General features: G+C 61.7%; 41 protein-coding genes and 1 pseudogene. 19 read left to right on the top strand and 23 right to left on the bottom strand.

Going from position 1 to position 48,559, the window contains the following annotated elements:
* Together OB03_RS09595 and OB03_RS09590 are read left to right on the top strand one after the other, a co-directional pair.
* Nucleotides 1–685 (top strand): acyl-CoA dehydrogenase C-terminal domain-containing protein (locus tag OB03_RS09595; RefSeq protein ID WP_461343995.1); only part of this gene is annotated, 685 nt, incomplete at its 5' end.
* Between the two features lie 48 nt (nucleotides 686–733).
* Nucleotides 734–2,302: a class I adenylate-forming enzyme family protein gene (locus OB03_RS09590; RefSeq protein WP_461343994.1), complete on the top strand. Its 1,569-nt coding sequence runs from the start codon at nucleotides 734–736 to the stop codon at nucleotides 2,300–2,302.
* Nucleotides 2,303–2,341: 39 nt separating this feature from the next.
* On the opposite strand, the gene OB03_RS09585 is transcribed toward OB03_RS09590, so the two are convergent.
* A complete protein-coding gene (locus OB03_RS09585) occupies nucleotides 2,342–3,808 on the bottom strand; it encodes an aldehyde dehydrogenase (protein ID WP_461343993.1) in 1,467 nt (488 codons plus the stop codon).
* A 182-nt stretch (nucleotides 3,809–3,990) separates the two neighbouring features.
* On the opposite strand from OB03_RS09585, the gene OB03_RS09580 reads away from it, so the two are divergent.
* The 3 genes and pseudogenes from OB03_RS09580 (at nucleotide 3,991) to OB03_RS09570 (ending at nucleotide 5,648) form a co-directional block, all read left to right on the top strand.
* Nucleotides 3,991–4,434 (top strand): MarR family winged helix-turn-helix transcriptional regulator, encoded by a 444-nt coding sequence (locus OB03_RS09580; RefSeq protein ID WP_461343992.1) that lies wholly within the window; start codon nucleotides 3,991–3,993, stop codon nucleotides 4,432–4,434.
* A pseudogene (locus OB03_RS09575) lies at nucleotides 4,431–5,174 on the top strand (thiolase family protein); the annotation flags it as partial. The gene OB03_RS09580 and the pseudogene OB03_RS09575, both read left to right, overlap by 4 nt.
* 42 nt (nucleotides 5,175–5,216) lie before the next feature.
* Complete coding sequence (locus OB03_RS09570; protein WP_461343997.1) at nucleotides 5,217–5,648, top strand: hypothetical protein; 432 nt, start codon at nucleotides 5,217–5,219, stop codon at nucleotides 5,646–5,648.
* A gap of 17 nt (nucleotides 5,649–5,665) precedes the next feature.
* Here the strand turns inward: OB03_RS09570 and OB03_RS09565 are convergent, their stop codons facing one another.
* The 5 genes from OB03_RS09565 to OB03_RS09545 form a co-directional block, all read right to left on the bottom strand.
* Complete coding sequence (locus tag OB03_RS09565; RefSeq protein ID WP_461343991.1) at nucleotides 5,666–7,471, bottom strand: feruloyl-CoA synthase; 1,806 nt, start codon at nucleotides 7,469–7,471, stop codon at nucleotides 5,666–5,668.
* A 59-nt stretch (nucleotides 7,472–7,530) separates the two neighbouring features.
* Nucleotides 7,531–8,763: a 3-(3-hydroxy-phenyl)propionate transporter MhpT gene (gene mhpT / locus OB03_RS09560; protein ID WP_461343990.1), complete on the bottom strand. Its 1,233-nt coding sequence runs from the start codon at nucleotides 8,761–8,763 to the stop codon at nucleotides 7,531–7,533.
* 120 nt (nucleotides 8,764–8,883) lie between these two features.
* Complete coding sequence (locus tag OB03_RS09555) at nucleotides 8,884–9,702, bottom strand: p-hydroxycinnamoyl CoA hydratase/lyase (RefSeq protein ID WP_461343989.1); 819 nt, start codon at nucleotides 9,700–9,702, stop codon at nucleotides 8,884–8,886.
* 112 nt (nucleotides 9,703–9,814) lie between these two features.
* The gene (locus OB03_RS09550; RefSeq protein WP_461343988.1) at nucleotides 9,815–12,460 is read right to left on the bottom strand and encodes a TonB-dependent receptor; all 2,646 of its coding nucleotides are present in this window, start codon (nucleotides 12,458–12,460) and stop codon (nucleotides 9,815–9,817) included.
* A gap of 196 nt (nucleotides 12,461–12,656) precedes the next feature.
* Nucleotides 12,657–13,037, bottom strand: a complete 381-nt coding sequence (locus OB03_RS09545) for a DUF6152 family protein (protein WP_461343996.1) — start codon at nucleotides 13,035–13,037, stop codon at nucleotides 12,657–12,659.
* A 299-nt stretch (nucleotides 13,038–13,336) separates the two neighbouring features.
* Here OB03_RS09545 and OB03_RS09540 point away from each other — a divergent pair, with 299 nt between their 5' ends.
* Together OB03_RS09540 and OB03_RS09535 are read left to right on the top strand one after the other, a co-directional pair.
* The gene (locus tag OB03_RS09540) at nucleotides 13,337–14,140 is read left to right on the top strand and encodes a hypothetical protein (protein ID WP_461343987.1); all 804 of its coding nucleotides are present in this window, start codon (nucleotides 13,337–13,339) and stop codon (nucleotides 14,138–14,140) included.
* A 12-nt stretch (nucleotides 14,141–14,152) separates the two neighbouring features.
* Nucleotides 14,153–14,869, top strand: coding sequence for a hypothetical protein (locus OB03_RS09535; protein ID WP_461343986.1), 717 nt, complete (start codon nucleotides 14,153–14,155; stop codon nucleotides 14,867–14,869).
* Nucleotides 14,870–14,942: 73 nt separating this feature from the next.
* Here OB03_RS09535 and OB03_RS09530 read toward each other — a convergent pair whose 3' ends face one another.
* From OB03_RS09530 to OB03_RS09505, 6 genes are all read right to left on the bottom strand, one after another.
* Complete coding sequence (locus OB03_RS09530) at nucleotides 14,943–15,887, bottom strand: Gfo/Idh/MocA family oxidoreductase (protein ID WP_461343985.1); 945 nt, start codon at nucleotides 15,885–15,887, stop codon at nucleotides 14,943–14,945.
* A gap of 17 nt (nucleotides 15,888–15,904) precedes the next feature.
* Nucleotides 15,905–16,747: a class III extradiol dioxygenase subunit beta gene (locus OB03_RS09525; RefSeq protein ID WP_461343984.1), complete on the bottom strand. Its 843-nt coding sequence runs from the start codon at nucleotides 16,745–16,747 to the stop codon at nucleotides 15,905–15,907.
* A complete protein-coding gene (gene ligA / locus OB03_RS09520; RefSeq protein WP_461343983.1) occupies nucleotides 16,747–17,160 on the bottom strand; it encodes a protocatechuate 4,5-dioxygenase subunit alpha in 414 nt (137 codons plus the stop codon). Before ligA ends, OB03_RS09525 begins: the two co-directional genes overlap by 1 nt.
* The gene (locus tag OB03_RS09515; RefSeq protein ID WP_461343982.1) at nucleotides 17,157–18,182 is read right to left on the bottom strand and encodes an amidohydrolase family protein; all 1,026 of its coding nucleotides are present in this window, start codon (nucleotides 18,180–18,182) and stop codon (nucleotides 17,157–17,159) included. The genes ligA and OB03_RS09515 overlap by 4 nt, the downstream gene beginning before the upstream one ends.
* Nucleotides 18,179–19,063: an NAD(P)-dependent oxidoreductase gene (locus tag OB03_RS09510; RefSeq protein ID WP_461343981.1), complete on the bottom strand. Its 885-nt coding sequence runs from the start codon at nucleotides 19,061–19,063 to the stop codon at nucleotides 18,179–18,181. Before OB03_RS09510 ends, OB03_RS09515 begins: the two co-directional genes overlap by 4 nt.
* A 71-nt stretch (nucleotides 19,064–19,134) precedes the next feature.
* Complete coding sequence (locus tag OB03_RS09505; RefSeq protein ID WP_461343980.1) at nucleotides 19,135–20,295, bottom strand: LysR family transcriptional regulator; 1,161 nt, start codon at nucleotides 20,293–20,295, stop codon at nucleotides 19,135–19,137.
* 102 nt (nucleotides 20,296–20,397) lie between these two features.
* Between OB03_RS09505 and ligK the strand changes: the two genes are divergently transcribed.
* The 5 genes from ligK to OB03_RS09480 all read left to right on the top strand — a co-directional run bounded on the left by ligK (nucleotide 20,398) and on the right by OB03_RS09480 (nucleotide 28,480).
* The gene (gene ligK, locus OB03_RS09500) at nucleotides 20,398–21,072 is read left to right on the top strand and encodes a 4-carboxy-4-hydroxy-2-oxoadipate aldolase/oxaloacetate decarboxylase (protein WP_461343979.1); all 675 of its coding nucleotides are present in this window, start codon (nucleotides 20,398–20,400) and stop codon (nucleotides 21,070–21,072) included.
* Nucleotides 21,065–22,117, top strand: a complete 1,053-nt coding sequence (locus OB03_RS09495) for a 4-oxalomesaconate tautomerase (RefSeq protein WP_461343978.1) — start codon at nucleotides 21,065–21,067, stop codon at nucleotides 22,115–22,117. The genes ligK and OB03_RS09495 overlap by 8 nt, the downstream gene beginning before the upstream one ends.
* Nucleotides 22,114–23,007: an amidohydrolase family protein gene (locus OB03_RS09490; protein WP_242915319.1), complete on the top strand. Its 894-nt coding sequence runs from the start codon at nucleotides 22,114–22,116 to the stop codon at nucleotides 23,005–23,007. The genes OB03_RS09495 and OB03_RS09490 overlap by 4 nt, the downstream gene beginning before the upstream one ends.
* A gap of 196 nt (nucleotides 23,008–23,203) precedes the next feature.
* Complete coding sequence (locus OB03_RS09485; protein WP_461343977.1) at nucleotides 23,204–25,855, top strand: TonB-dependent receptor; 2,652 nt, start codon at nucleotides 23,204–23,206, stop codon at nucleotides 25,853–25,855.
* Nucleotides 25,856–25,888: 33 nt separating this feature from the next.
* Nucleotides 25,889–28,480 carry a M14 family zinc carboxypeptidase gene (locus OB03_RS09480; RefSeq protein WP_461343976.1) on the top strand — a complete coding sequence of 864 codons (2,592 nt, stop codon included), beginning with the start codon at nucleotides 25,889–25,891 and terminating at the stop codon, nucleotides 28,478–28,480.
* A 38-nt stretch (nucleotides 28,481–28,518) separates the two neighbouring features.
* Here the strand turns inward: OB03_RS09480 and OB03_RS09475 are convergent, their stop codons facing one another.
* Genes OB03_RS09475 through OB03_RS09465 form a run of 3 tightly spaced genes read right to left on the bottom strand, consistent with a single transcriptional unit; the run spans nucleotide 28,519 to nucleotide 34,290 of the window.
* Nucleotides 28,519–29,835: an alpha/beta hydrolase gene (locus tag OB03_RS09475; protein ID WP_461343975.1), complete on the bottom strand. Its 1,317-nt coding sequence runs from the start codon at nucleotides 29,833–29,835 to the stop codon at nucleotides 28,519–28,521.
* Nucleotides 29,836–29,855: 20 nt separating this feature from the next.
* Nucleotides 29,856–32,879: a TonB-dependent receptor plug domain-containing protein gene (locus tag OB03_RS09470; protein WP_461343974.1), complete on the bottom strand. Its 3,024-nt coding sequence runs from the start codon at nucleotides 32,877–32,879 to the stop codon at nucleotides 29,856–29,858.
* A gap of 58 nt (nucleotides 32,880–32,937) precedes the next feature.
* Entirely contained in the window at nucleotides 32,938–34,290 is a 1,353-nt protein-coding gene (locus tag OB03_RS09465; RefSeq protein WP_461343973.1) for a dicarboxylate/amino acid:cation symporter, read from the bottom strand.
* Between the two features lie 230 nt (nucleotides 34,291–34,520).
* Between OB03_RS09465 and OB03_RS09460 the strand changes: the two genes are divergently transcribed.
* Both OB03_RS09460 and OB03_RS09455 read left to right on the top strand, forming a co-directional pair.
* Entirely contained in the window at nucleotides 34,521–36,356 is a 1,836-nt protein-coding gene (locus OB03_RS09460) for a sensor histidine kinase (protein WP_461343972.1), read from the top strand.
* The gene (locus tag OB03_RS09455; protein WP_461343971.1) at nucleotides 36,353–37,705 is read left to right on the top strand and encodes a sigma-54-dependent transcriptional regulator; all 1,353 of its coding nucleotides are present in this window, start codon (nucleotides 36,353–36,355) and stop codon (nucleotides 37,703–37,705) included. Before OB03_RS09460 ends, OB03_RS09455 begins: the two co-directional genes overlap by 4 nt.
* On the opposite strand, the gene OB03_RS09450 is transcribed toward OB03_RS09455, so the two are convergent.
* Genes OB03_RS09450 through OB03_RS09440 form a run of 3 tightly spaced genes read right to left on the bottom strand, consistent with a single transcriptional unit; the run spans nucleotide 37,706 to nucleotide 41,060 of the window.
* The gene (locus OB03_RS09450) at nucleotides 37,706–38,926 is read right to left on the bottom strand and encodes a class I SAM-dependent methyltransferase (protein WP_461343970.1); all 1,221 of its coding nucleotides are present in this window, start codon (nucleotides 38,924–38,926) and stop codon (nucleotides 37,706–37,708) included.
* Nucleotides 38,927–38,937: 11 nt separating this feature from the next.
* Nucleotides 38,938–39,732 (bottom strand): DUF1365 domain-containing protein, encoded by a 795-nt coding sequence (locus OB03_RS09445; protein WP_461343969.1) that lies wholly within the window; start codon nucleotides 39,730–39,732, stop codon nucleotides 38,938–38,940.
* Complete coding sequence (locus tag OB03_RS09440; protein ID WP_242915302.1) at nucleotides 39,729–41,060, bottom strand: NAD(P)/FAD-dependent oxidoreductase; 1,332 nt, start codon at nucleotides 41,058–41,060, stop codon at nucleotides 39,729–39,731. Before OB03_RS09440 ends, OB03_RS09445 begins: the two co-directional genes overlap by 4 nt.
* Nucleotides 41,061–41,219: 159 nt before the next feature.
* Here OB03_RS09440 and OB03_RS09435 point away from each other — a divergent pair, with 159 nt between their 5' ends.
* Genes OB03_RS09435 through OB03_RS09425 form a run of 3 tightly spaced genes read left to right on the top strand, consistent with a single transcriptional unit; the run spans nucleotide 41,220 to nucleotide 43,227 of the window.
* A complete protein-coding gene (locus tag OB03_RS09435) occupies nucleotides 41,220–41,792 on the top strand; it encodes a sigma-70 family RNA polymerase sigma factor (protein WP_242915300.1) in 573 nt (190 codons plus the stop codon).
* Complete coding sequence (chrR, locus tag OB03_RS09430; RefSeq protein WP_461343968.1) at nucleotides 41,789–42,427, top strand: cadmium/peroxide/UV radiation responsive anti-sigma factor ChrR; 639 nt, start codon at nucleotides 41,789–41,791, stop codon at nucleotides 42,425–42,427. The genes OB03_RS09435 and chrR overlap by 4 nt, the downstream gene beginning before the upstream one ends.
* A complete protein-coding gene (locus OB03_RS09425) occupies nucleotides 42,424–43,227 on the top strand; it encodes a DUF1295 domain-containing protein (RefSeq protein ID WP_461343967.1) in 804 nt (267 codons plus the stop codon). Before chrR ends, OB03_RS09425 begins: the two co-directional genes overlap by 4 nt.
* On the opposite strand, the gene OB03_RS09420 is transcribed toward OB03_RS09425, so the two are convergent.
* A complete protein-coding gene (locus tag OB03_RS09420) occupies nucleotides 43,224–43,631 on the bottom strand; it encodes a DUF2177 family protein (RefSeq protein WP_461343966.1) in 408 nt (135 codons plus the stop codon). The genes OB03_RS09425 and OB03_RS09420 overlap by 4 nt on opposite strands.
* A 159-nt stretch (nucleotides 43,632–43,790) precedes the next feature.
* Between OB03_RS09420 and OB03_RS09415 the strand changes: the two genes are divergently transcribed.
* Nucleotides 43,791–44,198 carry an OsmC family protein gene (locus OB03_RS09415; protein WP_242915292.1) on the top strand — a complete coding sequence of 136 codons (408 nt, stop codon included), beginning with the start codon at nucleotides 43,791–43,793 and terminating at the stop codon, nucleotides 44,196–44,198.
* Nucleotides 44,199–44,320: 122 nt separating this feature from the next.
* Nucleotides 44,321–45,352, top strand: a complete 1,032-nt coding sequence (locus OB03_RS09410; protein ID WP_461343965.1) for a helix-turn-helix transcriptional regulator — start codon at nucleotides 44,321–44,323, stop codon at nucleotides 45,350–45,352.
* A gap of 52 nt (nucleotides 45,353–45,404) precedes the next feature.
* Here the strand turns inward: OB03_RS09410 and OB03_RS09405 are convergent, their stop codons facing one another.
* The 4 genes from OB03_RS09405 to OB03_RS09390 form a co-directional block, all read right to left on the bottom strand.
* Nucleotides 45,405–46,577, bottom strand: coding sequence for an acetyl-CoA C-acyltransferase (locus OB03_RS09405; RefSeq protein WP_461343964.1), 1,173 nt, complete (start codon nucleotides 46,575–46,577; stop codon nucleotides 45,405–45,407).
* A 3-nt stretch (nucleotides 46,578–46,580) separates the two neighbouring features.
* The gene (locus tag OB03_RS09400; protein ID WP_461343963.1) at nucleotides 46,581–47,468 is read right to left on the bottom strand and encodes an SDR family NAD(P)-dependent oxidoreductase; all 888 of its coding nucleotides are present in this window, start codon (nucleotides 47,466–47,468) and stop codon (nucleotides 46,581–46,583) included.
* 79 nt (nucleotides 47,469–47,547) lie between these two features.
* Nucleotides 47,548–48,177: a TetR/AcrR family transcriptional regulator gene (locus OB03_RS09395; protein WP_242915285.1), complete on the bottom strand. Its 630-nt coding sequence runs from the start codon at nucleotides 48,175–48,177 to the stop codon at nucleotides 47,548–47,550.
* 95 nt (nucleotides 48,178–48,272) lie between these two features.
* A partial coding sequence (locus OB03_RS09390; RefSeq protein ID WP_461343962.1) for an AMP-binding enzyme occupies nucleotides 48,273–48,559 on the bottom strand: 287 nt, incomplete at its 5' end.

Raw genomic sequence — 48,559 nt, 5'->3', positions numbered from 1 at the left:
GTCTGCAGGCCGCTCACTGGGCTACGGCGCAGCCAGCGCCATCGAGACAGCAGCCAACGGTGCCACTCCCGAGGACCGTGCCGAGGCGCAAGGCCGTCAGGCGCTGCTAACCCCGTTGGTGAAGGCCTACTGTTCGGAAATCGGCGTAGAGGTCGCATCGCTGGGTATGCAGGTGCATGGCGGCATGGGTTATGTCGAAGAGACGGGCGCGGCCCAGCATTTCCGCGACGCCCGCATTACCCCCATCTATGAGGGTACCAACGGCATTCAGGCCATCGACCTGACCCTGCGCAAGGTCCGCAAGGACAGTGGCGAGGCCGCCGGTACCGAGATCGCCCGCTTCCGCACTTTCGCAGACGAAGCCTCACGCGTTCCGGGCCTGACTGCAGCCGCGACGCTCCTGACCCACAGTCTAGACGCGCTTGAACAGGCGACGGCCTTTGTGACCTCGCCCGATACGGCAGACGTGATCCTGTTGGAAAATGCGACGCCGTATCTGCGCCTGTTCGCCCAGACCGCAGCGGGGGCATTCCTGATCGAGCAAGCGCGTCTGGCCTACGAGATGCTAGCCAGCGGCGATCCCCTGCGTGATGCCCTGCTCGAAGAGGCCGACTTCTTCGCCCGCAATGTCTTGGCGCATGCAGGCGCGTTGGCATCGATCGTCACCAACACCCTGCCCCATTGAGACCAGACCTTTTCATCCACCCATGACGTGCCCGGGAGGGGGCATTCCATGACTGGACCGGCCTATACCGTTGCTCCGCGCCCGTTGGATGCGCGACTGCATACCCCGCTGAACCTTTGCCACATGTTGGCCGATGCGGTGGATCAAGCGCACGAACGAGAGGCGCTGATCTGCAATGATGTCCGCTGGAGCTATCTGGATCTGGGCACGCGTATCGCGCACCTCGCGCGGCAGCTGGCCCGCCAGATCAGCCCTGGCGATATGATCGCCGTGATCGCGCCCAACAGTGCCCACAGCGTCGTCGCTCTGATCGCTGCGATGTGCGCGGGCGGTCGGGTGGTGCCGGTAAACCCCTTCTATCCAGCGGCGGACATGGCTTCGCTGTTCGCAGAGAAACCGGCCCTGATCCTCAGCGTAGAGAGCACCCGCGACACCGCGATCAAACTGGCAGGCGATCTGGGATGCTCCGCCCCCCTGTGCGTTGACGAAAGCCTGTTCGATACGGCGTCGCAAAGCACCGCGCTGGCCACCCTGCGCGATCTGGGCGACACCATCGGATCGGACGATCCGGCTCTGCTGATCTTCACCGGCGGCACGACGGGCCGATCCAAGGCCGTCGAGCATTCGCATCGGGCGCTGATCTACTCGTTCCAGCAACATTCAACGGTCTGGGGTCTGCAGTACGACACCGAGCGCATCCTGAATGTAGCCCCCGTCTTCCACATCTGGGCCTTTGGCTTTGCAATGCTGGCCCCCATCTACCTGCGCGGTACGCTGGTGTTGATCGAGCGCTATGCCCCTGAACAAGTGCTGCAGGCGATCGGCCAGCACAAGGTCACGGTCTTTGCCGGTGGTCCGGCTCCGATCTACTACGGCCTTCTCCACTCGCCGGCTTTGAGCGACGCGGACTTCACGTCGCTGCAACTGGCACTGACGGGCGGCGCAGCCTGCCCCCAGACGCTCAAGGACGCATGGAAAGCCACCGCAAACTCCGACCTGCTCGAAGGCTGGGGCATGTCCGAATGCGCGCCCATCTGCCTGAACTGGCGGGGCGAAAAGACGCCGAACCTGTCTGTCGGACGCCCTGTTCCGCAGACCGAGATCGAGATTGTCGATGTCGAGGACGACCAGCGCGTCCTGCAAGTCGGTGAAGTCGGCGAGGTCAGGGTCCGCGGCCCGCAGATGATGACGGCCTACCGGCTCCAGACCGGAGAGCCTGACCTGTCGTTGCGAAACGGCTGGCTCTACACCGGCGACATCGGCCGTATCGACGAGGATGGCTTTGTCTCTCTGGTGGACCGCAAGAAAGAGATCGTCATCGTGGGGGGGTATAATGTCTATCCGCGAGAGGTCGAGGACACGTTGAGACGCCATCCGACCATTCAGGATGTGGCCGTCGTGGGTCAGAAGGACGACTATCTGGGCGAGACCCCGGTCGCCTTCATCGTCACCCGCCATGATGTCTCGGACGATGCATTGCACGACTTTTGCCGCGAACATCTGGTCAAATACAAACGCCCTGTCCGATACATTCGGATAGATGAACTGCCCCGCACGGGGCCGAGCAAGATCAACAAGATCGCGCTCAGGGAAATGATAAAGGGGCTGGGCGAATAATCGCCCAGCCCCTCTTTCTTTCGACAGTGCCTATCCCAATCAGATCGGGAAATGTCCCGGCAGGGTCTCGATCGTGATCCAGCGCAGATCGGTAAACTCTTCGATCACCGCATTGCCGCCAAAGCGGCCGTAACCGCTGGCACCGACGCCACCGAACGGCATCTGGGCCTCATCGTGAACGGTGGCACCGTTGATGTGGCAGATGCCCGACTTCACCTTGCGCGACAGACGCAGGGCCTTGGCGATATCGCGGCTGAAGATCGCCGCCGACAGACCGTATTCGGAGTCATTGGCCAGACGCAGTGCATCGTCATCGTCCTTGGCATGGATGACGCTGACGACTGGACCGAACGACTCTTCGGAATAGATGCGCATGTCCGAGGTCACACCATCCAGAACCACCGCATCCATCAGCAGTTGATCGGTCACAGCGCCCGAGACCAGCTTGGCCCCCTTGGACACAGCGTCCCCGATCAGCTCTGCAACGTGGCTCACGCCCTCTCGGCTGACAACTGCGCCCAGCGGGGTCTTGCCGACGACCGGATCACCGGCGACGAGGGTCTTGGCCTTCTCGGCAAATTTCCGCACGAACTCGTCGGCGACTGATTCATCGACGATGATCCGTTCGGTCGACATGCAGATCTGGCCCTGGTTCATGAAAGCGCCAAAGGCAGCAGCCTTCACCGCCTCGTCCAGATCGGCGTCCTTGAGCACGATGAACGGTGCCTTGCCGCCCAGTTCCAGCAGCACCGGCTTCAGTTGGCTCGCGGCGCGCTGGGCGATGATCTTGCCCACGCGGGTCGAGCCGGTGAAGTTGATGCGCTTTACAGCGCGATGGTCGATCAGTGCGCCGACGATGTCACCCGCATCTTCCGGGCTGTTGGTGACGATGCCCACCACGCCGTCCGGGAAACCGGCATCCACCAACGCTTCGCCGATCAGGGCGTGGGTGCGCGGGCAGGCTTCGGACGCCTTGAGGATCACGGTATTGCCGCAGGCCAGAGCCGCCGCGACCGCGCGAACGCCGAGGATAATCGGCGCATTCCACGGCGCGATGCCCAGAACCACACCGGCGGGTTGACGCACCGAATAGGCCATGCAGCCGGGCTTGTCCGACGGGATTACCTCGCCGCCGACACGGGTGGTCAGGGCCGCGGCCTCGCGAAAGATGTTGCTGGCCAGATTGACGTTAAAGCGCGCCCAACCCTCGGTGGCACCGATCTCGACCTTCATGGCCGTGACCAGATCGTCGCCCCGTGCGAGCAGCGCCTCGGCGGCTTTCATCAGATAGGTGCGGCGGGCGTTGGGGCCGGTCTCGGCCCAGGCTTCAAAAGCGGCCTCGGCTGCGTCGGCGGCCGCGATAGCATCTACTACCGACGCCGCAGCAGCACGCGTTGCGACTTCGCCGGTCAACGGGTTCAGACGGTCGAACGTCCGGCCCGAAGCGGCCTTACGCGGTTTTCCCCCGATCAGTAGATCAAGCTCGGCAGGGGTATGGGTGGACATGGACTCTCATTCCTCAAAATGGGCCTCAAATTGGGCTCGACGCTGGCCCCACAAAAGATATACATCATAATAATCATGATGTGTCACCATGATGATCGGATACTTTTTCCAACCCTACCTATTCAGCCGGGAGCGCAGCTTTGACGCCCACCCCAATCGCCGACAGTTGCCTGAGTGATCATGTGGGATTTCAGCTTCGGTTGGCCCAGATGGTGTCATTCAAGGATCTCACAAACGCCCTCGCCCCGCTGGGCCTGAAGCCGACGGACTTCTCGGTTCTGGCCTTGGTCGGTAGCCAGCCGGGCCTTCGCCAACAGGCCGTTGGCGAGCAACTGCGGATACAGCGCCCCAATATGGTGTCCTTGCTGGACAGTCTGGAACAGCGGGGCCTGATCATTCGCGGCGCAGTCGCGAACGACCGCCGCTCTCACGCCCTCAGCCTGACCCCTGAAGGCGAAGCGCTGCTGAAGCGCGCCCATGAAATCCATGATGCCCATGATGCGCGGCTATCCGCAGCCATGGGCAACATCGAAAAGTCGACACTGATCACCGCTCTGGCACGCATCGCCGCCATGCAGCCCTACATGCCGTCGGACGGCACCCATTCGAAAGAAAAAGCCAAATGACGTCCCTCGCCGATATCGAAATCCCGTATGGCCGATATTGGTCGACGCCATTCGTCAAATGGCAGGGGAGCCTGCAGCATCTGCACGCCATGAAGCTGGCCGCCCATGTCGCCAAGGAACGCTTTGGCGCATGGTCCGTCGACCCGAAATCACTCGACAGTGCCGTGCTGGGCATGACGAACGCCCAGTACCAATCCTTCTATGGCGCGCCGTGGCCGCTGCACGAGATGGGTGCCACCCACACGCCGGGTCACATGCTTACGCAGGTGTGCGCCAGCGGGGTCCGCACCGTATTCGCCGCCGTCTCTGACATCTTGCTGGGACAAGGCCAAACCGTATTGGCGCTGACCGCTGATCGATGCTCCAACGGTGCCCACATCTACTATCCTGCCCCGCGCGGGGGTGGCGGCTATGGCCAGTCCGAGGATCAAGTCCTGTACAACATGCTGCATGACGCCATCGGCGGGCACTCCATGTTGACGACCGCCGAGAACGCCGCGCGCAAATACGAGATATCCACGCAGGAACAGCACGAGATCGCCCTGCTGAGGCTGGAACAATATCAAGCGGCGCTGGCCGATGACCAAGCGTTCCAGAAGCGCTTCATGACCCTGCCGTTCGAAGTTCCGAAGCCGAATTTCAAGGCCATCGATACCGTGATCACCGGTGACGAGGGCGTATTCCCAAGCACAGTCGAAGGGCTGTCCAAACTGCGACCTACCCTTCCCGACGGCACTGTCACCGTGGGTGGCCAGACCCATCCTGCGGATGGCAATGCCGGTATGATCGTTGCCAGCAGCGAGGTCGCCAAAACCTTGAGTGCGCGTCCCGAAATCCGCATACGCATCCGCGGGTTCGGGCAGTACCGGACCGATCTGGCGATGATGCCCGAGGCTCCCGTCGGGGCCACCCGCGTTGCATTGAACAATGCTGGCATATCGATCGGGGACCTGACCGCGATCAAGTCCCACAACCCGTTCGTGGTGAACGACATCGTCTTCGCCAAGGCGACAGGTGCCAATCTGGAGACCATGAACAACTATGGCAGTTCGCTGATCTGGGGACACCCGCAAGGCCCGACCGGCATGCGCGCCATGATCGAGCTGATCGAAGAGCTGGTGATCACCGGCGGTGGGCTCGGCCTGTTTCAGGGATGCGCGGCTGGCGATTCCGCCATGGCCGCCGTCATTCAGGTAGACGAAAGGCCCGCCTGATCGGCGGGCCTTCCCTATTAGTTCAAACCGATTGTGATCGGAGCGTTTGAATAGAGCGCTTCGACCACTTCAGCCCGCCGCGACAGGATCAGGCGGCTGTTAAGGCTGCCCTTATCGGTCACCTCCCCCGCATCCAGCGACAGCTCGCCTTCCAGCACGGCTACAGCGGCCAGACACGTCGAGCTGCCCGTGGCCTGCATGGCCATGGCATGCAGCCGGTCCGCCAGCGCCGCGCGCAGGTCGGCGTGGGCCGGATACGCACTACCGGCCAGCCGTTCGCATTCTGCAGCGTCAAGCAGCAACAGCGCCCGAATATCCTGCCTGTCGGCACCCGCGATAACGACATCGCGGACCAGCGGCGCAAAATATTTAAGCGTATTCAGACGAATGGCCGCGACATTGACCCAGACACCACTCGACAGCTTGAAGTCCTCGGCTACGCGGCCATCAAAGAACATGCCGCGGTCGGGATTGTCACGGTCGATAAACCGCACCGCATCCCCGATCTTGTAATAGCCCTCTGCGTCAAAGGCTTCGGCGGTACGCTGGGGGTCGCGCCAGTAGCCGGGCATGACGTTGGGACCACGTAGTCGCAGTTCGAGCTTGTCAGCGACCGGTACCAGCTTTGCGGACACCCCCGGATTGGGGACACCGATTTCGCCAGGAACCAACGCGCCTACGCGAGCCGCCAACGAGCACGGAGCTGTCTCGGTGGCCCCCAGACTAGTCATCAATGGCGGGGCCTTGCCCACAGTGGCCACAGCCAGTTCGGGATAGCCCTTCCATACGGCTTCGGGCAGCGAAGCTCCCGCATAGAAGATGACCTTGGTCGCGAAGAAGTTTCGCGCGATGGCTGGATCCGCCTTCAGGTAAGGCAGCAGGGCATCGTAGCCCTTGGGCACGTTGAAATAGATCGTCGGTGACAGTTCGCGCAGGGCGTTGGCTGTACGGACGATGTCCTTCTCGGTCGGGCGACCGTCGTCGATATAAAGGGTGCCACCGTTATAGACGGAAATCCCGAGGTTCTGGTTTCCACCGAACGTGTGGTTCCACGGCAGCCAGTCCACCAGAACCGGCGGTTGCTCGCCAAGGAACGGGAAGGCTTGCAGCAGCATCTGCTGGTTCGAGCACAGCATGCGGTGGGTGTTCGGAACCGCCTTGGGCATGCCGGTCGAGCCCGAGGTGAACAGGAATTTGGCCACATCATCGGGGTGCAGCGCGCTATGCACGTTTGCGACCTCGGCTGTGACGGCAGTCCGCTTCAAATCTTCAAAAGCGACGGTCTCGCGACCCTCCAGCGTTGTCCCGTCACCGACAACGACGGGCACATCCAGAGGCACAACCTCGCGAATAGCGCGGGCATAGGCCGCCGCGGTGTCTACGAACACCAGCCCCGGCGTCAGCAGGTCAAACACATGCCGCAGCTTAGAAAAATCCGTCGAAACCAACGAATACGCGGGCGAAATCGGCGCAGCCGGAACCCCCACATGCATCCCTGCAAAGGCCAACAGGGCATGGGCCACGCTGTTGCCGGACAGGATGACAACCGGCCTTTCAGCCGACAGCCCGTAGTCCAGAAGGGCCTGCCCAATGGCCTTCATGTCATTGACGGCTTCACGATAGGTTGGGCCTTGCCAACCTCCGTCAGGAGCACGCTCGGCGATGAAAAGCCGCTCGGGCGCATCGGCGGCCCATTGTGCAATCCGGTCGGTCAGGTTGTCCGGATAGTCACCCAGAGTTTCCGGCGTCGACAGGATGAGACACCCGTCAGCCCTTTGCTCGACCCGCATCTGCTGGCGGGCCAACTCGGCGCAATCGCTCATTACATCCTCCCCGAAAAATAAAGGCTGCCCCGCTTCTGCGTCGGGGCAGCCTCACTGGTTCAATCTCTGCTGGTGACGCGGCGGGCGAGAAGGGCGGTCAACCCACCGGCGATCAGCATGATCGGCACCAGAACCAACATGATCTGTCCGGCTCCCAATCCGACGGCGACCAATGCGCCTGCCAGAAGCGGCCCTGCGGCAGATCCCAACCGGCCGAATGCCACGGCCGATCCGATACCCGTCCCCCGCACATGGAGGGGATATGCACTGGGGGCGAGGCCATACAGGACGGCCTGTGCACCGTTCATCGTCGCGCCGAGGCCAAGCCCGATCATGATCGAGATGACCAGCGAGGCAGGCGCGCCTGCCAGGAGAGCCAGCGACAATGCACCGAAGGAGAAGATGCCCAGCGCCGACAGAGCGCGGCGCTTGCCGTCCATCAGACCGCCGGAAACCACACACCCGATCACACCCGCAATGTTGAAGGCCAACTGGACTTGAGAGGCCTCGGAGCGTTCCAGCCCACGGCCCACCAGCAGCGTCGGCAGCCAGTTCAGCAGCAGGTAAAGGACCAGCAAGCCGAGGAAGAAGGCACCCCAAAGCATGAGGGTATTGGTCGCCCTGCCCTCGCCGAACAATACGGCCGGAACCGAAGGACGCCTGGCCGAAGCCTCTACGCCCGAGGTCGGGTTTTTCACCGGAGCAGTGTCTTTTAGCGCGAAGAACAGTAGCGGCGCGATGACCAGAGGTGCGATCCCCCCCAGATAAAAGATGGTGCGCCAGCTATCGGCACCCGATCCGATCACCATGCTGATGAGAGCCGCCACAGCGCCCCCCAATGGCATCGAGGCGTACAAGCTGCCCACTGCAATGCTGCGACGCGAGTTCGGTACGGACTCTGCGACCAGCGCCACAAGGTTCGGCATCGCCCCCCCCAGACCGACACCGGTCAGGAAACGCGCGATTACCAGAGTTTCGTAGTTGGGGGCCAACCCGGTGGCGATCGACATGACGCCAAAGATGATGACCGACCAGATCAGTGCAGGCTTGCGACCAATGCGGTCCGATACCCGTCCGCCGACGAGAGCGCCGAACATCAGGCCAAAGGTCGCGGAACTGAAGAACAGGCCCAGGGCGCTTGGCTCGATGCCAAAGGCCGGTGCCAGGCGGGGCGCGGCGACGCCCGCCGCTTGAAGGTCAACGCCCTCACATATGCCAACCAGAATGCACAGGGTCAGTATGATCCAGGCAGCCTTCGAGATTGACGGCTTTTCGCCGACATAGTCAGTCATGGCGGACCTCCCCGTCCTCCGGGCACTTGTCGTGCCACTGTATTTTTAACGACCGCGGCTCCCCGGCCGCTTATTGGTGATCGCTGATCACATAACTATGATCAGCGATCAGTGGTCTTGTTAACGCTTATAGCTGCTGAGGCCCGGGCGATATGATTTTTCGTCAATAAACTGACGAATACCCTCTTTGCGGCCATCGGTTTTATCGAGGAAGTTGAGCGACTCCTGGCGTACAACCAGATAGTTCTCGGCTTCGTCGAAAGTCATCGGGATGACGCGACGAACAGCATCCTTCGCAGCCTTGAGCGTCTGCGGATTCTTTTCGAGCAGAACACGGGCCAGGGCTTCGGTGCGGGCACGCAGTTGGTCCGCCGGAACGCTCTCGTTGACCAGACGGATTTCTGCGGCGCGCTTGCCGTCGATACGTTCGCCGGTCAGCGTCAGATACATGGCATCGCGCATGCTCAGCAGGTCGGTCGCGATCTTGGTCGCGCCACCACCCGGCAGGATGCCCCAGTTGATTTCCGACAGGCCAAACTGGGCGTCATCCGAGGTAATCGCCAGATCGCAGGCGTAGAGCGGGCCGAAGGCACCCCCGAAGCACCAGCCGTTGACCATGGCAATGGTCGCCTTCTCACACCAGCGAAGGCGACGCCACCAACCATAGGCCGCACGCTGGGCGCGACGAACAGCGACGGGGCCCTTTTCCTCGGTTTCGCGGAAGTATTCCTTCAGGTCCATACCGGCCGAGAAGGCTTCGCCCTCACCCGTCAGTACGATCACACCGCAGCGATCATCAGCTTCCAGATCGTCGATGACCTGATGCATGGCGTCATTCAGAGTCGGGTTCATACAGTTCCGCTTCTCCGGGCGGTTCAGTGAGACCCATGCAATGCCGTTATCGAATTCGACTTTTACGACGCCGCTGTATTCGCTCATTTCGTACTTCCTGTATCCCGCGGCCGCCCCAACGACCGACGAAGTTGAAAATCCAATTGTTGTTTTTGTGGTGTGATCGCTGGCCACCGGCTGATGACCAGCGATCCTTGACTTAGAAGCGGTAGCCGACCTGCACGCCGACCGAGCGCGGGCGCTGGTAGGACTGGCTGACGAAGGGGTTGAACTGGGCATAGACCGAGCAGTCGGCCGGACCGGTGGTCGAGCAGGCGGTACGACCGCTGCCGGCGTTTCCAACCGGATCGCGGCTGTTGAGCGCGTTGTTCGCGAAGACCGACACTTCGACGTCCTTGACCCGCATACCGAAGCGCAGGTTCAGCAGATCGGTCGCTTCCACGACCTTGTTGTGCGGGTTGTAGTTGCCGGTGCCATAGCCCGAGCCTTGCTCGTACTCGCCCTGATACTGGTAGTCAGCACGCAGATAGGCGTCCTGACCGAACAGGAAGAAGTCGTAGCGGGCACCGATGTTGGCCTGCCACTTCGGCACGCTCAGGGGATCGTCTTCGTTGAAGATGACTGCGGCGTTGCCCACCAGCGGCTGCGGGCCAAGTACAGCTTCGGTATATTTCGCATCCGTGTAGGCCAGCGAGGCACTGAGGCGGATGTCGCGGGTCGGACGGAACTCGGTCTGGATGTCAAAGCCCTGGCTGCGGGCCGTACCACCATTCTGGTTCCAGTTCTGGCCACAGCCCTGAGCCGAGGTCGTGACCTGAATATCGGTCCAGTCGATCTGGAATGCGGCGACGTTGACCTGCATGCGGCCGTCCAGCAGACGGAACTTGCCACCCGCTTCATAGCTCCACACTTCGTCGGCACCGAACTGACGCGGAATGTCGTCCACGGTCAGGCCGAACTGCGCTAGGCCGGTGTTACAGACTTGCGGGTTCAGCGGCACGTTCACACCACCGGCACGGAAGCCCTTGGCAGCGTTGAAGTACATCATGTTGGTCGGGGTCAGTTGGTACTGTACGCCGTATTTGGGCGTGAATGGCGTATCCGTGGCCGAACCCGAGACCGAGGCGTACGGCGCGTCAGGACCTGGACGGGCGCTGAGCTGGCCATAGTTGACCTGAGTGAAGTCCAGCGTCACGCGCGACTGGCGACCACCGACGGTCAGTTTGACCTTTTCGGTCAGCTGGAAGTTGGCTTCACCGAAGGCTGCCAATTCGGTGTCCTTCAGCTTCGCATCCAGCAGAGATACCGCAAGCGGGTCCGAGGGGATTGCCGGCGGAATGCCGTAACGCGAGGTCGTATCGATGCCGTAGAAGGCCCCGAAGGCGCCATCGTAATCACCCGGGATCGTGTAGAAGATGTGCGTTTCCATGTCCGAGTAGAACAGGCCGGTAACCCAGCTGAAACGCTGCTCCGGATTGGACGAGAAACGCAGTTCCTGCTGGATACCTTCGCGATCGTTGATGCTGGTGAAGCTGCCGGCATAGCTCGGGAACGGAGCGAACAGCGGGAATGCGGTCCGGCCCGGATTTTCGATCGTGCTCTGGACGCGACCGATGTCGTGGGATTCGCCGAGCAGGCCTGCCGTCGAGTCCTTCACGAACGAGGTGATCGACTTCACCGACATGTTGTCGAAGTCGTAGTCGTAAGTCAGCGTGACCAGATCGGTCGTGGTCTTGGACGAATTCAGGCGACCATCGGCGACGGAAATCGAGTCGTCATCCCCGAGGTAGTTGAACGGACCATAAGTCTGGGCTTCGCGGCGGAACCAGCCGTTCGGCAGCGCGCCGGTCGGGCAAGACACAGCCACAGGTGCGGTGGTCGTACCCGGGCGACGGTTGGAGTTGTTGTAGCATACAGCCGGGGTCGTATAGGTCAGGTTGTTCGACGGCTTGCCATCCACACCGAAGACGGTGGTCGCGGCGCCCGGCCCACCTTCGGTTTCAACGGTCGAGTGATAGTACGACAGGTTGAGGCGAGCGCGGTCGTTCAACTGCCACAGCAGCGCAGCGCGAAACGCTTCTTCGCTGCGGCCGTTGGCGTCTTCGCGATACAGCGAACCGGCATCATACGGGTTCAACATATCGATCCAGCCGCCGGTCTCGCGGATCAGGCCGCTGACGCGGAAGCCCAGCTTGTCCTCGATGATCGGACCACCGAAGGCTAGACCCAGCTCGTACGACTCTTCGCCGTCTTCGACGATCGAGGTCTCGGCCTGAACGCGGCCGCTATAGCCGACAAGGCTCGGGGTCGGAGTGATGAAGCGGATGGTACCGCCTTGGGACGAGCCGCCGTACAGGGTGCCCTGCGGGCCCTTCAGGACTTCGACGCGCTCCAGGTCGAACAGGGTCGGCAGCGGAGCGCCGTTGTTCTGTGCCACACCGGCGTTGTTGCGCTTGGTGAGCGCGGTGTCGTCCAGATAGACGCCTGTCGTGGCCGCACCGGTGGTGGCCACAATACCGCGGATTGCGAAGGTGCCTACGCCAGCTTGCGACCCGACCAGCGTCAGGGCCGGTACCGCTTTCTGGAGGTCGGTGGCGTCCTTGATACCTTGTTGATCAAGGTTTTCCGACGTCACAGCAGCCACCGTCAGGGCGACGCGGTTGATGTTGCTGGACTGGCGGGTAGCGGTAACGACGATCTCTTCAAGAGTGGTCGACTCTTGAGGGGCCGCCTGTTCGGACGACTGATACTCGGTCGCGAAAGACGCGCCAGCGACCGCAAGGGTCGTTAGCGACACACAAGCGTACAAAGCCGCTTTGCTGAAAGAACCACGCACCTTCGACATTTTCTCTCCCCTTGCCGCAAGTTCGCTTGCGTCGGCCATTTATTGGCACTGCAGAGAAAGTAGTAATGGAGCATAACTTTCATGGCAAATAATTTATTCTGCCGATATGCGAATTGCACAAAGGGTTGATCGGCCGACAAAAAAGGCCCTCGGGACGGAAAATCCCGAGGGCCTTTGCAGATCATTTAATTGTGAATCAGCGGGCGTTTGCGATCTGCGGACGACCGAAATTCGAGCCGTCCGGCATGACGGCACGGACGAACGAGCCGCCCGGATCACCGTTTTTGAGCGGGTTCATCGTGATGGTCACACGGTCGCCCGGCTTGAAGGTACTGCTGGACCAGCCCTGACGGCGCAGCGAGTTCGGGCTGCTGCCTTCGATGGACCAAACGACTTCGCGCCCATTGGCTCCCGGGACGGAAACCTGGATCCAGACGTGTGGATTGGTCCACTGGAATTCTTTGATGGTGCCGCGGATCGTGGATTCGCGGGAGCTGTCAAACATAGCGAAAGAGTGGTGCGCGGACGCTGGCGCGGATGTGGCGAGAGCCACAGACACGGCCAGAACTGACAACATCCTCTTCATAAACCTTACCTCCCTTATCCGGCGCCAGAGACCCGTGCGAGCGTGGCCTTCAGGCTGCCTTCAGTTCGTTTTTTGTTATGTCCGCAATCAATGATTGCATATACCGGTTTACTCAATCTCACTATGCAATCGACGATATCGAACGCCCCGCGAGCCTTGACATAGTGCTGTTTTATGTTCGCATTGACAAGCCACACCAGAAAGTATTTTGTCAATAACTGTTCTGATGGGTAATCATTTTGGAGAGACGCTAAACGAGCTCTCCGGCGGTCGGGAGGAAATCAACCACAATGACAAGAAACAAGACTCGCAGGCGTCTGCCGTACTGGGCGTGCTTCGGCATGGCCGCTTCGGTGGCCCTCATGGCCTCGACCGATGCAATGGCACAACGCCGCATCGATCCGGGAATGGCATACGACGATCCGTCGACAGTACGTGATCCGCGTGTAGAGGCCAGTGTGCCCAATATTTCGGGCGTCTGGTCGCCCCAGGGCTATGGTCGCCGCATCCAGCCGATGGATGGCAGCGAGACCCCTTGGCAGGACTGGAGCAAGCGCATCTTCGACGAGCGCGCTGCTGCTGAAGAAGCCGGCACCCCGCTTTTCGATCCGACCGCAGCCTGCCTGCCCAGCGGCAACCCGCGCCTGATCGCCAGCCCCTACCCGATCGAGATCATCCAGACGCCGGACGTGCTGTATCTGCTGCACGAGACGCACCACATGATCCGCATCGTTCACATGAACAAGCCGATGCCGCCGGTCGAATCGCTGCCCCCGACCTATATGGGCTATTCGGTAGCCCACTGGGAGGGTGACACGCTGGTCGTGGAGACCGCAGGTCTGATCCGTCACACCCAGGTCGACGAAGCCGGTACGCCCAAGAGCGGCCAGATGCGCATCACCGAGCGCTATCGCAAGACCAGCCCGACCGAACTCGAAGCCATCTTTACACTGGACGATCCGGGTGCCTTCACCGCGCCGTGGACCGCTGTGCGTCGCTGGAACCAGCGTCCGGACATCCGGCTGGCCGAATACACGTGCGAAGAAAACAACCGTAATGCGCCCGACGATTCCGGCGTTCTGCGTAACTACTGAGGATAGTGGCCAATGAACGTACAACTCCGAACGATGGTCACTGTGGCTGCAATCGCGGCAGTCACCTCTCTTAGTCCGGCCGCCGCGCAAGACCTGCGCATGAGCGGCAGTTGGGTCCTGTCCGCGCCGGTCCAAGGTTCGCTCAAGACCGCAGCAGGTACCGATGCCCCTTATACCGCTGCTGCACGCGCTGTTCTGGCAGAGCGTATGGCTGCCGGTATCTCCGGCGATCCGGTGGACAGCGCCTGCCTGCCGCCGGGCATTCCGCGCCTGATGACCACGCAGCCGCCCTTCAGCGTGCTGATCACGCCGGTCAAGGTCACCATGCTGCACGAGTTCCAGCATACCATCCGTCATATCCACCTGAACGAAGACATGCCGGCTGAAGAGGACATTGACCCGTTCTTCGGCGGGACGTCGGTCGGTCGCTGGGACGGAAATACGCTGGTGGTGACCACCGCTCGCTTCAATGACCAGATCTGGCTGGACCAAGCCGGTTCGCCCCAATCCGAAAACGCGGTCATCACCGAACGCTTCACTGTTTCCGAAGACGGCGGCAAGCTGGTGAACCAGATCACCATCGAGGACGCGGCGAACTATACCCAGCCATGGACTGCTACCCTGTCCTACTACCGCTCGGACGTGGTTCAACTCAAGGAAGATGTCTGCGCCTACAAGCTGCTGGCCCCTTCCCTGCGCGCCCAGATCGACTCCGGACGCACCCAATAAAGCCTGCCCCCTCCTCCTCAAACGAAAAGCCCAGCCGAAAGGCTGGGCTTTTTTAATGCGCTGTCGGGGAGCGTTAGCTGCTTTGCAGCTGGGCCTCCAACTGGCCCAGAATGCGGTAGCAGGGAATAACCTGCGCTACCGAACCGTTCGGCTCGCGGCCTTCGCGGATGGCGGCGACGAACTCGCGATCCTGCAATTCGATGCCGTTCATGGACACATCGACCTTGCTGACATCGACCGGCTCTTCCTTGCCGTTCACCAGATCGTCGTAGCGGGCAATCCACGTGCCGTTATCGCCGATGTAGCGGAAGAAGGTGCCAAGCGGACCATCGTTGTTGAACGACAGCGACAGGGTGCAGATCGCACCGCTTTCGGCCTTCAGCTGAATCGACATGTCCATCGCAATACCCAGCTCGGGATGGATCGGGCCTTGCATTGCATGGGCCTGTACGATGGGGCCCGCCTGATAGGCGAACAGATCGACAGTGTGCGCGGCGTGGTGCCACAGCAGGTGGTCGGTCCAGCTGCGCGGCTCGCCCTTGGCGTTGATGTTTTTGCGGCGGAAGAAATAGGTCTGCACATCCATCTGCTGGATGTTCAGTTCGCCAGCCTTGATCTTGTTGTGGACGTACTGGTGGCTGGGATTGAAGCGGCGGGTGTGGCCGACCATGCAAACCAGACCGGTTTCCTGCTGCTTCGCCAGAACGGCCTCGGCGTCAGCAAGGCTGTCTGCGACGGGGATTTCCACCATCACATGCTTGCCTGCATCCATACACGCGATGGCCTGCTGGGCGTGGATCGGCGTTGGCGTACACAGGATGACAGCGTCGACCGATGGGTCCGCCAGCGCATCGCCAAGCTCTGTGGTGGCATTGGCAATGCCATAGCGGTCTGCAATGGCGCGGGTAACATCCAGATCGTGGCTTATCAGGGTCACCACCTCGACACCGTCAATCTGCTTGAGGGCGTCCAAGTGCTTTTCACCAAAAGCACCTGCACCGGCGAGGGCAATCTTCATATCGATACTCCGGAAAATCAGCTGAGCGGTTCGAGCACGATGTGCCCCACCGCGGTATTGGAGGCAGGCACGTGATAGTGCCGGTGCAGTTCGCGAACGTTCTGGCCCAGCGCACCGCGCATGATGAGCCACATCACCATCTCGATCCCCTCGGAACCGGTTTCGCGCAGGTATTCGATGTGGGGAATGTGACGCAGGCGCTGCGGGTCTGCGGTCAGGTCATCAAGGAATTTCTGGTCCCATTCCTTGTTGATCAGGCCCGCACGCGGTCCCTGAAGCTGATGGCTCATGCCACCGGTGCCCCAGATCTGTACGTTCAGGTCTTCGGGGAAGGACTCCACCGCCCGCGCAATGGCTTCGCCCAAAGCATAGCACCGGTTCCCGGTAGGCGGCGGATAGGTCACCACATTGACCGCCAGCGGCACCACCTTGCAGGGCCACGCCTCGGGCTGTCCGAACATCAGGCTGAGCGGCACCGTCAGGCCGTGATCGACATCCATCTTGTTGACGATGGTCATGTCGAACTCTTCGAGGATGCAGCTTTGCGCAATGTGCCAGGCCAGATCCGGATGCCCGATTACGTCAGGCACCTTACGCGGTCCCCAGCCTTCGTCGGCGGACGCATATCGCTCGCCGCAGCCGATGGCGAAGGTCGGGATGAAGTTCATATCGAACGCCGAGGCATGGTCGTTGTAGACCAGAATGACCACGTCGGGCTTCTGGGCCTCTTCCCACGCACGCGTCCAGTCAAAGCCCGCAAAGCACGGGGCCCAATAGGGCTCGGCCGTCTTGCCCAGATCGATCGATGCGCCCAGCGCCGGAATATGGCTGCTGGCCACGCCTGCCGTAATACGCGCCATCAGTACGGCTCCTTCTTGGAACGCACGCCCACGGGTGAACGCCCACCCGCGATCATCATGCTCTGGTAGTCTTCGGCGCTCATGCCGGTCATCGTGCCGACGGCTTGCAGGAAGCTGATCTCGTCGGTGAAGAAGACCTTGGCGAGGAAGTAGATGTTACCGCCCTCGTCCAGCGCCGCGTTGTAGTCGCGGTTGAGGACCGCCTGCTTCTGGGCCTCGGTCATCGGCCATTCGTCCAGATAGGCCCGCTCGTCGGCTTTAAAGCGCTCGCGGTTCTCGGCCTTCATCAGGGTCATGCAGAACTGGTTCAGCCAGTAGCCTTTTCGCGCTCTGGCCGCGGTGAAGATGCGGGTACCGGGAATGTCTTCCAGCTGTTCCAGATACTCGTGGATGTCGTGGGTGGCGTCGGTCATCTGCCCTGCCCTTTCAGGATGGCATCCAGACGCGGGAATACACGGCGGGCATTGGCCTCGAAGATGGCGTGGCGCTGCTCGTCCGAGACCTCCAGCGCGTCAACATAGCGCTTCGTGTCATCGAAATAGTGGCCCGTCTCGGGGTCGATACCGCGTACAGCGCCGACCATCTCAGAGCCAAACAGGATGTTCTTGTGGTCGATGACCTTGGCCAGCAGGTCTACGCCCGGCTGATGATAGACGCAGGTGTCAAAGAACACGTTGTTCATCAGGTGACCGGCCAGATCGGGCTTCTTCAGCATGTCGGCCAGACCGCGATAGCGGCCCCAGTGATAGGGCACCGCGCCGCCACCGTGCGGAATGATAAAGCGCAGCGTAGGAAAGTCCTTGAACAGGTCGCCCTGGATCAGCTGCATGAAGGCGATGGTATCGGCGGCGATATAATAGGCCCCCGTCGCGTGCATGGCATGGTTACAGCTGCCCGAGACGTGGATCATGGCCGGCACGTCCAGCTCGACCATCTTTTCGTACAGCGGGTACCAATAGGGATCGGTCAGCGGCGGGTGTTTGAAGTGACCACCACCGGGATCCGGATTGAGGTTGCAACCCACAAAGCCCAGCTCGGTCACGCAACGCTCCAGCTCGGCAATCGAACCCGCCAGATCAGCCATCGGCGACTGGGGCAGCATGCAGACACCGACAAAGGTTTCCGGATACAGGCCGACAACCCGTGCGATCAGGTCGTTGCAACGACGCGACCACTCCATGCTGACCGCCTCGTCGCCGACATGGTGCGCCATGGTCGAAGCCCGCGGCGAGAAGATCGTCAGATCGGCACCGCGCTCGCGCAGCAGTCGAAGCTGGTTCTTCTCGATTGTCTCGCGGATATCGTCATCCGAGATATCGGGATATTCAGGCGCAGGCTCCCCCGCCTTGAACGCCGCAATCTGTGCCTCACGCCAAGCCGTGTGGGCCTCGGGCGCGGTCGTATAGTGACCGTGGCAGTCGATAATCAAACTCACTTGTTTCGCTCCCCTCTGAGCAACACCGAGGCGATTTTCTCTTCGAGGCTCTCAGGGGGCTGTTTCAGCCCCAGCGCCCCGACCTCGGCCTGTCGTTTGACGGTGCCGGAGCTCATCGCCGCTCCGGTTCCCAAATCCTCAAGTGTCCGGACGACCTCCGCCATCTCGGCGGCTCGTCGGCTGCCGTGGATCATCATCCGGTCAAGGTTGTAGTGGGCGCGCTCTGCCCAGCTGGCTTCGCTCCAGCTGGCGTCCAGCGAGCTAAGAACTTCATCGAGGACACCGGCCTTGGATGCCGCCAGCACGCACTCTGCCGTCAGGGCCTCGAGACCCTTCACCATGACAGAGCGGATCATCTTGATCGACGAGGCGCGGCCGATTGGCCCCTCGACAATCCGCACATTGGAAAAGCCAAGATCCGACAGACGCTCTGCCGCCTGCGCAGCCTTTGTCCCGCTCAGCAGAAGTGGGACACGCAGGGCGGCGGGCTGGACCGGCGACATCACCGCCACGTCCACATAGTGTCCACCCGCCGCGTTGATTGCGGCGGCCCCCGTCTGCTTGGTCGAGGGGGCGACACTGTTGAAATCGAGATAGAGGCTACCCCGCGCGATCACGTCTGCCGTCGCCTGCGCGACGCCGAGCGCCTGATCGGCCGTGACCAGCGAGATAACGGTTACAGCGCCCTCGACGGCTTGTGACAGAGCGGCGCAGCCGGACACATGGCAAGCCACATATTCGGCCTGTTTCGCAGCAGCCGTTTCGGGCATGTCGGTCAGGCGGTCATAGACAGCGGCGCGCTGTTCCCAGCCACCGGCAGAGGCAAAAGTGCGCCCCGCTTCGCCAAATCCGATAACCGCTATGCCCGATAACTTTGCCATACAACATAGTTATGGCAAATCATCGTTTTTGGACCAATCGGAATGTCCAAGGCACCATTAGATATTGCTAATTATACTCCAGAAGCAATTTCCAAAGCCTGCGCTTGCAGCACGTCTAGAAACTGTTTCTGCAAAGGCGTCGGACGCCAGTCCGCTCGGGTGGTGAACCCTATTGTCCGCGCCACATCCCCCGGCGCATCGGCTATCTTGGCCAGCCATTCAGCCTCCAGTTCCACTGCCACCTGATCCGGCGACAACAGAGTCAGAAAATCGCTCTCGCGCAAGATTTGCCGGATCATGATCACAGCACCGCATTCGATCGGCACGTCCGGCGCAGGAACTCCGACGGCCTCGAACATTGCCTCCCACTGCGCACGTAAGGGCGTCCCCCTCCCCGCAGTGATCCACGGATAAGCCGCCATGGCCTGCGGCGTTAGTACCGCCCTTGCGAGAGGATGACCCGCCCGACCGATAACCACCGGACGATCCTCGAACAGCGGATAACTGATCAGTCCATCATCACCGCGCGCCGTTCGCAGAGCGCCCACGATCACATCGATTTCGCCGTCCCTGAGCGGACCAACCAGCTCAGTGTGCGAGCCTTCGACAACTGCAATCGCCGTCCCCGGATAGCGCCGGTGAAACTCCGCAACCGCCGATGGCAAAAGGCGTGCGCGCGAAAGTGGCATCGCTCCAACCACGATTTTCCCGACCTCGCGCCCCTGCAGCATGGCCAGTTCCGCAAGGGCCGATCTCAGCTCCGCTTCAGCCAGTCGAAATCCCCGCGCGACCTGAATGCCGCGCGAGGTCAACACAATGCCCTTGCCCCTGCGCTCGACAAGGCTCTGCCCGATCACCACCGACAAGTCCCCGACGGCCCGATGCAATGACGGCTCCGACAATCCCGTTGCCACAGCGGCGGCAGCATATCCGCCGCTCCGCGCAACCGCGAGGAAGGCGCTGATCTGCGCCGCTGTCGCATGCGGGGCATCCATCAACCGCAGAGCGGCCTCGATACGGGGCACCAGCATCAGTGCCGCCTCGGTCGGCTCCATTCCTGCGGGCCTGCGCTCGAACAACGGAACACCCAGTTGGCGCTCGATCTTGGCAATCCCCTGTGTGATGGCCGGCTGGGTCAGATTCACCACGCGACTGGCCGAGGTGATGCTGCCCGAGCGGGCAATGGCCGCCACTGCGCGAAGATGACGAATATTCAGATCAAGCGGATTCATCGGCATGACTTAGTAGAAATGAATACCCATCCCACCATTTCCATTGGCGTTCGTCGAACGAAAAAATCCATCATATGAAAAACCGCTACGCTTGAGGGAACCATGGCCGGTATCGTCGTCCAGAATATTCAACGCCCCGCACTCGAGGTGATCGATGGCCTTGCCCAATGCGGCGTCGCGACGGTTCACGAAGCGCAGGGCCGCACCGGCCTGTTGGCACCGCATATGCGGCCGATCTATCCCGGTGCCCGTATCGCAGGCTCGGCTGTGACCATTTCGGCTCCTCCGGGTGACAACTGGATGATCCACGTCGCCATCGAGCAACTTCGTGAGGGCGATGTCTTGGTGCTGGCTCCGACCAGCCAGTGCTCGGACGGTTATTTCGGAGACCTGCTGGCCACCTCGGCGCAGGCTCGCGGTTGCCGTGGCCTCATCATTGATGCCGGCGTGCGGGACCTGCGCGATCTGAAGCAGATGGACTTTCCGGTGTGGTCCAAGGCCGTCCACGCCCAAGGCACCATCAAGGCGACCCTGGGCTCCGTGAATGTCCCGATCGTGTGCGCCGGTGCCCACATCAACCCCGGCGATGTGGTCATCGCCGATGACGACGGCGTCTGCGTCGTCCCCTGCGCCTCCGCTGCTGACGTTCTCGAAAAAGCTCGCGCACGCGAAGCTCTTGAAGAGAGCAAGCGCCAGCGGCTGGCCGCTGGCGAACTGGGCCTAGACATCTATTCCATGCGTGAAAAGCTCGCCGAGATGGGCCTGAAGTATGTCTGAAGCCCGTGTGATGTGGATGCGCGGTGGCACATCCAAGGGGGCCTATTTCCTGCGCGAGGACCTGCCCTCCAACGCCGAGGAACGCGATGCCTTTCTTTTGCGGATCATGGGCTCGCCCGACAAGCGCCAGATTGACGGCATGGGCGGCGCTGATCCTCTGACGTCCAAGGTGGCGGTGATTTCACCCTCCACCAAGGAAGGCGTCGATGTCGACTACCTCTTCCTGCAGGTCTTCGTGGATCAACCGATCATCTCGGATCAGCAAAACTGCGGCAACATCCTTGCCGGCGTCGGGCCCTTTGCCATCGAGCGGGGACTGAAGGCGGCGGACGGCGACCAGACGCGTGTCAGCATTCACATGGTCAACACCGGCCAGATTGCGGTGGCGACGGTCCAGACGCCGGACGGTCAGGTCCGCTATGATGGCGACGCCCGTATCGACGGCGTTCCGGGATCGGCAGCGCCTGTCCCGCTCCAATTTCTGGACACTGCCGGATCGACGTGTGGAGCGCTTTTGCCCTCGGGCCGAGCCGTGGACGAGATCGAGGGCGTGCGCGTCACCCTGATCGACAACGGCATGCCGTGCATCGTGTTCAAGGCGGCGGATGTCGGTGCCTCGGGATACGAGACCCGCGAGGAACTGGATGCCAACGAGGCCCTAAAGGCCCGCATCGAGGCCATCCGCTTGAAAGCGGGACCTATGATGAACCTCGACGACGTCACGGATAAATCCGTGCCCAAGATGATGTTGGTCGCCCCCCCGCGAGACGGCGGCGCAGTCACCGTCCGCAGCTTTATTCCCAATCGCGCGCACGCCTCTATCGGCGTGCTTGGCGCTGTCAGCGTAGCGACCGCCTGCCTGATCAAGGGGACGCCCGCATCGGAGGTGGCAGACATCCCCGACGGCCTGCGAAAGACCTTGTCGATCGAACACCCGACGGGCGAGACCACCTGCGTCATGGAACTGGACGATAGCGGTGCCGTGCTAAGTGCCGCCATGCTGCGCACAGCGCGCAAACTGATGGATGGAGTGATTTACTCGTGAGCGATACCACCGCAGCCCGCATTGTCAGCTGGCATCAATCGCCGTCCAAGCCGCGCTACCAACCACCGGCCGGCGCAGTGGACGCGCACTGCCACGTCTTTGGCCCGATGGACCGCTTCCCCTTCAGCGCCAAGGCGAAATACATGCCGGAAGATGCTGGCCCCGAAGACCTGTTCGCTCTTCGCGACCTTCTCGGCTTCTCGCGTAATGTGATCGTGCAGGCCAGCTGCCATGGCACCGACAATGCCGCGACCTTGAACGCCATCACTGCTTCTGACGGAAAGGCGCGGGGCGTCGCCGTGGTTGATCCGGACATCAGCTTCGCCGAATTGGAAGCCCTGCATGAGGCCGGTATTCGCGGTGTGCGCTTCAACTTCCTGAAGCGGCTGGTCGATGACGCGCCGAAAGACAAATTCCTCCAACTGGCGGAGCGTATCGTGCCGCTGGGCTGGCATGTCGTGGTCTATTTCGAGGCCGACATTCTGGACGAGATGCTGCCTTTTCTGGCTGCAATCCCGACCCCCATCGTTATCGACCACATGGGCCGCCCTTCGATGAGCCAGGGTCCCGATGGGGCTGAAATCACCGCCTTCAAACATCTGATGGATAGCCGCGCAGATATCTGGACCAAGGTCACCTGCCCCGACCGGCTGTCGTCTCAAGCCGCGCCGTGGGACGATTTCGTCGAGGTCGTGCGCCCCTTGGTCGAACAATATCCTGACAGGGTGCTGTGGGGCACAGACTGGCCGCATCCGAACATGCAGGACAATATCCCCGATGACGGGCATCTGGTGGATGTGATCCCGCGCATTGCCGTCACGCCCGAGCTGCAGCGCAAGTTACTGGTCGACAACCCGATGCGGCTGTACTGGCCCGAGGAAATGGGCTGAGTACGCGGCGATCTCACCACCTTCCCTACACAGGGATGCTCACGATCAGAGGCGCACATAGAACGGTGCGCCTCTTTTCAATTCGGGCGAACTTCGCTCATCAAAACTGCCCTTATTTTTAGAAAATCTAACTTAGATAACTTCGCAATACGTGCCTTAAACGCGCCTCATTATCTTTTATTGCGGTGCATCAAAAATGACGCGTGCGACCCATGCAGCCTTGGCAGCCCTTATCATGGCCAGCACGCCATGCCTTGCCTTTGCGGCTTCAGACACCCCGGCCTCGCCCTCTCCCGAGGACATCCAGCAACAGCCGACCAGCGTCTCAGACGTGGTTGTGACGGGCTCAAATATCCGCAGTGCGAACACTGAGGGATTTAATCCGGTTCAGGTCCTGGGCCGCGAAGAAATCCAATCCTCTGGCAAGTCGACGACCTCGGATCTCCTGCGCTCGATCTCGGCCAACACGGGCAACGGCTCGAACGAAACCCAGAACAGCGGCTGGTCATCGGGAGCGGCGGGCATCGGCCTGCGCGGCCTGTCTCAGAAGAACACGCTGGTCCTCCTCAACGGCCGCCGCGTTGCAAACTATGGCTTCCCCGGCGGCGGACTGTCGGACACCTTCGTCAACCTGAACGCACTGCCGATGGTGGCCGTACAACGTTTAGAAGTCCTCAAGGACGGTGCCTCGGCAGTCTATGGCTCTGATGCCGTCGCTGGCGTGACCAACATCATCACCCGTCAGAATTTCGAGGGTCTGGAGTTCGGGGCCAGCTATGGCGTCGCCGACCAAGGCGGGCTGGAAACCAGCACCGCAAAACTGGTCGCCGGTTACGGCAATCTGGAGGACGACGGCTTCAACATGCTCGTCTCGCTGGAAGGCTATACCCGCGAGCGTCTGGACCAAAACGAACGCGATCTGACGGCATCGGGCATCTATACCGACCTGCCCGGCGGGCGCTGGAACGGCTGGTCGGCCAAGGGCGCGCGCTTCCTCGTCGATGGCAGGTCGGTGCCCTTCCTGAACCCGAACGGCCAATGCCCGGAGGGTATGCTGCTGACGTCCAGCACCCCGATTGACGGTCTGCAAGGCGACACCTGCGCGATCAATCTTGCCGAGCACACCACCCTTATTCCGTCGACCGACCGCTATCAGGGCTATGTCTATGGCACCGCCCGCCTGACCCCGAACATCGAGGCCTTCGGCGAGGTGCTGTATTCCTATGTCGAAGGGGCGTCCCTGTTTGGCTCAAGCCCCTTCTTCACGCTGGAAGGCGGCCGATTTGCCCTGAACGCCACCACGGGTCTGGCCGAGCCGGTGTCGAACCTATTGCCCGCCACGAACCCGTACAACCCGTACGGCGTCGCCACGCCGATCGAATACACATTCTTCGATCTGGGCCGCACGCTGAAGACCAACAAGTCGACCAGCTATCGCGCTCTGGCGGGTCTGCGCGGCACGAACGAGCATTTCGACTGGGAGTTTGCCGCCTTTGCCTCGGCCAGCCGCGAGCGTGAAACTGTGTCGGGTGGCTTTGCCAACCGCTGGACACTGGCCGACGCCCTCGCGGACGGGTCGCTGAACCTGCACAATCCGTCGGCCACGTCGCAGGCGGTTCTGGACAGCATCCGGTTGGCCACGCTTCGCCCTGCCGACTCCAAGCTCTACGGTGCCGACTTCAAGATTACGGGCGAGTTGTTCAACCTCCCCGCTGGTCCGGTCGGCTATGCCGCGGGCGTCGAGTTCCGCCACGAAAGCCTCGTTTCGCGCAATCCAAAGGAGATCGATGCGGGGCTTCAGGTCCGTCCCGCGATTGCAGCCGTCGATGGTGAACGCGACGTCCTCGCGGCCTATGCCGAGTTCAACATTCCGGTGACCTCGACCTTCGACGTCCAGATCGCAGGCCGCGCCGACGAATACAGCGATTTCGGCTCTGCCTTCTCGCCCAAGGTCGGCCTGCGCTGGAAGCCGTTCGAGAAGTTCCTGTTCCGCGCCTCGGCCTCGAAGGGCTTCCGCGCGCCTTCGCTGTCCGAGAACTCCGCCTCGACGATGATCTCCTACGGCACGGTGCTGGATCCCTATGATCCAGACCTGCCGAACTCGCGCCAAAGCCCGACCTTCTTCACGGTCGGCAATACCGATCTGGAGCCGGAAGAAACCAAGTCCATCAATCTGGGCCTCGTCTTCACCCCGGCGCGCAACACCGCGCTCAGCTTTGACTGGTACAACATCAAGCTGGATAATCTGGTCGGCACCAACAACATCGCCACCGTCGTTCAAGCCAACGATCCCGCCGACGTCATCCGCGACGGCCGTGGCAAGCTACAGGCGGTCTACAACCGCTATCAGAACCTGACCTCGCTGGAGACGTCGGGCATCGATATCGACTTCAACCATCGCTGGGATGCGGGCGACGCGGGCTTCTTCGTGTTCAGCAGCGCCTACACCCATGTGCTGAAGTATGAGCGTCCGAACACGGTCGGCGGCCCGATCCTGAACTATGCAGGAACCAATCGCGGGGCCACCCTGCCCGCGCACAAGGCCACCAGCCGTGTCGCGTGGAGCCGCAAGGCCTTCGATGCCAACCTTACCTGGTACTACACCAGCGGCTATGACCAGGCGACGGTGGTGGCCGGTCAGGCCCACGTCGACAGCTATCACCAGTTCGACGCCTATCTCGGCTGGGCCGCGACGCAAAGTGTCCGCCTGTACGCCAAAGTCGAGAACCTGCTGGACGAGGCACCGCCGCATGACGCCTCCTTCCCTGGTGTTCGCGCGCCCTATGACTTTGGACAGTACGACCTGCGTGGTCGCTATTTCCGCGTCGGTTTCGACGTCGCCTTCTAATCCAGCCCTGCATCCGAGAAACGAGAAACAAGCGTGAAAAACGCCACGAAAACCGCCAGACGTGCCGCCGCTGCGGTGCTGTTCGGAGCCGCCGTGATCGCGGCTCCGGCTCCCGTCCTCGCCCAGTCGCTGGACTATTATTTCCCGCAGGCTGCGGTAGCAGATTTTGATCCGGCCATCCCGACACCCGAAGCCTTCCTCGGCTATCCGGTCGGCACTCACTTCACGCGCCACGATCAGATCATCGCCTATCTGCGCGAACTGGCTCGCCTTTCCGATCGCGTATCGTTCGAGGAAATTGGCCGCAGCTACGAGAACCGTACCCTGTCGTCGGTGGTCATCAGCTCGGCGGCCAATCAGGCTCGCATCGACCAAATCCAGCGAGCCCACGCCGAAGTCGCCAATCCCAACGGTGGTGCCCTCAGCCCTGATCAGCCCGTCGTCGTGGGCCTATTCTACAGCGTCCACGGCAACGAAACCTCCAGCGGTGAAGCGGCGCTCCTGACCGCCTATTATCTGGCCGCCAGCCGCTCGCCAGAGGTTCTGGACTGGCTGGATAAGGCGGTCATCGTCATCGACCCGTCCCAGAACCCCGATGGCCGCGACCGCGCCACCAACTGGCACAACGCATGGCACAGCAATCCGCCATCGTCTGATCCGCAGGACAAGGAACACGTGGAGGCTTGGCCCGCTGGTCGGACCAACCACTATTTCACCGACCTGAACCGCGACTGGCTGGCCGTCACCCAACGCGAGACCCGCGCCAAGCTGGAAGCCTTCCACCGCTGGAAGCCGAACTTCCAGATCGACTTTCACGAAATGGGCGCAGGCAGCACCTACTATTTCGAACCCTCGCCCAGCAGCATGGAAAGCCCCCTGCTGCCCAAGGCGGCGTATGAGTGGAATGTGACGCTGGCCAAATATCACGCACAGGCGCTGGATGGCATCGGCTCGCTCTATTACACGCGCGAGGTCTTCGATAACTTCTCGCCCGTCTATGGCTCCACCTATCCCGACTTCCACGGCGGCATTGGTGTAACGGTCGAACAGGCCTCGTCTCGCGGTCTGGTTCAGGACACAGCCAATGGTCCGCTGACCTTCCCCTTCACCGTGCGCAACCAAGCCAATGTGGGTCTTGCCACCGTGCGCGGTGCCGTGGCCGAGCGTGCGGGCCTGCTTCAGTTCCAGCGCGACTTCTTCCGCTCGGCGATCGAGCAAGGTCGCCGCAATGCGTCACAGGCCTATGTCTTCGGCGACGCGGCCAATGCGGGCCTGACAGGCCAGACGCTGGACCTGCTGCTGGCCCACCGCATTCAGGTCTACCCCCTGAACGAGCGCATCACGCAGGATGGCCGTACCTATGAGCCGGGCACGGCCTATGTCGTCCCGTCGGCCCAACCCCAGTTCCGCCTGATCCATTCGATCTTCGACAAGACCCCGCCGACTAATGGTGGCGTGTACGGCAGCACCTCCTATTCGGTGGCGCTGGCCTATAATCTGGGCTCGTCAGGCCTTCGCCGTGTGCCCGCTTATGGTGGCGCGGTTACGGCCCTGCCCGCCGCCCGTGGCGGCATCAGCGGGCCTGACAACGCCTATGCCTATGCCATCGACTGGCGCGACCTGAATGCGCCGCAGGTTCTGTCGTCACTGCTACAACAAGGCGTGCGCGTCCGCAGTGCGTTCGAGCCTTTCACCAGCCGTACCCAAGGCGGCCAGACCGAGTTCCAGCGCGGCTCTCTGGTCATCACCGCCAACGGTCAGTCCCTCGATGCCGCCGCATTGCGTCAGGCCGTCGACAAAGCTTCCCGCGATGCCGGCGTCGTCGCCCACGCTCTGTCGACCGGACAAAGCGTGTCGGGCGTCGATCTGGGCAGCGACAATGTGAAGATCGTTCGCGCACCACGCATCGCCCTGGTGGCGGGCGAAGGTGTCAATGCGACCGAGATCGGCTCGACGTGGTTTGCCCTCAGTGAGCGGCTCAAATACCCCGCAACCCGCCTTGACCCACAACAGTTGGGTCGCGTCTCGCTCGACAACTATGACAGCATCGTCCTGTCGGGGGGGCGCTACGAAAACCTCGGCCAGCCAGCCATCGATGCCTTGAAGGCATGGGTCCGCCGTGGAGGTTCGCTTGTGGCGTTTGGTACCGCCGCCCGCTGGGCGCAGGCCAATGGTCTTGCACCACAAGCCGAGCGTGAGGAACGCGAACGCTCCGCGCCCGACCGCCGTGACTATGCCGACCGCCAGTCGGTTCAGGGTGAGCAGCGCACCTCGGGCAATGCCCTGTCTGCTGATGCGGACATCAGTCACCCGCTGGCCTTCGGTCTGACGCGCCGCGACTTGTTCGTGAACAAGGAGACTGACGTCACCCTCACTCCGGTTGCCGACCCCTTCGCCAACGTCATCCATATCGACGCCAATCCGCAGGTGAACGGCTATCTGCCCGAGAGCCTGCGCAAAGCGGCATCCGGCACGGTCTGGGCTCAGGTCAATCCGGTTGGCTCCGGCAACGTCGTGCTTTTCGCGGATGACCCGGCGCACCGCAAATACTGGCTGGGGACCGAGCGACTGCTCATCAACAGCCTGTTCCTCGGCAATCACCTGTCAACGAGCGGTCGCCGCTAAATCAAAAGGCCGGACGCATTAAACGTCCGGCCTTTTTCTTAGGGGTTAGGCACTTCGGGTCGGTAATCCGTATCGAAGCGACAGGGTTTGCGATAGCGCGGAGAAGCAAGCTCACAGCTCGCTGCGATACTTTCCGGCGTGGGTTTGGCCCCACCGTCCAGCCATGCGCTCAAGGCCTGAAACACCGCCACATACTGCGGCGCGCTCAACAGGCTATGGGCGCTTTCGTCGGTGTAGGTCTGCACCAACAGATCACCACGTCCCGCAGCCTCGACGCGATCACGATAGGCCGCCTGATGCCAGACGAAGGCCGTCGGATCGTATTTGCCGTGGATGGTCACGGTCGGTGCCACGATCATCCCCGACAGGTCCGCGTCATAGGCCAGACGCGCAACCGCCGCAGGGTCTGCCGAGAACCTCTGAACACCTGCGTTCAAAGCCTGATCGTCGTCAGAGCCCGCATACACAGTCTGGCTGTTGTCAAACGGGTTCAAGCCGTCCAGACGGCGCTGCACCAGATCGCGGAACAGGAAGGTCCCCCACGCGAGGTGGCCCACCAACTGGTTCTCGCTGATACCCACCACGTTCAGGATATTGGCAAGTTTGCTCTTTTGCTCGGCCGTGCGCCGGGCCTCGGGCAAGCCAACGCCGGTGCAGGTCTTTACCCGATCTTCCAACTGGGCGCGGGTCAGTCGATTGTCCTCGCCCAGCCCCTGCCACAGCGGATATTGAGGCTCGTTCGCCGCCGGATGGTTCTGGCAATAGTACTGATACACCGCTCGCAAATCGGCGCGGAAAGTGTAGGCTTTCGTACCGCCTGCCAGCACGCCGCTGCTCAGCACGACGCCGTCCCAGACAACCTGCCCCTCGGCATCGCGAGCATACAGTTCCGCCGCCTTGGCCGCGACGTTTCCGCCCCAGCTTTGTCCATGCAGGATGGTGCGCTTGGGGCGCCCGAAGGCGTCCCAGAACACCTGACGCACGTCATTGGTGTCCTCGGCGGCCATGCGCACGCCATAGCCGCCGCGGCGATAGGTCGAGCCCGTCCATGCATAGCCTTCGCGCACCGTCATGGAGAACCGCTCAAGGTCCTCCAGCGGATCGTCGGCTTGAGGCGTGGCGGTGCGCGGCCCACCGTGGGCATGAACCACCAGCGAGCCGTTCCAGTCCGCAGGAATAGCGGTCCAGTAATAGCCGCCCTTAGGCCCCTGCCCTTTGAAGCATCGCGTTCCGCTCGGCAGATAGTCCGGGCAGGTTGCGGCGGCGGGGGTGCTGTCCCCCGCCTGCTGGGCGATAGCCGGAGCCGCCGCCAGCATCATGATGCCCGAAAGTGCAGTTGCGCAAAGGCGGTTCATACTGCTTCCTCTCTGATCGATCAGAACGACTTGGTCGCGCTGACGTACCAGTAACGACCCCACGGGCTGTGAACAGCACCGCGATAGCCACCATCGGCCAGCGGCGGGCCTTGATCGGTCAGATCACGCACGCCCAACCGGACGCGGGTCTCGGCGGGGAATTCGTAGTCGACATAGGCGTTGACGGTCTGGCGGCTGTCGACTTCCCATGGATTGGTCGAGGTGCCCAGCAGATCGGGCTGAACGAAGCCGTCGACGAACTGACTGGAGACACCCGCCCGCCACGGACCCTTGCGCCACGTCAGGCTGGCGTTCACGCGCCATTCCGGGCGGCCATTCTGGCCGATAAGTTGCGCCGAGTCCGGCAGGGTCGTTCCCGCATTGATGGTACCCGCCTCGCGCGCGGCAAACAGTGCATTGACGATTTCGCCCGGATCACGCGTGAACTCGTCCAGCTTGCTGGCATTCACGTTGACAATGAAGGTGCCGTACTTGGTCCGGCGCAGAGACCAGTTCATGCCCAGATCCAGGCCGCTGACGGTTTGCGGCTGAAGGTTGATGAAGCGGTCGTTGATCGAAACGACTTCACCCACGGGCGTCAGGCCGGTGCCTTCGAACAGCAAGATGTCTTCCGGCGTTGCGGCGCGGCGGTTCACCAGTTCGTTTGAGCCGCCGTTCACACGGTTCAAATAGTCGAGCGCCAGCGCGGTTTGTGCGCCCAGCAGTCCGACGATCTTCTCTTGCTCGATCTTCCACTTGTCGATGGTGAAGGTGAACTGGCCGAACTGTTCCGGAATGAAGCTCGGTTGCAGGACTAGACCATAGGAGCTGTTGGTGCTCTCTTCCGGCTCCAGATCGGGGTTACCAGCGACCAGCAAGGACGCCCCCGAGGTGTTCTGCGAACAGGCCGCGAAGTTGGCGATACGGCCGGCACGTAGATCGGCCTCACAGCGCACATAGTCCACGCCGCTGGCCAGACGCGCATACTGGGTGGCGTTGGTCTGTTCGAGGTTCGGCGCGCGGAAACCTTCGGAATAGGACCCGCGAACGCGCACGCCGGGGATCACATCCCAAGCCGCCGCGATCTTGGGCTTGGCGACCGAGCCGAAGTCCGAATAGTGCTCGTAACGACCCGCCAACTGCACATCCAGCTGATAGACCAGTGGGATATTCATCTCTGGCGAGACGACTGGAACGGCGAACTCCACATAGGTGGAGAAGACCTCGCGGCTGCCCTTGGTGTCTGGGTTGGGGCTGACGGCGGAAACGTTGGACAGGTTGGTTGCGCCCGTCACCATGTCGACGAAGGTGAAGGTACCGTCGAGGTTTTCATCACGGTCGTCGGCTTGCGTCTCGCGGCGGGCTTCGAGGCCAAAGGCCATACCCACCGGACCTGCAGGCAGGTTGTAAATGTCACCGCGCGATAGCTTGAAGTCGGCCATGGCCAGAGTGGTGCGCGAGACACGGCGCATGTCGAACACGATGGCGTCGATGGCGGCCTGCGAACTGGGCGTGCAATCACCGAAGCTGGTGGTTGCCACGCAACCGCCGTTGAACGGGTTGTAGGCGTCCGGCGTCGACAGGGCCAACTGGCGCTGCAAAGCCGTCATGTTGATGTTGGGCGAGATGTCCTCGGCCTCGGCCTCGGAATAGACCAGCGCCGTTTCCCAGTCGAAGCCGCGCCATTCACCGCGCAGGCCACCCAGCAGTCGGGCCTGATAGTTATCGACTTTTACCACCTGCATGCCGGTGTCGACAAAGCGGTAGTTGGTCATCAGCACCGGAAGACCTGCCGCCGGAACATTGGTCAGACCCGGCAAGCGGTTCGGGTTCAGCGTGCCATCGGCAAAGCGTGTCGGGCCGAACGGGTTGAAATAGTTGCTGGCCGGAATCCAGATCTGGTTCAGGTTGACGACCGGTGGCTGGACCGCGCGGCTGTGCGCGCCATAGAAGCCGACTTCACCGAAGGCCTCGAAGCCGTTCTCGAACTCGTAGCGGCCTGTAGCGAAGACGTTGTAACGCTCGACCGAGGGACGCACCGTCGTCTCGTGACGCGTGTCGTAGCGCATCTCCCGGTTGGTGGTGTTGAAGTTGTGGTTGCCACTGGAGATACACACGTCTCCGCCCACATTCAGACCACAGCCAAAGCTGGTCGGCTGATAGCGGAAGGCACCCGCCGAGTTGGTCAGCGCCACACCGTCCGAGCGAATAACTGCTCGGCTACCCACCGACAGACGTGCCCACGGCGTATGCGACGAGCGCCCGTCCAGCGCCTGAACGCCAGCAAAGTCCGGATAGTCTGCGAACAGGCCGCGCAGGTCGTCAGTGTTGGTGAAGTCTTGATCCGACGCCCACAGCGCCGTACGCGAGGCATAGTTGGCAAACAGCGAGATGTTGCCGCGATCATAGTTTTTGCCCGCGAAGATATTGGCTTCGAGGTCGCGCATCTGCGTGCCCTCGGCACCACCGTAACGGGCGCTGACGGTCACGCCGTCGATGTTGTTGCGCAGAACGGTATTCACCACGCCTGCGACGGCGTCGGCACCATAGATGGCCGCCGCGCCATCCAGCAGGACTTCCATCCGCTCCAGCCCCGAGACCGGAAGCGCGTTGGAGTTATAGCTGAGCACCGGAACCGTGCCTGTATCAGACGTGCCCTGACTGGTCGGGTGCTGGACCAGACGACGTCCATTCAGCAGCACGAGAGTGTTGCCAACGCCCAGCGAGCGCAGGTTCACCGAGTTCACATCGCCGCGCGCCGAGTTCGAGGTCTGCGGGTTGTTGGCGCTGTCAAACAGCACATCGCCCATCTGCGGAATGGTACGCAGCAGCTCGTCGCCCGTCGTCGCGCCCGTCGCCTCGATCTGCTCGCGGTCAGCCACCACCACTGGCAAGGCTGCTGTCGTGCGGGCACCGCGGATGTTGGTGCCCACAACAACGATGTCTTCCACCTTGGTGGGCTCGGCTTCCTGCGCGTGGCTGGCTCCGGCCATCAGAACAGCCGACGCCGTGGTCAGCAGCAGCATCTTCGATTGAATCTTCATTTTCCTCTCCCATGCCGCCCTTTTCGGGCGGTCCATTTGTTCTGTGTTGTGGGCGCGATCAGTCGTCCGTCAGCGCCAGATCATCCCCCGGGCCAGCCGCCGGATCGGGCTGGGCGGCCAAAGGTTGCGGTTGTCCGTTGAGCGCGGCGGTCAGTGCGTCCTGATCCAGGCGCTTTTCCCAGCGGGCGACGACGATGATCGCGACCGCATTGCCGATGAAGTTGGTTAGTGCGCGGCACTCGCTCATGAAGCGGTCGATGCCGAGGATCAGCGCCATGCCGGCCACCGGAACACTGGGCACCACCGACAACGTCGCAGCCAGAGTGATGAAGCCTGCACCCGTGATGCCCGCTGCCCCCTTGGACGACAGCATCGCCACCAGCAGAAGCGCGATCTGGTCACCGAGGCTGAGATCGATGTTCAGCGCCTGAGCGATGAACAGGGCCGCCATGGTCATGTAGATGTTGGTGCCGTCCAGATTGAATGAATAGCCCGTCGGGACAACCAGGCCGACCACCGACTTTTCGGCACCTGCGCGTTCCATCTTCTGCATCAGGCTGGGCAGGGCCGCTTCCGACGACGACGTGCCCAAAACCAGAAGAAGTTCTTCCTTTAGGTAGCGGATCAGCTTGAAGATGTTGAATCCATTGACCAAACCGACCAGACCTAGGATCACCACCACGAACAGGATGGATGTCAGGTAGAAGGTCCCGATCAGGGCCGCGAGATTGGCGACCGACCTGATGCCGTAGGCCCCGATGGTGAAGGCAAAGGCACCAAACGCACCGATCGGCGCGGCCTTCATGAGAATGGCAACCAGTTTGAAAACGGCGACGCTGATGTTCTCGAACAGGCTGAGGACCGGTTTGCCGTGCTCACCCGATACAGCCAGTGCAATGCCGAACAGGATCGACACGAACAACACCTGAAGGATGTCGCCCTTCACAAAGCCGCTGATCAGGGTGTCTGGGATGATGTTGATCAGGAAGCCGGTGATCGTGCTGTCGTGCGCGGCTTGCGCATATTGGGCCACCGCCCCCGCATTCAGGGTAGCCGGATCAATGTTCAGGCCGCGTCCCGGCTGGATCACATTGGCCGTAATCAGGCCAATGATGAGCGCGAGTGTCGAGAAGACGAGGAAGTAGCCAAACGCCTTGGCGGCCACGCGGCCCACACTGCCCAGATCCCGCATGCCCGCGATGCCGGTCACGATGGTCAGGAAGATCACTGGAGCGATGACCATCTTCACCAATTTGATGAAGGCATCGCCCAGTGGCTTCAGGCTCTCGCCGAAGTTCGGCCAGAAGTGACCGATCAGGGCACCGGCCGCGATGGCCAGAAGCACCTGAAAATACAGGTGGCGGTAAAACGGCCGACGAACGGCGACGTGATCTGACGCGACGGGGATCAAGCGGGTAGCCTCCTGGTGCGATGACTCGCGAACTTTCCTCGGCGCGGTCTGCGCCGCGCTCGTCCACGATTATGAGCGGCCTCTATACGGCCACAAAACGTATTAAGCAGAGACTTAAGTCTCTAATAAAAAACAATAAAAACTCAGGTCAGCACTCAAATCACCGATATTTGTGCGGATTTTCGCACATCTAAATGGCGTCGTTGTGCGAATTCTCGCATAGTTCGTCCATGACCCTTATGCGCACTGCCCTGCCCATCTTGCTGTCCCGCCACATCTGGGTAGCGATGATTCTAGCGTGGCTGCTGGTGGCTGTGGCCGCAGGCTGGCTGTGGGGGGAGCAGGCGCGGAGGGCCGCCTATTCCGAACTGGCTCGGCAAGCCGACGCATCGGCGGCTCTGCACGCCTCGGTTCTGCGCAGCGAGATGGAAAAGTACCGCGCTTTAGCACCGGCCATGGCCACCGACCCCGACGTGATCGCCATGCTCAAGACGCGATCCGGAGACCGCGCCACCGCGCTCAACCAGCGCCTTGAGGCACTCTCTAACCAAACCCGCACCTCGGCCATCTATACGGTTGCGGCAGATGGCGTGACCTTGGCCGCTAGCAATTGGAACACGCCCGTCAGCTTCGTCGGTGCGGACTACAGCTTCCGGCCGTACTTCATCCAAGCCTTGAAATCCGGCTATGCGGAGTTTTTTGCTCTAGGCACCGTCTCGCGCAAACCCGGCCTGTTTCTCGCTCATCGCGTCGTCGACACCCAAGGAGTCGTTCTGGGCGTCACAGTCGTGAAGGTCGAGTTCGACGCTCTCGAGGCCGAATGGAAAAAGGCGGGGGAACCGGCATTCGTCGTCGATCCTGGCGGCGTGGTTCTGATCACCAGCGAGCCACAGTGGCGGTTCCATACACTTCGCCCGATGGACGCCCGCATGCGGCAGCTAACTCTGGCCGACCAGACGTTGGGGAAGGACGCCCTGACGCCCCTGCCCTTCACCACACCCGACAGCCCCCGAACCCGCAAAGTCTCGGCCCAGGTTGATGGTACGGCGCAAAACTGGGTCCATGCCAGCGCTCCCACGACGTCGCCCGGTTGGACCGTCCATCTGTTGATGCCCCAGCGCGGTCAGGTCGAGGCCGGCGTAACCAATGCCCGCGTGATGGCGGCACTTCTAGCCACGCTGGTCTTCGGCATAGCGGCCGCCGCGCTTCGTCGACGTCAGCGCTTGGTGGCCCAGCAGCGCGCAGCCGAGCAAAACCGGATTGAGCTTGAACACCGGATCGAAGAGCGCACCCGCGACCTCAGCACAGCCAATCAGGCCCTGAATGCGGAAATAGAGGAGCGCATCCGCGCCGAAGCCAGCCGTGAAGCTCTGCGACACGAACTGGTTCAGGCCAGCAAACTGGCCGCCCTTGGTCAGATCGCCGCTGGCGTCGCGCACGAGATCAACCAGCCGGTCGCCGCCATTCGTACACAAGCGGAGACGGCTACCGCCTATCTGGATCAAGGGCTTCCCGCTAAGGCTGTCACGGCGCTAGACCGAATATCGGGTCTGACCTCGCGTATCGGGGCCATCACGCATGAGCTGTTAGCGTTCTCGCGCAAGTCAGAGACGCAACTGCGCGCGATTGACCTGAATGAAGCCATCGACGGGGCGCTGCTGCTGCTGGTGGGTGCGCTGAGGCAGTCCGGCGTCCATCTGAACCGAGACACGGCGGAGGCACCCATGGTTGTCGGCGACCGCTTCCGGCTGGAACAGGTCATCGTCAACCTGATCCAGAATGCGCTCGAAGCTTTGGGCCAGGCTGCCGATCCAGCCATCTCGCTTTGCGCGACTTCAACGCCCGATAAAGTAGTCCTGACGATCACCGATAATGGCACGGGCCTCGATCCCGCCGTCGCCAGCCAGTTGTTCACCCCGTTTGTCTCCAGCAAGGAAAACGGACTGGGGCTAGGGCTCGTCATCTGTCGCGACATCGTGGCGGGCTTTGGCGGAGAGTTGAACCACGTCCCGACCCCGAACGGGGCCCGCTTCTCGATCACGCTCAAACGTGCCACAAAAGCATGAACACTACGCCGACAGGTTTCACCCGATTGGAGCACGTCACCCTCATCGAGGACGACGACGATTTTCGTACCGCGCTGGCCGAGCGGATGGAGGTCGCTGGTCTGAAGGTCGCCGCCCATGCGCGCGCCGAGGCCGCACTGGCGGAGATCGGCGTCGACTATGCCGGGGTAGTGGTCAGCGATCTGCGCATGCCTGTTTTGGACGGTCGTCAGGTGCTAACGCGGCTACAAACGCTTGATCCGGCGCTGCCCGTAATCCTGATCACCGGACACGAAGATGTCGCGGACGCCGTCGCCGCCATGCGTGAAGGTGCCTATGACTTTGTCACCAAGCCCTTCGCGTTCGAGCGGCTCTTCGAGAGCCTGAACCGCGCCCTCGAAAAACGCGCGCTTGTGCTAGACAACCGCCGCCTGACGGCTCTTGCGGCCGCTGCCGACGTGGAACTCCCGCTGCTGGGCGAGAGTGCGGCGATCCGAAACTTGCGGGCCACCATCGCCCAGATCGCAGACGCCCGAATGGACGTACTGATCGAGGGCGAGACAGGCACCGGCAAGGAAGCGGTCGCGCGCGCCCTGCACAGCGGCGGTCGGCGACGCCCGCATCCCTTCGTAGCGGTAAACTGTGGCGCCTTGCCCGAAGGCCTGATCGAAAGCGAGTTGTTCGGCCACGAAATGGGAGCCTTTGCAGGGGCAACCCGCCACCGCATCGGCCATGTCGAGCGGGCGCACAACGGCTCGCTCTTCCTTGATGCGGTCGAGACCATGCCCATGCCCGCTCAGGTGAAGCTTTTGCGGGTGCTGGAAGAGCGGGAGATCCACCCCATCGGGGCCCACCAACCGCGCCATGTGGATTTGCGCGTTCTGGCGTCGGCCAGTGGCGATCTGCAACAGGCCGTCGCGGAGGGACGCGTCCGTGAGGACCTCTATTACCGCCTGAATGTCGTCCGGCTGCGGGTTCCACCGTTGCGGGAGCGGCGAGAGGATATCCCGCTGATTTTCGCCAGTCTGCTGGCCCGCGTGCCCAGCCGCCCGCAAGGAGACTTGCCCCAGATCACCGACGCCGTCCGCGCACACCTGATGGAACACGACTGGCCGGGCAACATCCGCGAACTATCACACTACGCCCAGCGTTTCGCGTTGGGACTGGAACAACAGACCTCAACTGCGCAAACGGATACAGGCGGTCTGGTCGAGCGGGTTGCGCGGTTTGAAGCCAGCATCCTCAGCGATACGCTGGACGCCACCGGCGGCAGCATCACCGAAACCATGGCCCGGCTACAGATCCCTCGCAAAACCCTCTACGACAAACTCAAGAAGTACGCGATCCAGCCCGCCCGCTATCGCACCTGATCAGGCGCGGTTCAGCGCCATCTGGATCACATCCGTCCGGCGCGACCGGAAGCCGGCTTCGCAATAGGCCAGATAGAACAGCCACAGTCGGCGGAACCGGCTGTCAAAGCCACCGTCACGACAGATTAAAGCCCACGCCGCATCAAAACGCTTGGCCCATTCGGACAGCGTGCGGGCGTAATCAAGCCCGAACCGCTCGACACCCGTAGTGTTCAGCCCTGCCGCTGTGATGACCGGAGCCAAGACCCCTTCGGACGGTAGCGATCCGCCGGGGAAGACGTACTTCTGGATAAAGTCGGTGCGCGCGTCATATTCCTCAAACAGTTCATCCTGAATGGTGATGATCTGCAGTCCGGCGCGCCCTTCAGGTTTCAGGACATCATGTACCTTGTTGAAGTACGTCGGCCAGTATTCGCGCCCGACAGCCTCGAACATCTCGATGGAGGCCACGCTATCGAACTGGCCACGGACATCGCGATAGTCGCAAAGTTGGATATCAACGCGCTCGGCAAGGCCCGCCTCGAAGATGCGCTGTCGGGCGTAGTCATACTGTTCACGCGAAATGGTAACGCCGGTGACCTTGGCCTGCACTTCGCGCGCCGCAAACTCAGCAAAGCCGCCCCAGCCACAGCCGATCTCAAGCACCGACTGGCCCTGTCGCAGGTCCATCATCCGCACCAAGGAGGCGTATTTCACCGACTGCGCCGCCTCCAGATCTTGGGAAGGACTGTCGAACCGAGCCGATGAATAGGTCATCGAACCGTCCAGCCATGCCGAATAGAAGGCGTTGCCGAGGTCATAATGGGCATGGATGTTGCGCCGCGACCCACGGCGGCTGTTGCGGTTCAGGCGGTGCCCGATCCGGTTGATGACATTCATCAGCGGATTGCCATCGAACAGGCGGCGGATGTGGTCATAGTTGTTGACCAACGTCTCGAGCAGGACCGGCAGGTCGGGGCTGTCCCACTCGCCCGCCACATAGGCCTCGGCAAAACCGATGTCCCCGCTCTTCAGCACGCGCATGGCACAGCGATAGTTGCGGATATGCAGAACCGCCGAATGCCCTGCAGTCGACCCGTTCAGCACGTGGCTCTCGCCGTCCGGACGGATCAGCGTCAATTGTCCCCACGTCCAATTTGCCGACAGCAGTCGCAGGAACAGATTGAAGACCGAAAACCCTCCGGTCGTTGGCAGCACACCGGAATCAAGTGTCGTGGTCATGGCATTGATCCTCAATGAAGGCGCGTTTCGCGAGGGGTGTTCTGGGCAGTAACAGGGTCTGCTGCCGGCGGCGGCTGTTGGGTGAGCGGTATGCGCTTCACCCATAGTTTCAGCGCCTCCCAATGGATGGCCGCTACGACCTTGAGCGTCAGGAATGGAATGGCCAGCACCGCTCGCAGGATGGAACCGTCGGTCAGGGTACTGCGATTGGCAGACATGGCGGCGTTGATCAGCACGCCTTCGGCATCAAGCCCGTCGATGATCATGTCCAAACGTTCTGCGGGGACGTGCCCGCGGAAGACGTAGTCCATCTCCATCCCCATGAAGGGCGAGACATAGAGAGCCTTGGCGGCACCCTGGCGGATCACGCCTAGAGCCTGATCTTCATGAGGAACCGGAATGACATAGGCATGGCGAACACCGAAGGTGCTGGTCACCTCATAGGCCATCGCCATCAAGCGTCCGTCGGCGTGATGGCAATAATAAAGGCTGATCGGATTGAACACGAAGCCTAGCACCCGGGGCATCGTCAAAAGCCGGATATCTCCACCCTCGAGATCAATCGCGGCGCGTGACAGCCAGTTGTCCAGCTGCTCCCTGATCTCACCCCTGCCCTTTATGGCGTGGTCCTGGTCATGGAAGGACAGGAGGTTGAACCGGTTGCGCGAAAACAGGAGAAGTTGACGGTCAAGCTCGTCCAGTTCCGACAAATCCAGCAGCAGCCAAAACACGCGATAGGCCAGCCTGTGTTCGCGGGGTCGCAACCGTCTATGGGTCACGCCACCGATGTACAGCGCCGACTTCACGCCGCGTTTTCCATAGAGGGCACGGGCCGCACGTGGATACGGCCGCTTTCGTTCTCGACGGCCCACGGTCGACGCACGCCGCCCAGTTGTTCTGCAACAGCCAGTCCCGACTGGATGCCGTCTTCGTGGAAACCTGCGCCGAAATGCGCACCGCAGAACCAGACGCCCCCCTGCCCTTGCAAGCTCCAGAGTTGCTTCTGGGCACTGATGGCGGCGGGATTGAATACCGGATGCTCGTAAACCTCGCTCCGCAGCAAGGTATCCGGGCGCGGGGGACGCGGAGGGTTGAGCGTGACGAACAGGTTCTGGCCTTCCAGTCCCTGAAGTTTGTTCATCCAATAGGTGACGCATAGGCCACCGTCGGCACCGATATAGTTCCAGCTTGCCCACGCTCTTTTGCGGTGAGGCATCAGGGTTTCGTCAGTATGCAGCACCGTAAGGTTGCGGCTGTAACTGAAGGCTCCCAGCAGGTCGCGCTCCTCAGCGGTCGGCTCGGTCAGCATCGCGAGCGCCTGATCCGCATGACTGCCGATAACCACGTGATCGAACCAGTCCATGCCGCCCTGGCTATCGCGAACCACGACGCCGCCGTCTACACGACGCACGGATGTCACCCCGCAGTTCAGACGCACATCCGACAGCGAACGGGCCATGTGCTCGACATAGGTGCGGCTGCCGCCTTGCACCGTGCGCCACAGCGGGCGCCCGACCAGCTTCAACAGGCCGTGGTTTTCGCAGAACCTGATGAAGGATTTCGCCGGATAGTCCATCAGCGTATGCGCTGGTGACGACCAGATCGCCGCTGCCATCGGCAACAGGTGGTCATCACGGAAGGCTTCGCTGAACCCGCGATCCTTCAGGTACTGGCCCAGCGTCAGATCGGGATCGGACAGGCCAGCAAGATCAACGGGTGCCTGACGATAAAAGCGCATGATCTCGGTCAGCATCTTCCAGAAACGCGGGCGCATGACGTTGCGTTTCTGGGCGAACAAACCGGGCGCAGCATATTCAAACCGGCCCTCGTTCAACGACACTGCGAAGGACATGTCTGTTTCGCGCGCCTCCACCCCAAGATGCTCAAACAGGGCAATCAGGTTGGGATAGGTCGCGTCGTTGAAGCAGATGAAGCCTGTATCGACCGGCACGGTTCCTTGCGGCGTCGAGGCCATCACCGTGTTGGTGTGCCCGCCAAGACGCTCTGCCTTTTCGTAGATCGTGACCTGATGCCGCGACGCCAAAAGCCACCCCGCCGACAAAGCGGCAATGCCGGAACCCACGACCGCAATCTTCAACGGGGCCGGGGTGGTCGGGGCTGGAAGGGATGTCATGCAGTCTCCAGTGGTACGCGGTAGTCAATGAGGCAGTCCCGACATCTACGCCTTAGCCGTAATCTTGGATCATCGGTGATCCAGAGTTTTGTAGGAAACGTACTAGGCTGTATGCATGACCAGCTATCCGCCATCACGCCTTCAAAAAAGAGCTCCGGGATGAAGTCCGACGCCTCGGATCCCCTCTTGTACGACCGCCTGATCGAAGCTGTGGCGCTGCGCCGTGATCGCGAGGCCTTTGCCAGCCTGTTCCAGTATTTCGCGCCCCGCCTGAAGGCTTGGCTGATGAAGTCGGGTGCGACCGCCGCCGCTGCCGAAGACTTCGCACAGGACACCCTGCTAACGGTTTGGCGAAAGGCTGATCTGTTCGACGCGCGGAAGGCCCGCGCCTCGACGTGGATTTTTACCATTGCCCGCAATCGCAGGCTGGACATGATGCGCCGCGACGGACGCGCAGCACAGTTGCCTGAAATCACCTTCGTCGACGAGGACGTCGAGCGTCCGGACGATATTCTGGTCGCCTCTGATGAAGCACGCCGCGTGCGTCAGGCGCTGGCCCAGCTAAAACCCGATCAGGTGGAAATTCTGAAACTGGCCTATTTCGCCGACCATCCCCATTCCGCCATCGCGCAGCAGCTCGACCTGCCGCTCGGTACCGTCAAATCCCGTATAAGAAACGCTGTAATCAAATTACGCGCCCTTCTGGAAATCCAGAAGGAGGCATCGCAATGAACCTCGCACATAATCCCTCCGAAGAGCGCCTTCTAGCCTATGCAGCCGGAAGTCTCTCGGCCCCCGAGGCCGTGGTCGTCGCCGCGCACCTGGCCCTTCGCCCTGCCAATGATGAATGGGTGCACGCCCTAATGTCCGTCGGCGGAAGCCTGCTGGAAGACAGTGAGCCCTCTCCCCTGTCGAATGGCGCACTCGCAGACGCCATGGCCCGCATCGAGACCGATACAGGTGTGTGCGACGTTCGCCCTGCCCTCAACGACATGCCCGAGCTGCCGGAACCCTTGCGCCGTTACGCGCTTGGGCCGTGGCGATGGCTCGGTCCCGGCGTTCGTGCCCGCGAAGTCCACGCTCCGCGTGATGGCAACTGTCGGGTGATCCTGCTCAAGATCGATCCGGGTCGGTCGACGCCGCGTCACACCCACTGTGGTGTAGAACTGACGTGCGTGTTGCAAGGGGCATACGCCACCGAGACGGCAACCTTTGACGTCGGCGATCTTGAAGAGGCGGACGAAGATACCCTGCACCAGCCTCGCGTGGTGTCTGACATTCCGTGTCTGTGCGTCGTGGCGCTGGATGGCGAAATCCAGCTGGACGGCTGGTTGGGCCGTCTGATGCAGCCGTTTGTGAAGCTGTGACCGGCCTGCTGCTTCTTTGGGGGGCAGCGGCTGCTCTGTTGGCCGTCGTTATGACGGCTGCATTCATAACCCAGCAACGCACGGGACAAGGCGGCTGGGCCGATGCCTTCTGGTCTTTCGGTCTGGGCGCGGCGGGCGTGCTCGTCGCCCTTTATCCATTGGGGGGCGGAAATCCGTCGCCCCGACAGTGGCTTGTCGCCGCGCTCATTGCGGCATGGGGTATCCGTCTGGGCTCCCATATTGCCCAACGCGCCGCAAGTGAGGGCGAAGATGCTCGCTACGCCCGCCTGCGCGAGGAATGGGCAGATAGCTTCGGCCCGAAAATGTTCGGCTTTTTGATGCTGCAAGCCGGCGCAGCGTCCGTTCTGGTCCTGGGAATACTAGCCGCAGCTCGCAATCCAGCTCCCGGATTAGGCGTACAGGATGTGGCCGCCACGTTGGTGTTCGTCCTCGCAATCGTCGGAGAGAGCACAGCTGATCGACAGCTTTCGCGTTTCAAATCCAACCCCGCCAACAACGGTAAGATTTGCGATGCGGGACTGTGGGCGTGGTCACGGCATCCGAACTACTTCTTTGAATGGCTAGGATGGTGTGCCTGGCCGATCTTCGCGATCAATATGGGCGGAGACTGGCACTGGGGTTGGCTGGCATTAATCCCGCCCGTGTACATCTATTGGCTGCTGAATTCGGTGTCGGGGGTCCCCTTAGTCGAAGCCCATATGCAGCGCACGCGGCCCGAGGCGTTTGACCGATATGCTGCGCGCACCAGTCGCTTTTTCCCCCGGCCGCCTGCGTCCTAGAACAATCGCAGCAAGCGGCCGGCGATTGCGCAGGCGATAGCGGACGAGCCGGCACTGACGGTCATGCCCCACGCCATGTCGATGACCGTCAGCTTCACGCTCCACGTCTTCAGCGTCGCCAGATTGGTGAGGTCATAGGTGCCATAGGCAAACAAACCGAACAGGCCGCCCCAGATCAACGCCTTCTTCCACCCTCCTTCGGCCAGCCCCGGCACGACCGCAAACAGCGTCAGGCCTGCGGCATATAGGGCGTAGAAAACGATAGCCGGGACCAACCGGAAATTGTCCGCCAACATCGAACCGATCAGCGGCCTGTACAAGCGATCTCCCATAGTGCCGAGCCAGGTGGTGTCGATCACGGCAAACACGGCCAGCGTTATGACGAAGGCGACGACATAGTTCATTGATCTGCTCCCGAAATGTCCCATCCATTACGTGCGGCCCGTAAGCATGGATCACCGCAGCGGCAAACCCGACCGAACGCTGCGACACTGGAACGGATGGCACACTGTGGCGTAACAGTGGGCTCAACCTTAGCCAATCCAAACCCCGGAACGCAGCGCATGGCCATCGCCCACGCCAAAATCGGCAACACACCCTACCGTACGGAAATACGGTCCGGTGCAGAGTTGGAACATGTCCTGATTGCAGACGAACCATCGCGTCTGGGCGGAGCCAATGATGGTCCGGCACCATTCGACCTGCTGATATCGGCACTGGGGGCGTGCACGGCGATCACGCTCAAGATGTATGCGGAAAAGAAGGGCTGGCCCCTGCAATCGCTCGATGTGAAACTTGAATACAAGGGGTCGGACGGCTCCCCGCGCATCGACCGTATTCTGGTTCCGCAGGGCGATCTGGACGAAACGCAGTTGGCGCGTCTGGCGGATGTGGCCGAGCGCACGCCTGTGACGCTGGCCATCAAGAACGGCGTGCCTGTCCACACGACATTGCAGTCTGAGGGACAATAGACCCGCGCACCGGGTACAAAAATCGGTTACTGCAAAGCCGGATCGAGTATCGACGGTTTGCTGCGCCGATATCAGCTATTCCAGCGTAACCGTAGGTGTTTCCAGTGCCCCGATTAGAGTTGATGACTTGGGACGTATCAGCCCAGGACCTGCCCGACGCCTTCGAGCGCTACGTGCTGGGGATGGCCGATATCTATGACGTCAGCGGTGTAAGCGACGAAGATCGCGCTAACTTCTTCAACACGTCCATCAGTGTGATGAGCCCATTTGGCGCGATTGGCGAAGGTCGCTCGGTGCGACAAACGCTGTCGCGGGATAAAGCCCTGTTGCGTCGGTCAGGCGTCGACGGCTTGAACCTGCTGATCAATGCCGCCGCGCTCGTCGGTGATGCCGATGGTCGGACCGTGAGGGCCGAACCCCATGCCCTCCAGATCCGTGACATGGGCAGACCCGCTGCGTCGCGTCTGGACTCGCTTGACGTGCTCAGCCTCAAAATCCCGCGCAATCTGGCTCCACCCGCACTTCTCACTAGGGAAATGCATGGGACGGCGATTTCACCGTCCGTCGCTGGAGCGCGCCTTGTACGGGCTCACATGCGGGCCATCGTCAATGACCTGCCTCATCTTTCGGCAGATGTGCTGGATGCCGCCATTCAGGCGTTGCTCAGCCTTACGGGCCGTGTAGTAGGCGTCGAAAGCGCTTTCGCACCGGAAGAGCAGGCATCCCTCCAGCGAACCGTGCGACAGTCCGCCGTTCAATATATCGAGCAGCGGCTCTCTAGCGGCGCAATCGACATCGAGATCGACACGATGGCCAGTGCCATCGGGGTCTCGCGCGCCACGCTGTATCGGGCCTTCGACGCAGGCAGCCGCGGAGGCGTTGGCCGTTATATCCAGGATCGCCGCCTGCATTACGCGCGCGAAGCCCTTCGCCTAAGAACAGACGGAAGCCGTTCTATCGGGGAAATCGCCTCAAGCTACGGCTTTTCCTCATCCAGCCACTTCAGCCGGATTTTCCGCGATCGGTACGGCTATTCGCCCTCCGAGGTGCAGCCGCATAAACCCGATAGCCGCGTCACCATGTCGGACGGCCCGATCCGCCATGACCTGCTCAGCGCATGGCTCAGCGAGCTGAGAAGCGGGCCCGAGACATGACAAGGGGCGCAGCCGACAACCGACTGCGCCCCCTGCCCTCATAGTCTTAGGACTAGAGGATCTCGAACAGACCCGCGGCACCCATGCCGCCACCGATGCACATGGTGACGACCGCATAACGTGCCTTACGTCGACGACCTTCGAACAGGACGTGGCCCACCATACGCGAGCCGGACATGCCATACGGGTGACCGATAGAGATCGCGCCACCATTGACGTTCATCTTGTCGATCGGAATGCCGAGATACTTCTGGCAGTACAGTACCTGTACCGCGAAGGCTTCGTTCAGCTCCCACAGGTCGATGTCGTCGACCGTCAGGCCATGACGCTCCAACAGACGTGGTACAGCGGCGATGGGACCGATGCCCATTTCCTCGGGGCCCACACCGGCTACAGCCATGCCGACGTAGCGACCGAGGGGCTGCAAACTGCGTCGTTCGGCTTCCTTGGCTTCCATTAGCACACAGGCCGAAGCGCCATCGGAAAGCTGGCTGGCGTTGCCTGCCGTCACGATCCCGCCCGGAATCACTTCACGCAGACCTTGAAGTCCTTCCAGAGTGGTTTCAGGGCGGAAGCCTTCGTCACGGTCAAGCGTCACGTCCTTGTAGGAAACTTCGCCTGTAGCCTTGTCCACGACCTTCATGCGCGACGCCATCGGTGCCAACTCGTCGGCATAGGCCCCGGCTGCATAGGCCGCAGCGGTCCGCTGCTGTGACAGCAGGCCGTACTCGTCGCACTCCTCGCGCGAGATGCCATAGCGTTTGGCTACGATCTCGGCGGTATTCAGCATCGAGATGTAGGCGTCCGGTGCCTTCTCAAGCACTGTCGGATCGGTCTGGACGCGCATCTCTGCGGTCTGGACCAGCGAGATGGATTCCACGCCGCCACCGATAGCGATCTGCATCTGGTCGGTGATGATCTGCTTGGCGGCAGTGGCAATAGCCATGAGGCCGGACGCGCACTGACGGTCCAGCGTCATACCCGCAACCGTTACGGGGAAGCCGGCGGCCAGAACCGCATTGCGGGCAATCGTGTGCTGGACGCCCTGAGGCATGGCACAGCCCAGAAGGACGTCTTCGATCTCGCCGCCTTCCAGACCGGCACGGTTGGCCGCCTCGCGAAGCGCGTGGGCCGCCAGCGTCGGCGAAGGTGTGTCGTTGAACGCGCCACGATAGGCACGGCCAATCGGCGTGCGGGCGGTTGAAACGATGACTGCATTTCTCATGATTTATCGCACCGTGACAGGGCCGGCGGCACCCGCCGCAGCCAGTTCTTGAGCCGCCTGCTGGAATCCAAACTCCGGCACGCGCTCGCGGCTACGATCCGATGCCTTGTCCCAGTTGGCAATGAGCTTTTGTCCAGCTTGTTCATCATCGCCCAGATAGACCCCCTCGGTCAGGGTGATGTGCGCAGTGGCAAAGTTACCTGCACCGGCGCACAGGATAGCGCGCGTGGGCGCATCGTCGTGCACAAGCGCCAGCAGACCCGGGCTCACCAAGGCCGGATTCAAAGCCTTGAGCGAGTCATCCGACAGCACGCCGCTGGTCATCTGGGTGGCCGCAGTCGGTGCGAGGCTGTTGACGCGAATGCCGTATTTCTCGCCTTCGATGGCTAGCGTCTGCATCAAGCCGGCCAGCGCCATCTTGGCCGCCCCGTAGTTGGCCTGACCGAAATTGCCGTACAGACCCGAGGATGACGTCGTCATGACGATGCGGCCATAGTTCTGCGTCCGCATGATCTCCCATACTGCCTTGCAGCAGATCGCTGCGCCCATCAGGTGCACGTCCACCACCAGACGGAAATCGTCCATGGTCATCTTGGCGAAGCTCTTGTCGCGCAGGATGCCCGCATTGTTCACCAGAATGTCGATGCGCCCCCACTGCTGCATCGTTGCGTCGACCATGGCCTGAACCTGATCCACGTCCGAAACCGAGCCCGCAGCGGCCATCGCCTCGCCGCCAGCCGCAACGATTTCGTCCGCAACCGCCTGCGCGGCGGCCAGCGTCAGGTCGTTCACAACGACCTTTGCCCCCTGACTAGCCAGATAAAGCGCATGGCAACGACCCAATCCGCCGCCTGCGCCGGTTACAATGGCAATACGTCCCTGAAGCAACATGTCCCGCCCCTTTAGATATTCATTATTGTGTGAGTGAAGATGGAGAACGCTGGTACGTCGGCCTCCTAGTCCCCACGGATTAGGTCTTGGCGCGTCTCGCGCAGATATCGAGGAAGCCTGCGGCCATGAAACTGGCCATCCGCTCTTTGACGGCGATGAAATCGTCCGAGCGGCACTTGCCCCCCGAAAGCTTGTCGATACGCCCCGTCCGCGCCAGCGTCAGCATCAGCGCGCCCGTGACGAAGTGGTAGCCCCAGAAGATGTCTTCTTCCGCACAGTCCGGCAGAGCCTGTTTCAGTAGATTGATCAGGCGCAGAACCACCGGATCAAAATGCTGGTCCATCATCTCGGCCCCCCATTCGGGCGTGTTGGCCACCTGCGCACCGAGAGCGGCATAGTTGCGCCAGCCCTCCCCGCCCTCGATGTACAGATCAAGGTCGGTATCAAGGAAGGCGCGCAGAGCCCCCTCGACAGTCGGCTTGCCTGCGGCCTCCGCTTCATAGTTCGCCAGGGCCGTCATACGGCGCTCGGCTGTGACGGTGGCGCGACGGGCGAAAACCGCGTCAAACAGGCGCTTCTTGTCCTCGAAATAGTAGTTCAGCAGCGTGTGGTGCACCCCGACCTTGCCCGCGACGTCCTTGAGCGTGACACCGTAGAGGCCATGACGCGAAAACAGCTCCTCTGCCGCGTCGAGGATCTGTTCGGTCATCTCGGCGCGCTGTTCGGCTTTGGTCGGTTTTCGTCTTGTCTTGGTCGTCGTGGTCAAAGGTCACTCTTGGGGGTTGCTGATCTACTGGCGCGAGATCACGCCTTACCGAACTCTGCTCTCAGTCGAAGCTTATCTATCTTGCCGGTTGCCGCTAGTGGCATTTTTTCTAGGCGTACAACGGCATCCGGTATCCACCACGACGCGACATGGCCGCGCAGCGCCGCCAAAAGCTCGTCATCGTCAGACACCGCATCCACCGCAGTTTCGACCAGCAGGATGGGACGCTCGCCCCATTTGGGGTCGGATCGTCCGATAACCGCCGCAAGCGATACGCCCGGAAGCGCCCCGACGATGGCCTCGATTTCGGCAGGATTGATCCATT

The sequence above is a fragment of the Brevundimonas sp. GN22 genome, from assembly GCF_054824005.1.
The sequence above is the reverse complement of the archived record's forward strand: the minus strand, read 5'-3'. Positions and strand labels throughout refer to the sequence as shown.

Coding starts and splice junctions, on each gene's coding strand:
- OB03_RS09590 (WP_461343994.1), top strand. CDS start 734: ATGACTGGACCGGCCTATACCGTTGCTCCGCGCCCGTTGGATGCGCGA.
- OB03_RS09585 (WP_461343993.1), bottom strand. CDS start 3,808: ATGTCCACCCATACCCCTGCCGAGCTTGATCTACTGATCGGGGGAAAA.
- OB03_RS09570 (WP_461343997.1), top strand. CDS start 5,217: ATGATCGTTGCCAGCAGCGAGGTCGCCAAAACCTTGAGTGCGCGTCCC.
- OB03_RS09565 (WP_461343991.1), bottom strand. CDS start 7,471: ATGAGCGATTGCGCCGAGTTGGCCCGCCAGCAGATGCGGGTCGAGCAA.
- mhpT (WP_461343990.1), bottom strand. CDS start 8,763: ATGACTGACTATGTCGGCGAAAAGCCGTCAATCTCGAAGGCTGCCTGG.
- OB03_RS09555 (WP_461343989.1), bottom strand. CDS start 9,702: ATGAGCGAATACAGCGGCGTCGTAAAAGTCGAATTCGATAACGGCATT.
- OB03_RS09550 (WP_461343988.1), bottom strand. CDS start 12,460: ATGTCGAAGGTGCGTGGTTCTTTCAGCAAAGCGGCTTTGTACGCTTGT.
- OB03_RS09545 (WP_461343996.1), bottom strand. CDS start 13,037: ATGTTGTCAGTTCTGGCCGTGTCTGTGGCTCTCGCCACATCCGCGCCA.
- OB03_RS09540 (WP_461343987.1), top strand. CDS start 13,337: ATGACAAGAAACAAGACTCGCAGGCGTCTGCCGTACTGGGCGTGCTTC.
- OB03_RS09535 (WP_461343986.1), top strand. CDS start 14,153: ATGAACGTACAACTCCGAACGATGGTCACTGTGGCTGCAATCGCGGCA.
- OB03_RS09530 (WP_461343985.1), bottom strand. CDS start 15,887: ATGAAGATTGCCCTCGCCGGTGCAGGTGCTTTTGGTGAAAAGCACTTG.
- OB03_RS09525 (WP_461343984.1), bottom strand. CDS start 16,747: ATGGCGCGTATTACGGCAGGCGTGGCCAGCAGCCATATTCCGGCGCTG.
- ligA (WP_461343983.1), bottom strand. CDS start 17,160: ATGACCGACGCCACCCACGACATCCACGAGTATCTGGAACAGCTGGAA.
- OB03_RS09510 (WP_461343981.1), bottom strand. CDS start 19,063: ATGGCAAAGTTATCGGGCATAGCGGTTATCGGATTTGGCGAAGCGGGG.
- OB03_RS09505 (WP_461343980.1), bottom strand. CDS start 20,295: ATGAATCCGCTTGATCTGAATATTCGTCATCTTCGCGCAGTGGCGGCC.
- ligK (WP_461343979.1), top strand. CDS start 20,398: ATGGCCGGTATCGTCGTCCAGAATATTCAACGCCCCGCACTCGAGGTG.
- OB03_RS09495 (WP_461343978.1), top strand. CDS start 21,065: ATGTCTGAAGCCCGTGTGATGTGGATGCGCGGTGGCACATCCAAGGGG.
- OB03_RS09485 (WP_461343977.1), top strand. CDS start 23,204: ATGACGCGTGCGACCCATGCAGCCTTGGCAGCCCTTATCATGGCCAGC.
- OB03_RS09475 (WP_461343975.1), bottom strand. CDS start 29,835: ATGAACCGCCTTTGCGCAACTGCACTTTCGGGCATCATGATGCTGGCG.
- OB03_RS09470 (WP_461343974.1), bottom strand. CDS start 32,879: ATGAAGATTCAATCGAAGATGCTGCTGCTGACCACGGCGTCGGCTGTT.
- OB03_RS09460 (WP_461343972.1), top strand. CDS start 34,521: ATGACCCTTATGCGCACTGCCCTGCCCATCTTGCTGTCCCGCCACATC.
- OB03_RS09455 (WP_461343971.1), top strand. CDS start 36,353: ATGAACACTACGCCGACAGGTTTCACCCGATTGGAGCACGTCACCCTC.
- OB03_RS09450 (WP_461343970.1), bottom strand. CDS start 38,926: ATGACCACGACACTTGATTCCGGTGTGCTGCCAACGACCGGAGGGTTT.
- OB03_RS09440 (WP_242915302.1), bottom strand. CDS start 41,060: ATGACATCCCTTCCAGCCCCGACCACCCCGGCCCCGTTGAAGATTGCG.
- OB03_RS09435 (WP_242915300.1), top strand. CDS start 41,220: ATGAAGTCCGACGCCTCGGATCCCCTCTTGTACGACCGCCTGATCGAA.
- chrR (WP_461343968.1), top strand. CDS start 41,789: ATGAACCTCGCACATAATCCCTCCGAAGAGCGCCTTCTAGCCTATGCA.
- OB03_RS09420 (WP_461343966.1), bottom strand. CDS start 43,631: ATGAACTATGTCGTCGCCTTCGTCATAACGCTGGCCGTGTTTGCCGTG.
- OB03_RS09415 (WP_242915292.1), top strand. CDS start 43,791: ATGGCCATCGCCCACGCCAAAATCGGCAACACACCCTACCGTACGGAA.
- OB03_RS09410 (WP_461343965.1), top strand. CDS start 44,321: ATGACTTGGGACGTATCAGCCCAGGACCTGCCCGACGCCTTCGAGCGC.
- OB03_RS09405 (WP_461343964.1), bottom strand. CDS start 46,577: ATGAGAAATGCAGTCATCGTTTCAACCGCCCGCACGCCGATTGGCCGT.
- OB03_RS09400 (WP_461343963.1), bottom strand. CDS start 47,468: ATGTTGCTTCAGGGACGTATTGCCATTGTAACCGGCGCAGGCGGCGGA.
- OB03_RS09395 (WP_242915285.1), bottom strand. CDS start 48,177: ATGACCGAACAGATCCTCGACGCGGCAGAGGAGCTGTTTTCGCGTCAT.